This is a genomic window from Colwellia psychrerythraea (assembly GCF_000764225.1).
Classification (GTDB): Bacteria; Pseudomonadota; Gammaproteobacteria; order Enterobacterales; family Alteromonadaceae; genus Colwellia; species Colwellia psychrerythraea_D.
Window position 1 is genome coordinate 173,014 of record NZ_JQED01000037.1, and the last position, 57,671, is coordinate 230,684.

Below are 57,671 nucleotides of genomic sequence, written 5' to 3' on the forward strand. Positions count from 1 at the left end.
TCAGCAACAAGGGTTTTCCGATCTATCTTCATATGAACACCCATTTATAAGAAGCACTTTGCAAAAAATGGTATCTGAAAGGTTGCTCGAAACTAGAATTAGTAAGAAAGGTAATACGCTTTACCGTATTGCGGTTAGTTAGAGCTAGTTATGGAATTGATAATAACTAGTTTCGAAGCAAAATATGGTGATGCTTTTCTTATCGAAGAGCCTGATAGTAATATAAAGTTTCTAGTGGATTGTGGGTTCAAACTAACCTACAAACATCATATAAAAAAGAGAACAAATTCAGCGGATTTCATTATTTTAACGCACTCTGATGAAGATCACATTAATGGCGCTTTTCCATTAATTAATGACTACCCTGAAAAATTTGCTTTGAAAAAAGTGTACGTAAACTCCCCTGAATCTATACCGACTCCCAGAACTAATAGCGCAATATCTATACGGCAAGCTAAGGATTTAGTTAATTTGTTACAAGGCAAAGAGTTACCATTTGAAGGCCTAATTCAAGGGCAAACTATTGAGGTCTCTAAAAACCTATCGCTTGATATTATCTCTCCAACTCAAACAGAACTAGATAGTTATTACGAGAAATATAATGACCAAGTAGGTACTGTACAACAGAATGATAAGGGAACAGACATAACCCTAAACGCAACTACTAAATCTTTTGTCGAGTGGACTAAACAACCTGATTCATTTCCTAAAATACCCAATGATATTGCTAATGCTAGCTCTATTGCTTTCATTCTCAATTATAAAGATAAGAAAGTACTGTTTCTAGCTGATTCACATCCTGAAGTGATTTCAGATTATTTACTAAAGCAAGGCTTTAACTCAACACAAAAAGCAACATTCGACTATATCAAATTATCTCACCACGGAAGTGCAAAAAGCATATCAAAACAGTTACTAAACATGATTAGTTGTAATAACTTCATTATTAGTACAAACGGCGGCAAGGCAAGGAGTAAGCACCCTAATGTTGAAACTATTGCCAAGCTAGCAGCTTTGGTTGATAGAAATGGCAATGATGAAATTAACTTTTACTTTAATCACTCTATTTCGGCAATTGAAACAAGAAATGGTCCTTTATTAAGTGCCGAAGAGCGTCTTTTATACAAGATAAATTACATTGAACAAAATGAGATTAGACTGTCATGAACCACCTAACATTTCTGCCCAACGCGACTGTTCAAATCTCTAAAGAATCAAACTATCAGGGAAGTGCTGTACTCGTTAAGGTTAAAAATGCATTTTATGTATTAACTTCTGCACACGTCACTTTTGGAGAAAGGTGTGAGCAATATACTGAGGAACTTAGTTCTTTATTAACTTATAAGTCTGAAAAGTTTGGAAATTTAACGTTTATTAGAGAGTTAGGCAATTTCGAAATATATAAGGCTCATGACATCGTTGCTATTGAAGTTGGTGTAAATAGCGATGACTTTCCAGAAGTATTTTTTACTAATGAGACTGATGAGCCAACGTTGGAATTTATATTTAGAGGTAGAGGCAAGGTTCAAAGCGGTAAAATTTACTCGGTAATGCCTTGTTATAAAAACGGTACAGCGGGCGCTGATATTCATATCGAGATACCCGAGAAAGACTATACTGATTTTCAAGGCGAAGCTGGAGCTGAAGTTTTACAAGGCTTGTCTGGTAGTGGCGTATTTATTCATGATAATGATTCTAGTGAAGCCTTTCTAACTTCAATAGTAAAGTCTGTAAGCGAAGATAATTTTGTTGGTGTTAATTGTACTTGTATATCCTTATTTAATAAGTACTTAATCCCTGAATTAAATCTAATAGATTACAAGCATCATGGAAGTGAAAAAAGCACCAGTTCTCAAAGTAAATTAATCGATTCCGCTACCCAAATAGATGTGGAAGAATTGACTCGTTCAATTTCACAAAACTTGATTTCTCAATTTATGCCTTCTTCATTAGGTAATTCAAATATAGCTGTATCGCATACATCACCTCTAAGTTCAATTGAAAGTGTTCCGCTTCCTAGAGCAATTGCTTCAAGAAACAAATTAATTGATAGCACTGTCTATTCACTTAAAAATAATAATACTGCATGGTTGTATGGAGCGGCTGGTGTTGGAAAAACCGTTGCGGCCAAGATGGCTGCGAAACACCTAGGAGGACGTTGGATTGGGGCTAATTTAAGAGGGTTAAATTCTCAGGAAGTTTGTCAAATTTTAGCTAGTTCATTACTGAATCTTAATAATCAAGAAGTAACAGGAATCCTTATTGACGATCTTGAATGTGTCTTCACGCCTACTGTTACCGAGAAGTTACTTAGCCTTCATCATTTTTGTAAAAAAATTAATGTTTTTATACTTTTCACATCATCAAAAGTATCAGATGAAGATTACCTATATTCTGCTGATCTCCCTCAGGAGGTTGAACAAAAAGTTGATGATTTTTCGGAGGTAGATATTAAAGAAATTTTATCTGCTTTGGGTGTGACAGAGGATTATTGGGCACGATATATATATATGTCATCAGGTGGAGGACACCCTCAATTAGTTATCGCAATGATTCAAAGTATGAAAAAAAGCAAATGGAGCATTGAAGAATTTCGGACCTTAAACTCTTTACTGCAAAGAAATGAAACGGTAGAAAAAGTTAAGAAGAAAACAAGGGAACGGTTACTTCATGAACTCCCTGCTAGTGCAAGGAAGATTGTCGAACGAGTATCTTTAATTACAGGTAGATTTGATAGGAATCTGGTTCTTGATTTAGCTTTATTATCTCCTAAAATAGCAGACGCTGGAATTACCTTTGACAGCCTTGTAGGGTCTTGGATAGATCAACATGAAATTGATCGCTTTTCTTTATCTCCATTGTTATCAAACTTTGCTGCTGCAACCTTAACCAAACAGCAGCGGAAACCAATTCAATGTGAAATTGCGGACTCAATCCTTCGTACAAAAGTAATTGATCCAATTACAATGAATACTGCATTCATTGCAGCATTTGCAGGGGAAAATACTGGAGCGCTTGCACTTCTATGTTATCCAATTCTAACTACTGAACTCAGTGAACTTCAAATCATCGCCCCACATTTAATAATGTTTACTTTTTTGAATACAGACAATTCAATTTATGCACATGACTCGAATGTAAATATTATGCTGAGAGGGGCCCAACTAATACTTTTAACGTGTTTTGAAGATAAAAAAGGGAGTTACTTAGAAACATTTAACCGTTTTGAAATCGAAGCAGATAACTCTGATACTCAAGAAACTGGCAGCTCGGTATTAGTACGTATAATGATATACTCAAAGCTACTATTATCTCAGCCTAAATTTGGAAATTTACCCAACTGGAATTCAATAGTCACGAAGCTTAATACTCTATTTGAAAATAAAGCAGAATTACTTCCGATATCTATACCCCATAAAGAGATACCGACAAAAGTTGATGGTATATCAGCTGTAAGCTTTTTAATCATTAACCAAATCAATCAAATTGATACGATAGGTGCATTAATCCCATTGTTTGAATTTATTAATAACTGTGAAGAGAAAATCAAAAATGAGTTGTTCTCTACCATAGAACAATTAGATTTAGGTTTAGATATAATAGTTAGGGGGGCATGGTTAAGTGAATTTAACAAAGGCACTATTAATTGTGAAAAGCATACGGTTATATTTTCTGAACTGGAAACAATTGCGAATAATTGGGGAAATAATGATTTAGCAGAGATTTGTGTAAAATTTTCAGCTGTTATTTGGGATGAAACTGGTGGACGTTCAGATAAAGCAATAGAGTTAATTGACATTGGCCTTGCAAAATATGGCTGCACAAGCTTTTGCTTACTTAGAGCTAAAGCATTAGTGTTATATAGAGAAAAAAATTATAAAGAAAGCCTTATTCTTTCTAAAAAAGTCCTAGCCGGTAAAGTGGAGTTTAAAGGCGCTGAAAAAGCATACTTTTACCGAGAGGCAGCTATTTGTGCAGAAAATGAAAGTGACTTTTCTTTAGCTAGTGAATATTTTTTGCTTGGAAGCGCCTCTATTAACGTACTTGAATTGCCTGAAATGTTGCCTATGAAAATAGGACTTCAAGCAGATTCAGCACTAGCATGTTGGCATGATGGAGACAAAAAAGAGAGTATTCAAAGACTTGCAGATGTATTGGATGAACTTAAAAAGATTGATCCAAAAAGTTCGTTAAATGCAGCTCACTGCCATGTGTTTGTCCATCACATTCTATTGTGGCTTGAACAAGAATCAAAACAACAAACAATTCTCCTTGCAGGCGGTCAAGATACTCAAATCTATTCTGGGATAGTTAGTAACCCAGAACCTAACAAAGATATAAGTAAGCAGAAAATTGCTCCTCTTGATTTTGCACAGTACATTCTAGCATCAATAGAAAGCTATTGTGTGTTGGATGTAGGGATATCCTCGAAGCTAACAAAAAATTTAACTAATGGTCCATTAGTAGAAGGAGAGAGTCATTTTACATTTTCAAAACTTGATATCGCCATTATAAAATCTAATGAGAAACTATTAATATCTGCTTTAAAGAGCTTTGTAGCTTATTTGATTTATGCTTCTGGTCAGGTAGGCACTCAAAAAAATTCAACAGACATTGCATTTACATATCAAACACTATCTGAAGCTACGGTAGAGGATTTTGATCATTATAGTAGTGTTGTAGAGCACTACATTCTTAGTTTTGTTATAAGCTGTGCACTTCAAAATAAGTGGGAAGAAGTTGATAAACTGATTGAATGTATTTCAATAGATCCAGAAGTAGCTATTCGAGCAGATTTAACAGGTATATTAAAAGGCAGTAATGTAAATACAACCGATGTAATAGCATATAACACCAAATTAATAATGGGTTTCCGGCATCACCAGAACCAGAGTCCTATAAATTTAATCATTGGTATATTTAGTCTTACTTTAACAGCTATTCAAATAGGTATTGATATAAAACAATCAAATTTAATCTCTAGGTTGGCTTTTGAATCATTAAAAGTTAAATGGTTAGCTTTTTGGGGACAACAAAGATATTTACTTAAATATCATGAACATCACTTTGTAAACATAAATAAAGCTCTTTCAGTAAAAGGTTACTCTTGGCCTGAGAATGTTTTGTGCTTAATGAAAGCTATTTTACCTACTTTAGATGTTGGGGATGAGTTGGACGTTAATAGAACTCTAGATGAATTACTTTTAAAGGTTCGAACCAAAAAGTAATAATCTCATTTGATGATTGCCAACCTCAAACATTATGCGCAGTCACAGAAATTTACATTGTTAGGGGAAGATCAGTATTTAGCATCTACTATAATTACTTCAATGGTAATTTTATTGAATAAAACCAGTGCCCATACTCGTCCCATTCAGCCCGCCACATTCAGAAAAGCCCGTTACGAAAGTAACGGGCTTTTTGCTTTCTAATATTTAAAAAAGTACGAGTAGGGTTTGTAGCGTAAGACCTTAGCAAGAGTTCAAATATCTATCTCACCGCTACATCCATATAACCCATTGTGTTTATTTGAGCTCATTGGCTTTTCGGTATTTACCTCGATAATCAAAAAGTCTGTCTTTAATACGCCAGTAGAATTTTTGTTTTCTGGCAATGACAAAGTCAGGACACGGTAATATGTTAACTAACTTTAATGCTTGTTCAAGATTAGTCACTTCAAACGACCCGGTAGAGCCCAGTTGAATACTGATTTTAGCGCTAAGGCGTTTAGAAAAGATATCATTGAACGCTTTAACTTGATTCGGCTTAGCAAAGTCAAAAGATTCATTGAGTTCAGCGCCTTCCTCATCATGGTAAGTGACTTTTAACTTATTAGCTCCCTTATCATTGACCTCAGTTAAATTAAGACCTGCGCAGCGAATAATTTTTGAATCTTTAAGTTGCAGTGCCTTTTTTAACATATCATCGGGGTCGACTAAGACCTCAAGGCACTGTAAACAGGTACGAGCAGCTATGTCATTTTCACCACCGCAGTGAGGACATTCTTTAAATACAAAGCGATAACCACATTGGCTCTGGCTTTCTACTAGGTATGCTTGCTCTTCATTTGGAGCATCGACCAGACCTTGGCATCGTCGGCCGTAGTGTTCCACTAAATAACCATCATCATCACAAAGGCCCCAAAATATATTGGCAAATTCACAACTTGGGCAAACTACTTGCACCGGCTGACTTTTACTATTCGGCTTTTTCTCACCGACTTCGGGATGATAGAGATCAAAATCATTGCCAGTATAGTCAATTACTAAGCAATCTTTTTTGTTATCACTCAAACGCAGACCACGACCTATGATTTGCTGATAGAGACTAACCGATTGTGTTGGACGTAATATAGCAATCATATCGACATGGGGCGCGTCAAAGCCAGTGGTTAATACTGAAACATTAACTAGGTATTTAATTTCTTTACGTTTGAATGCCTTAATTAATTTGTCGCGTTCAGTGTTGTCGGTAGCCCCGGTAATTAACGCACTCAATTGGGCGGGTAAATAACTAAAGACTTCCTTTGCATGTTCAACAGTAGCGGCAAATACCATAACACCTTGACGTTTATGGCCTAACTCAATGACCTGTTCAATAATACTTTGAGTCACTCGGGGATTTTTGTTTAGTAGATGATTAATATCCGTAGGACTATATTCGCCAGAGGCGCTTGTTCGAAGGCTACTAAAATCATAGTGTTCTATGGTGGCATCAACTAAATTGGGTTCGGTTAAATACTGGCGTTTAATTAAGTAACGTAGCGGTAGTTCATAAATACAGTGCTCAAAAGGTCGCTTTTCTTCACTTCGCATAAAACCATGATAATGTTTTTTATAAATCCAGCCCAAGCCTAAACGATAAGGGGTTGCGGTTAAACCTAGTAATTTTATGTCGGGATTAACTTGCATCAACTTCTCAATGATTTGTTGATATTGGTTTCTGCTCGGTCTTTCTTGTGATTGCTCTTTACTTTCGTCTTTATAGCCGTCTTTAGAACCGTTTTTGGATTCGCCTTTAGCTATTTCTTTAACCAGCTCTGCGCTGGACAAATTAACTCTATGACATTCGTCAATAATAATTAAGGAGTAGGGCTCATTAAAATCATCTAGATTACGAGCTGCCGATTGTATGCTGGCGAACGTGACTTGGTGTTGAGTTTCTTTAAGTTTTAATCCCGCAGAATAAATACCAGCAGTAGTACCATAGCTTTCATATTTTTGATGATTTTGCTCGACCAACTCTTTAACGTGAGTTAGCACGAGTATCTTTCGTTTTGCTAAGCGAGCAAGCTCGGCAATTACCAGACTTTTACCTGAGCCAGTAGGTAAAACGATCACCGCAGATTCGTTGGTTTTTCGAAAGTGTTTGAGCACCGCAGAAACGGCTTCTTGTTGATAATCTCTAAGTTGAAAAACTGCCACGCAGTGCTGCTGCCTTATAGGGAACGAATAGCAGCTATAATAGCAAAAGAGTCGATAATTCTAAAATTTAAAGCCAACTTTAAACCTTCATTAGTTTGCGCAGGCTAATCTAGAGAATAGGGTTTAAAAAGGAATAATATGCCGTGCACAACGAGGAATATCACAAAGACAATTGAGCCTTAATAAGATTCTACAAAAAAATAATACAATGTAGTAGTGATAGGCAGTTACACAATATCTTTTACAGTCTACTCTCAATAATTAGGAAGTTCTTCATAAAAATAAAGCAGAATATTTATCTGTTTGATTTCTTACCTATAGTGACCATGAGTTTACGCTAGTGGTAATTTTATTGAATAAAACCAGTGCCTATACTCGTTCCATTCTGCCCGCCACATGAAGAAAATCTCTAATTGAAAGGTTAGCGGCTTTTTGCTTTCTAGCGTTTAAAAATATCAAACACAGGGTTCGTATTGTAAAACTATATGAAGAGTTCAAATTTCTAGCTAATTATCACGCGGTAAAGCCTTATTTTAACCCGCTGTGTTTTTTTTGTTTTGAATTTGGTTGTTTTTTTAGCAAACAAACCTAAATAGTAAAATAGTGCTTTACAACGTATTAGAGAGACTTTACTATTCGCCTCGTTCTCAAGCAGGTACTGTTTCACAGGCTTATTTGTTAACTTCAGGTGAGATGGCTGAGTGGTCGAAAGCACCGGTCTTGAAAACCGGCAAGGGTTTGTAGCCCTTCTAGAGTTCAAATCTCTATCTCACCGCCACATTCAGAAAAGCCCGTTACGAAAGTAACGGGCTTTTTGCTTTCTAGGATTAAAAAAAGTACGAGTAGGGTTTGTAGCGTAAGACCTTAGTAAGAGTTCAAATCTCTATCTCACCGCCACATTTAGAAAAACCCGTTACGAAAGTAACGGGCTTTTTGCTTTCTAGGATTAAAAAAAGTACGAGTAGGGTTTGTAGCGTAAGACCTTAGTAAGAGTTCAAATCTCTATCTCACCGCCACATTCAGGAAAGCCCGTTACGAAAGTAGCGGGCTTTTTGCTTTCTAGGACTATAAAAAGTAAGAGTAGGGTTTGTAGCGCAAAACCTTAGTAAGAGTTCAAATCTCTATCTCATCGCCACATTCAGAAAAGCCCGTTACGAAAGTAACGGGCTTTTTGCTTTCTAGGATTTAAAAAAATAAGGGTAGGGTTTGTAGCGCAAAACCTTATCAAGAGTTCAAATCTCTATCACACCGCCACATTCAGAAAGCCCTTAATTCTAATGAGTTAACGGGATTTTGTTTTCTAGGCGTGCGTCGTTTCGGTCACATCAAGTAAATAAGATCACATAATGGCATCATAGGTTTTATCCATGACTTCAACAGAGATATTGTTATTTAAGTGGTTACCAACAATTCGATTGAACTTAAGCTGTTTACTTCGAACAAAATCAATAAAGGTTCTAGTATAACTGGGGATGACCTTAGCAATAGTATTATCAACTGCTATGTGGAGGAATTTGGATTGAAAAATAATGCCGCTGTTTTTGAAATAAACAAAGCTTTGTCTTTTAGCATGCATATTATCCAATACATAAAAATGTGCGCCATCAATAACTTTCTCATGTTCAATGGTGCGGAACTTGAATCTAGCAATGTCGTTAGCAAAAGCAGGGTAGACTTTGATGGCGGCGATACTATATTCATCGGCAAGTATTTCAATGTCTTGATCGACGTACACTTTAAGGCCAGCAATTTCATATCTGTGAGGATGGCTTACATAAACTGAAGTGATTTTCTTTTGTGGAAATTGTTCACTAATAAGTTTAATCGTTTTCTCTGCGAGCGCGGGATAGCCACTTGCACCAAACACCGTGATCTCATCGCCATTGACTTTAAACAAACTATTGCGCCTAGCTGAAGAGTCGGTCACAAGATAAAGATCTTCGGCAATTTTTTTTGAAACTAGCACGCCATCACTTTTAGGGATTTCAGGGCCGTAACCTGCAGGCACTTTAAGTTTGGTAGGCTCAACTTGCTCAATGATCTCAAATTGATCATTGTAGATGATATAGTTTGGCTCTGTTGCGCCATCAATATATTGGGATACGGTTCGAGCATAGGTTAAACCTCTTGCCGTTCGATAATCTTCGTAGACAAAGAGTGTTCTCTTTAACTTGTCGTTGAGCGATACTAGTTGCAATGGCACCCTACTAAACTCATACTCGACAACATTCTCATTATCCCCATCAGAGGTTTTATGGGTTAGCGTTATTGTCCCCGATTTTTTGTTCTGCTGAAGGGTAATATTCTTTTCAACATTGTTTTCCTTAAATAGTGGTCTTACTGCTAAAAAGTCGACATCCAAGAGGATATAGCCCATTCTGTAAAATTGACCTAAGCCTTGATTGAGAATACGCCTACCCTTATAGCTACTACCATTCATTTCATAGGCAAAGCTTTCTTTATCATTTTGGAAATGAGCCCTGTCGAGTAGCAGACCACCTGAAGTGTAATATATATCATTATCGTAAAAGTGCTTTTTTACCAAATCAATTTCAACCGTTCTTTGTGCCATGATTCTATTAGGTGTTTGATAGTCCCAATAATTATGGGATCTGTATTGCTTGTTTAAATAGTGATGACTTAGTGAGAAGGCATTAATTGACAGTGTTTTTTGATAGTGTGTTTTGAGCTTAGCGACAAAGTCTTCAACCTCATCTGCTAATGCCGTTGGTATTGTGATGGAGAACAACGTCATACAAGCAAATGCGAAGGGGTGAGAATAACGAATTAGGTTAACTTTCATTGATAATTCCTAAGTTTGGGATTACAGGCAATCATGATTTAAAACGATGGTAGAAATTAACATGCTAATCATCGACATTTCTGATCATAAAGTTCTAACGCAATGTAGTGATGGGCATTGGTCATATATTGACGTCATAAGTTTTATTCATTGTTTCAACCGAAATATTATTATTCCTGTAGTTAGCTACAATTCTTTTGACTTTCAGTTGTTTATTACGAACAAAATCAATAAAGGTTCTGGTGTAATTGGGTATTACCTTAGCAAGGGTATTATCGAAAGGGATGTGCAGGAAGTGTGATTGAAAAATAACGCCGCTGGCTTTGAAATATACAAAGCCCTGTCTTTTGGAGTGCAAGTTTTCCAGTACATAAAAATGTGTACCATCAATATCTTTCTCATGTTCAATGGTGCGAAATTTGAAGTTATCTATTTCGTCAGCGAACGGTGGGTAAGCTTTGATGGCAGCTATACTATATTCATCGGCAAGTATCTCGATACCCTGTTTAGCAAAGACTTTAAGGCCTGCAATTTGATGTCCGTGAGGGTGGGTAACATAAACAGAGCTAATTTTTTTGTTTGGAAACTGATTATGGATAAGTTTAATCAGTTTCTCTGCTAATCGAGAATAACCACTGGCCCCAAAGACCATAATCTCATCGCCGATTACTTTAAACAAACTATTGCGCCTAGCTGAAGGGTCGGTAACGAGGTAAAGATCGGCTGCAATTTCTTTTGTTACTAAAATGCCATCGCTATTAGGAATTTCAGGGCCGTATCCTGGTGGAAGTTGAAGTTTTCTAGGATCCACTTGCTTAATGGCATCAAATTGGTCAATGAACTTTATGTAGGCTGGTTGTGCTGCTCCATTGACGTATGAGTTTACAGAACGAGCAAAAGATATGCCTCTTGTGGTTTGATAGTCTTTATAAATATAAACTTCACGCCGAGATTTTTTGTTGATCGATACTAGGTGCAATGGGTTATGACTAAATTCATAATCGATTACATTATCATCAGAAACTTTATGTGTGAGCGTAATTTCGTCCGTTTCTTTGTTCTGATGAAGGGTAATATTTCTCTCAATATTGCTTTCCTCAAGCAGAGGCCTTACCGCTAGAAAGTCGATATTCATGACCAGGTAACTGATAAACCGATCAAAGTTACCCATGCCTTTATTGATAATAGCTTTGCCATAGACTGTGTTACTTTTTTCATAATAAAAGCTTTCGTTATCATTTTGGAATTGAGCCCGATCAAATAGCCGACCACCAGAATAGTAAAGTATGTCATTATCGTAAAAATGCTTTTTTACCAAGTCAACTTCAACCATTCTTTGTGACATCACTCTATTTGGTGTTTGATAGTCCCAATAATTATTGTCCCTATACTGTTTGTTCAAAAAGTGATATTTCAGAGAAAAAGTATTTATTTTCAGTGTGTCTTGATAGTTTATTTTGAGCTTAGCAATAAATTCTTGTGCTTCTTTTATCGATGCCGTTGCTGTCGTGACGGTGAATAACGACAGATAAACACACGCTTTGAGGTAATAAATCATATTGAAAAGTCCTATTGGTAAACAGTTTCGTTGTGTTTTGTATGGCTAATATAGCGTCGTGAATATTGTTGAAATAGGCATGAGTTGTAAGAATATTTAAGCTATATTTTACATAAGCTTACATTTGATTTTAGCAACTATAGACTACTTAGGATTAGTGGGGCTGGTCTTCTTTATAACAAAATAATTTTCAGCCCCAGTAGCTTTTAATTGAGATATTTCAAATTGAGTTGTTGAGCTCTTTGTGCACGGCATCTAATCTTGCTTGAAAACGTTTTTGTTGCCATTGTGGATTCAACTTTTCGGCGAGTTTTACCGCTTTTTTATGAGCCACAATCGATTTTTCGTACTGATTCATTGAATGATAAACTTGTCCTAAACCGCTGAACGATGCAGCGGAGTTTGGAAAATCAATGGTAAGCGTCGAGTACACTTGCAACGCAGCCTCAGTTTTTCCTTCACTTAAAAGCAGACCTGCGAGATTAAGTAAGGTGTTTTCTGGGATGTTGTTATCGGTACCATAAATATCAGCTCGTTTCTTATAATGAGCTTCCAGCCCTTGCATGCCACCAAAAGTCATGTATTCGTTATAATTTGCAAAACGAGGTGCTTGGTAGTTTCTAAAAACATGAGTCATGCCATTAAATAAGGCGGGGAGTGATGTTGTCATATGAGTCTGATTGGTAAGATACTCGTACCGCCAGTCTAAATTTTTAGGTGGGTTTGCTGTTAATAATTTTACAAAGTTATTGAATGCATCTGTATATAGTTTGCTTTCTTCAGCTTCGCTAGACAAAGTAAAATAGAGTGATTTTGCATTAGCTTTATTTGTCTGACTATTTGCTAAAATTTTATTATAGATAGCTAATTCATCGTATTGCAAAGGCGCACTTGCAGAAATATAGTTTTTAAAAAGTTCAGGATGACTTGCCAGTAGCTCAATGGTTAACCAGCCTGCCTTGGTATGACCAAATAGGGTATTTAAGCCAGTTGTTCTATAGTTTTCATTAATATAAGGCATCACCTCGTTTTTAATAAACAGGGTGAACTTTTCCTTGCCACGATCAGGGTCATGATCCAATTTATCATTATTTGAAATAGCAACGATAATCATCTCTGGCACGCGTTGCTGCTTTTGTAATAACTGGGTTGAAATTATTGCGTGATTAAGATGGCGGCCACCATCAAGCAAGTAAAGTACAGGATAATGTTTAGTTGACTCAGTATAGTTATCAGGCAGGTTTACTAACAGATGTCTATTTTGTTCCTGTGCTTTAGAAACTATAGGAATACGAGAAGCATCACCTATTGATATGTTTTTTTCGGTAACGTTCGATGCAGTCGCAGGCAAGCCAATACAAGTAGCGATTAGAAAAAAGGAGGGTAAAATTTTCAACATATGACTTCCCATGTTTTAATAGAATAAAATTTAAATCAGCAAGTTATATTGCATTGATGCACTTTAATTTTTCATACCTAAGAGTATGTTCAAGGCGAAACACTTGCTATTGCGTTTTGACTAGAATTACCGTGTGTCGACCAAAGGGCTGTAAGACTTCTTTGTAGACATTTCTGCTAGCACTTTTAAGCTAATCAGTTTTTTTATTAGGGTTAATATAGAAGCTCGTTGAAGGTTAAAATAGGCTTGTTATGTAAACATTCCAGCGGAAAACTTTACAAAAGTTTACTTTTGATTTTTGCTAACTCCAGTATTTTGAATAAATAGCGGTATAATCGCTCTAAAAGTATTAATCGGACACTTTAATTAACAACAATATGTATAAAAATAAGGTAATAACTTGAGTATTAAGCCTAAACTTCTCATCGTAGAGGATGAGCCCATGATTTTAATGGGGCTAACAGATTTATTTGTTTTCCATGGTTATCAGGTTGAAAGCGAAAGTGATGGAAAAAAAGGCTTAGCTAGAGGGTTAGATGAGCAATATGCCTGTATTATCCTAGATGTCATGCTACCTTCTCTCAATGGTTTTGAAATTTGTAATACTTTAAGGCAACATTCTCGTACTCAAGCCATTATGATGTTAACGGCAAAAAATTCAGAAGAAGATATTATTAACGGCTTGACTCTTGGGGCTGACGACTACGTAGCCAAGCCATTTTCAACGTCTGAACTAGTATTACGCGTCAATGCTTTAGTCAGACGCTCAGGCTGGACGGGTACAGACAATACGCTTATATTAAGTGATGAAGTGTCTCTTTGTACACGAACATTAACGGGTAGCTCTTATCAGCAAGAGACTAAATATACTCGTCGTGAAGTGGAGATTTTAGGTTATTTACATAGTCAGAATAAACCCGTATCTCGTGATGAATTACTCAAAGAAGTATGGGGATATAAAACAACAAGTGATATAGATACGCGTACGGTAGACATACATATCGCAAAAATCCGCAAGAAAATAGAGACATCCCCCAAGACCCCTAAGCATTTAGTTACGCATCGTGGTGAAGGCTATCAGCTTTATGTCATTTAGTACGCTGCCTTTTGTGTTGGATAATATGACGATTATTACGGTGAGCTGTTAAATTGATATTTTCAGATAAGCGGTTGCTAAATTATTCTCAGCGTTTGCGTCGATTACGTTATTTAGCCATAGGTTTTTTACTCTTTCTATTAATCCCAATTGGTACGCTTTTGTATTTCGGCTTTCAGCAAATCGAAGCTAACTTACTTAACGAATATCAGCGCGAATCAAGTAATCTGGTGCTAAAAATCAACAGAACCTTGTATAAGAAACTAACGTTTACTAATACCTTGTCGGAGAATGAATTTGACTATTATCAGCAAGTCTATAATCCGCTCACTAAACAGCAACAACAAGTACTATCGCCACTGACAAGTTTACGTTATTTACAGCTCAACAATGAGCAACCAATAAAAGGATTAGTTGGTTATTTTCAGTATGACAGTCAAGGCCGTTTTAATAGTCCTATCTGGCCTGAGCCGATATCAGTAAAGGATTTTTCTGATAATAGTTTTTCAGGGGCTAATACAGGCGATAGCAGTGAACAAGTGTCAAATCAGCCAGTAAACTCAGAATTAGCCATACGTAAAAAAGCAGCAATTAAGGTTTACCAGATAATGTCTCAATCTAAAGCAATACAGCAAATGATTGAGCGAGGATACGATAAAAAGAATCACTATTTTAATATTATTTTTGATATCCCTGATTATTTTGTTTTTTATCGTATTGCTTCAGTAGCTGAGCAGAGTCGGTTGCAAGGGTACCTTGTAAAACGGAAACCTTACATGCGTCAAATAATCACAGATATACTGGAATGGAGAAGCTTTGAAAGCGCCGTATTAGTCAAGTTACAGGATGTTAAACATTCAGGTCAAACCGAGTTTTTTTTCTACGAAAATATATCTAACGGCCAAGTTAAAGTAAGTCAACCCTTACAGATTGACAGTCGCTTTGAACAGCAAGCTATTTACAATACTAAATTACAATGGCCATATGAAGGTTATTCAGTGTCTCTGTCGACACACTCGTTACCATTGACGTCGGCTATGATATATAGCGGTATTTTTATTATTATTCTAATTGCGGTCATATTGTTTGCTTGTTTTGGTTTTTATCGTTTAGGGGTTAAACAATTGGCATTAGGCGAACAAAGGCTTAACTTTGTTTCTTCAGTCAGCCATGAGCTAAAAACGCCGCTCACCTCAATTCAAATGTATTCACAAATGCTAAAAGAAGGCACGGTCATTTCTGAAATGCACCAGAAAAAATATTTTGAGTTTATTTATGGTGAAAGTGAACGCCTTACACGATTAATCAATAACATACTGCAATTGTCCACACTCAGCCATCAACAGCAAAATGTGCAGCCGCAATATACACCGCTGGCGGTTTTAGTGGATATTATTCGTTCTAAAACGTCTTCATTAATTGATAAGCATAATTTTCAACAAAATATGTTTATGGAATTATCTGACTCTGAGCATATGTTGGTATTGGTAGATCAGGATGCTTTTGCTCAGGTGATCATCAATATTACCGACAATGCCGTTAAGTTTTTTGATAAAACGCAAATCAATGATCTTAGTCGACAAAAAATAAATTTTATATTTCGTCAACATCCCAAACATAAGCACCTTGTTCAGTTGGAAATACGAGACTATGGCGAAGGAATATCTCAACAGCAAGAAAGTAAGATATTTGAACTTTTTTATCGGGGTGGTAATGAATTAACCCGAACCACTCAAGGAACAGGAATAGGGCTGGCTTTAGTTAGTGAGCTGGTATTAGCACAACAGGGAGAAGTTAAGGTTGAAAGAAGATCACCTGGTTTAGCTATGCTGATATCATTTCACGCAAAATCAGAAAGCGTGTCTGGTTAGTTAAAATAATATTGAATTTTGTTTCAAGTTAACTATTAAATAGTATCATTCAACAGGGATTTAAGCGCCTAAAATCACTTAATAATAGCGAGTTGTGCTTTTCTAAATATTCGATTTAATAGTGCTTAGCTTACCTAGTGGTGAAATTCTTCTCATTGAGTCAGAAGTTGTTAATGTATTATAAAATATCACCAAGCGGGTTATTTTTTATTAAGTAATTAGCACCAGAGTTAACATTAATAGCTTGATTAACTCTGGCGCTAATAGATTAGCGGCTCTACCAGGTCTGGTTCGACGCGCTAATACGTTCGTCCCTCATTTTTCTGGTAAATTCTTCGGCATGCTCTTTTTTATATTCACGTTCGGCAGTGGTATCGCAAACCTTTTTACGAATATGAGAACCTGAAAGCTTGATGCTTCTGCACTCATAACCTGACTTTATTTGCGCTGCGGTCAGTTGGGATTGGTTATCTTCATTTTGAGTATTACTACAGGCAAATAGAAGAGTGGATAAAGTAATTAATATAAGTATTTTCATTTTAAGATCCTGTTAAGTTAAAGATATTTATATTTTTTCTATCGTCAAAACAAAACTTAACCACTATTAGTATAGTTGTCAACTGTATAATTTATGTTCTGAAAATTGAGGTGAAGGGAATTAAAATCGGTTCGAATTGGCAAAGAGAAACGAGTACTTAATAGCATAAAGACTCGTTTCTTTACTCGAATGAAAGCCAATTTATAAACTCAAATTTTAATATTATACTTTGCAGATACTGAGTATATTTGATGAGTGAATATTTTTTGATATTCATCATTTAAAAAGCAATGAAGTGCTGCGTTAATCAATGCATCCGTTGTTCGACCATTATTAACGACAGCCAAAATCTGTTTCCTTCTTATTATGTTTTTAACAGAAATATTTGCAACTCAATTGAGCTTTTAATATATTTTTGTCATCCAAAACGGTTGTTTTGGATGACGTCAGATAGGTGTAAATAGACGATTATTAATGCCCTCTACGTAAAATTATTTCAGTTTTAGCCTAACTTTGTTATTGGTTGCGCTCTCATAGGGTAAGGGATGTTCTGCCATTTCAAACCAAATAATACTCTTAGAACATTGATTCTTTTTATGAGTAATTCATAAAGTAAACAACAAACCGTAAAGGTGCCCGCCGCAATAACCAAAAACTCCAACGTGCCAGATAAACCCCAATCAATCACGTAATAACCAAGTACTATGATGACTGTTTGATGCAAAATGAAAAACGGATAAACGATGGTATTACAATATTTCAATGTATTGTTGGTGTAGTTTAGGTATTTTCGAGCAAAGCCGATGATGAGAGCTATCCATGACCATTTAACTAATAGGCTGGTATAATCCCAAGCCACTGTTCTGTCACATGTTAGCAGCTCATCAGGTGACAAAAATATCGCTAATAAAATGCCATAACTGATTAAACCAAGTGTTAATGCAAGGTAGCGATTCTCTTCAAAAGCTTGCCAAATGTTAGGCATACGGGCAAAAGTACAACCCATAATAACGGCAAAAATAAAGATTGCGTGTCCGTACCAGTCATCATAAAAAGCATGGCTTACCTCATGATCATCAATAGTCAGAAATATCGCTAAATATATTGCTAGGGGTAACCAAATAATACGAGCGCCTTTAGAAAGCCAGTTTTCAGTCTTGGCAAGTATGTGTTTACCTTTGTCACTATTAATGAAAGAAAAAAGGGGTAATAAAACAATCGAATAATGGAATAAATACAACACGTACCACATATGGTTATAGGTAGGGAAAGGTGCATTCATGCGTTCATCCCATGAGAAGGTAAAATACTGAGATGTCCAAAATTGCCAGAAACTTCCTTCAAACACTCCCTTTTGCATCGCTTCATAATAAGACTGGGGAGCGACAACAACTGCGATAGCAAATAGAAGCGGCAGATAAAGCTTAACCACTCGTTGCCATGTAAATGACTTAAGTGACATTTTTGTAATCATATGGCTTATGGCTACACCCGAAACAATAAATAAGATATCAAGTCGCCATTTTGAACTCAGTATCATTATCGATTTTAAAAAGGTGCTGTTATGGCCGCTTTCAATATGAAAGCCCCAGTCAACAAACATCATGGCGGTGTGGTAAAGAATTAAGAAGGCAAACGCGAGTATTCTCACCCAATCTAAAAAATATTGGCGATCACACACGTTATTGGTTAGTTGCTTTTCTGTTGATTGCGATAACATAAAGTTTCTCTGGCGATGTATTATGCAAGTCAGTTTATGAAAGTGAGGTTGTTAATTATAGGGCGTAGGGATGAGTTGGTCTTGTGTCGTGACAAGCGGGAATGGATATGAAAAATTATTTGTCATTTTGGTGTTTTAACGTTATTTAACAAGTAATTTTGCTTAATGGGCTTAGCGCATAAATAGTTCATCACGCACCAAATACCTCAAAGAAACGTGTTTTGTACCCCCTAGAAAGTCGTAATGTTGTGCCTGATTTTAACGTTATTTGGTAATCTCCCTTACTAATATGATCCACTGTTACTACTTCATTTTTGTTCACTATATGCGTGCGGCGAATGCGAATAAACTGCTCTGGGTCTAACTGGCTTTGCACAGTCGTTATTGTTTGTCTTGCAATGAAAGCGGTTCGCTCTAGGCAGACTTTGACATAATTACCTGATGATTCAATCCATTGAATTTCGGGTGCTGAGACTACTTCAATTGCCCCTTCAGACTTGAACAGTAGCTTTTCAGGAAAGTGTTGCTCTGCTCGGTAATCTTGGATTATTTTAGGGATGTTGTATTGAGAAATCGTTCCGGTGAATTCGCGAAATCGAGCAAGCGTTTTTGCCAAGCGCGCTTTGTCATAAGGTTTGAGAAGGTAATCTACTGCATTGAGTTCGAATGCCTTAATGGCATATTCATTAAAGCCCGTAACAAAGACAACGCCAATATCTTTAGTGTATTCAATATTACTGGCCACAGACATTCCGTCTAACAAAGGCATTTGAATATCTAAAAAAACGAGGGCAGGGGAATATTTTTCAATGCATTCTAGGGCTTCAATGCCATTTTGAGCTTGTGCGACGACTCGAAAATCTTTGTGGTCTTGTAAAAATAATATCAATTTATGTCTTGCTGCTGGTTCATCATCAACTACTAATACGTCGTGTACTACGTTGATTTTATGCTCAGCATTTATTGACGGCTCAAGCTTGGTGTCATTACTCATGAGTATTCTCCAGATATTGAGCCGGTAAAATAAGGGTTAGCGTTATTTGATCATGATGGTTACTCTCTAAGCTAACCGACGCTTGTTCTTGATATAAAAGTTTTAATCTGTCTTTCGTATTTTGTAGGCCAATGCCAAAAGATTCTTGTTGCTGTGTACGTTGACGTAATGGGTTGGTTATTTTTATCTCTAAAAGGCCATTTTTTAGAGTTGATTCTAGAATAATTTTACCAATTTCATTTGAAGGCTCGATGCCATATTTAACTGCATTTTCAAGTAACGGTTGTAGCAACATAGTGGGAATGAGTACTAATTTAGTTGCTGGCGATATTGCAATTTCTAACGCCATTCGTTCATCAAAGCGTAATTGAGAAATCTCTAGGTAAGACTGCATGGCTTGTAACTCTTCTTTAAAGGTCACAAAAGGTTTTTGCTCGGATGCTAATGAATAGCGCAGTAAGTCCCCTAGCCGAGCAATAATTGAGTCTGCTTTGTCTGCGTCTTGATAAACGGTACTGGAAATTAAATTTAAGGTATTAAATAAAAAGTGAGGTTGTAATTGGCTACGCAAGGTTTGCATTCTTATTGTGTGTAATTCATTTTGTAAATTGGCGGCATTTAACTGTTCTCTTTGCGAATGGTCATAATTTATTTTGGTGTAAGTGACAAATATAAAAATAAGGTATATTGTGAGTGCTTTTGGGAATTCGTAAATGTATCGGTCGATTAAGTCCCAGCTATCAAATAGGGTACCGTCTATCATTAAATGTATGCTGTTGCGTAATATCAGCATGATAGTAATAAAGCACAAGGTGATTGGTATATAGAGTAAAGCCAATTTAATCGTGGTTTTAATTACATGAGCTTTGCCAAAAGGCCAGAGCTCGCAGCTGTAGATTAAAAAGGGAGAAACGATAATGAAGCTGATCACTGAGCTATACGTTGCTACCCAAGGCTGCCAAGTTAAACCAATCTCTCCTCTTATAAGAGCATCAGCTATTTCAGTTTGAACAACCATTAACCCTGAAAAAAAACCTACTACAACAAGGTAACCAATACGTTGCCAAGTGCACCAGCGGATATAAATACCTAAAACACCTGTGAAATAGCTTATTTCATTGTTCATGTTTTTTACTACCTACTGTGTGAGCTTGAAAAGGTTAATGCTGATTTACTGTAATATAATTTGTTTATTGGCACCAGATTGTATCATCCAATTCAACACGGTTAATGCTCACTTCATCCCATATTAAAAGTAAAGGCTTAATCCGTTACTTAAGTCGTCATTAAAATCCCATTCAGCACGGCGCAATCCCAATTAACCCCTAGCCGATTATCCTTGTTCAAATTTGGAAATATTGTGCTTACCAATGGAAAAAATGTCAGCGTCAATGTAGGCTACCAACATTTTGCAATGAGTAATTTGTCGACGAGGTTATCTATTTAACAGCTTAATGGCAATGATATTGAAAAAAGGCAGAGCCTAGACACGTGCCATTCTTCTAGCTTTATCACCGCTTGCATTCAGCTATTTTAGACTGGGAGTAATCCTTTAAGCTTCAGGGTTACTGTTGTGATGAACCATGAAAGCAAATATTATGAATATAACGAGGTAATCCTATGAAAATAGAATTTTGGTTTGATTTTGCTAGTACATATTCTTACCCTTGCGCAATGCGCATTGAAAGCCTTGCAGAAAAAAGCAATCTTGAAGTAGTGTGGCGACCATTTTTATTAGGCCCGATATTTAACAAGCAAGGCTGGAATGATTCACCCTTTAATATTTATAAAGTTAAGGGGGAGTATATGTGGAAGGATTTGCAAAGGATCTGTAACGACATAGACTTGCCTTTGAAACGACCAGATAAGTTTCCACAAAATGGTCTACTTGCCGCCCGCATTGCGGTGACGTTCGCTAACGAACCTTGGATACCAAGTTTTATAAAATCGGTGTTTTCGGCCAATTTTGAACATAATGAAAATATAACTTCACCATCGGTAATATCAGATTGCCTCACTCTTGTAGGTGAGAACCCTGAAGATATTATGAAAGAGGCAAATAGCGACATAGCAAAAGAGTTACTTCGACAACAAACTGATGAAGCGTTAACACGTGGTATTTTTGGCTCTCCGTCTTTCTTAGTAGATGAGGAACTATTTTGGGGAGATGATCGCTTAGAAAGAGCAATAAAATGGGCAAATGATAACAGGTCACACTAATATAGCTTGATATTACCTTTGCGGCATTAACTAAAGACACACACTAAGTTGTATGTCTTATCCACTTGGTGAAGACTAGCCATCAGGTATTAATTAAGTGAGAATAATTGTAGCTAATTCTTCATTCGGTGATAATTTTTTACTCACAAGTTTCCCGTTACACAATGATAGGCTAAACCTGTCATTATTTTTGAGATAAGAATTTCACTAATATTTTTATCAAGCGCTGACATTTTCAGGTGATAATATAGTCGATATCCAACCGGGAAATGAAAAAGGACGTGACAATGATTTATAACCGTAAAGGGATAATCGGTATTTTCATCATATTGCTATGCATCACGATAGGTGTACTGGTGCAAGACCCAATAGCGCAGTCACTTGAATATCATGACTTCGCCGACAATCGTACTTTCTTCTCTATTCCAAATTTTTACAATGTGCTTTCCAATCTTCCCTTCATTATTGTTGGTGTGATGGGGCTGTATAGCCTTTATATCTCAAATGAATTAACAAAATTAGAAGAAGTTAAAGTAGGGTATAGCTGCTTATTTTTGGGCTTGTTACTCATTGGTTTTGGCTCTGGTTATTATCATCTTTGGCCGAGCAACCAAACGTTAGTATGGGATAGATTTCCCATGACACTTGCTTTTATGGCGTTAACCGCGATTATTATTGCTGAATACCTTTCTGTTAAATTAGGTAAACGTCTACTATATCCCTTACTTATTACTGGAGGAGCATCAGTGCTTTATTGGCATTTCACTGAGAGTATTGGTGCTGGCGATTTACGGTTTTATATCCTCGTTCAATTTCTGCCCTTAATTGCGATTCCACTAATTTTGCTATTAATGAAGCCGACATTTAGTCACGGGAATAGATATTGGTGGCTATTAGCGAGCTATATAATTGCCAAAGTATTTGAACATTTTGATCCGTTTATTTTTACCGTATTAACAGCGATAAGCGGGCATACATTAAAACATTTGACTGCAGCTTTAGGCATGTTGCTATTACTCAATGGTTACAATAAACGAAATAAAGTGGCAGTTAACGACTGATGACAAAGGTAAAATATCCCCCTAACGTTGGTGAAAATGATAGTGTGATCCTATTTGACGGAATCTGCAAACTTTGTAATGTTTGGACCCAATTTATCATTAGAGTTGATACACAACAGCACTTTAAATTATGTAGTGTTCAATCATCAGAAGGGCAGAGTATATTAAATCATTTTAAAATGCCAACTGAGCATTTTGATACCATGTTATTGGTAGAAGGTGAGCAATGTTTTGATAAGAGTGATGCTTTTTTAAATGTGGTGACGAAACTTAGTTACCCATGGCGTTTATTCTACGTAGTTAAAATACTTCCTCAGGGCATTCGAAACTGGCTTTATGATCGCATTGCTCGTAATAGGTATCATTTATTTGGACAGTACGATACCTGTATCTTGCCGAGCAAAGAAAATGAAAACAGGTTTATTAACAGCAAAAAGTAAAGACTAAAAGAGTACATGAACAAGCAATGTTACTAGCGACTTTATTCGGCTCATTGTGAATGTTAAACAACACTAAGCAAGGTATTTGGCTTAATGCCGTACCAGTTTTGGAGTTGATGTTAGATAGCTAGCAGAGTGGTTGCCTTTAACTGGATTGTCACTTACAATTTGCTGGTAATATAAATTTAAGGAGAAAAAAATGATAGTAATTCACACCCACCCGGCAGAGAGTCAACACTAGTACTTTTGGGTCACTAGAACTTTATTTTCTCACTTCTGCCCGGTGTTACTCAAACACGGGGTTAATGTACACCATTATCCCGATAACTTTTTATTGTGTGAATTCTCACATAAATGAAGGGATATTACAGTGAATCAAAATTATTCATTACGCCAACTCGGTTGGCAACCATACTACCAACAACAACTATCACTTGAAGAATACGAGCAATTAAATTGTGCTCGGATAACGGCTCATCATCGCAGTGAGTATGTTGCACAATTAGAGACAAAACAAATTGCTTTACCAATAAACAAAAATTTACCAGCAATGACAGTTGGTGATTGGGTTTTATTGGACTTAGATAATCATTTTGTTCGTCAATTAGACCGGCATTCGCTATTTTCTAGAAAAGGCGCTGGCAGTCAAATTAAGCAGCAACATATATCAGCCAATATTGATACCTTGTTTATTGTTTCATCGCTAAACCAAGACTTTAACCTTAGCAGGTTAGAGCGATATTTAGCATTGGCACATGATGCTGAAGTTGAGCCTGTTGTTGTTTTAACAAAAACTGATCTTTGTCAAGATGCCAAAGATAAAGCAGCGCAAGTGCAAGCACTTGATCCTTTGCTTAGGGTGCTAACGGTAAATGGGCTCCTTGAACAAGCCGCAGACACACTATCACCATGGTGTAAAACGGGCAAAACAGTGTCGTTTGTCGGCTCTTCAGGTGTAGGTAAGTCAACCTTAATAAACAGATTATTAGGGCAAGAGATCGCATTAACGTCTGGTATTCGTGAGGATGATGACAAAGGCAAACATACCACGACTGCTCGCGCGTTATTCATTAGCGAAAATAAAGGCGTCATTATTGACACTCCCGGCATGCGAGAGTTGCAACTGATCGGTTGTGAGGAGGGCATACAAAATACCTTTGCTGATATTGAGGCTTTAGCAAAACGGTGTCGATTTAATGATTGTCACCATGTTGATGAACCTAACTGTGCTGTGTTACAGGCGATAGAAAATCAAGATTTAGACAGTCGAAGGCTTAATAATTATCAAAAGCTATTGCGTGAACAAGCATATAACAATGCTAGTTTGAAGCAGCAAAAAGATAAAGGTAAGCAACTAAGCAAGATGTATAAACGAGTACTCAACGAGTCGGTTAATATCAAAAGAGGTTATTAATAGTAAAGCAACAAAGCGGTGCATTGGCACCGCTTTTTATTGTCTCTGGCTAACGTACTTTTAGAGCTAATCCGCTTCGAATTTGGCAAATAAGCCTCACAATAATTTAATGCGAAACATTATATAAAAATGAAAATATTTCTACTGACCCATGAACGAGAATTGCACAGAGCAACCAATACTGGCTCGCTCGCTATAGGTGCTTCTAATAACATCGTTGAACGCGTAATTTGGCAGAGAGTCAACCCAAATAAAGACCTTACAAGATTAATAGAAATTAATGAGGCGGTATTATTATATTCTAAGACAGAATCATCATCTCCAATATCGTCAACAGAAATTATAGATTATGAAAACATTATTATTATTGATGGGACATGGCAGGAGTCAAAAAAGATTTTCAATCAGAGCGCTTATTTAAAAAAAGCGCCACGATTCACATTGAATACAGCAAAGGACTCTTTATACAAACTTAGGGCCAATCAACCTAAAGGTGGTCTGTGCACCATCGAATGCATAATCGAAGTCTTAAGAATGAAAGGTCAAAATAATATCGCAGCAGACTTATCATTAAAATTTGCACAATTTAATGGTTAAAACTTAATAAAATAATTAGGCAATCCTAATGGGTGCAAACAATATTTCTGAATAACCACAGTAATCACCGTATAATTACGACATCATCAACAGCGGTATTTAATCTAAGGTATTTAACTCTAGTATGGCAAAGCAAAGTAATCATTTAGAACTGACTGTTAAGCAGATTCCTCTGACAGAAGATAGTACGTTTACTTCAATTCAATCTGAGCCGATCAAATCAGAATTAATAGCAGAGAACACTGCGATGAATGGTCAAAGTAGTGATAAAATAAATAAAACTTCGCCTAAAATTGTGCTTGCGACCCTCAATGCAAGGTTTTTTCATACCAGTTTTGGTTTACGTTATCTTTATGCAAATTTACAAGAATTACAGCAATTTTGTGAAATAAAAGAGTTTATTATTCAAACTCGTGCCATTGATATTGTTGAACAAATATTAGAATCAAAACCCGATATTGTTGGGTTTGGTGTCTATATCTGGAACATTGTTGAAACCACTGATGTTGTTAATTTATTGAAAGTCATCGCACCAGAAATTAAAGTCATTTTAGGTGGGCCTGAAGTGAGTTATGAAACGGAGCAACAGCCTATTGTTGCTTGTGCAGATTATGTCTTAACGGGACCCGCAGATATTAGTTTTTACCAGCTATGTAAAGATATACTCAATGAAACACCACCAGATACTAAGGTCCTTAAGTCAAAACCTATCCCGTTAGCAGAAATAACCTTACCGTATGAATATTATACCGATGAGGATCTAAAGCATCGTTTATTGTATGTTGAAGCGTCTCGCGGTTGCCCGTTTAAATGTGAATTTTGTTTATCGTCGTTAGATAAGTCTTCTACACCATTTGAGTTAACCTCTTTTCTCGAGCAGATGGAAATCCTTTATCAACGAGGTGCCAGAAATTTTAAGTTTATCGATAGAACCTTTAATTTAAACATAAACACCACTATGCAAATTATGCAGTTTTTCTTAGACAGAATGACTGACGATCTTTACCTTCATTTTGAAGTGGTACCTGATCACCTTCCAAGAAAATTAAAAGAATTATTAGCGCAGTTTCCACAGGGCAGTTTACAGTTTGAAATAGGCATACAAACCTTTAATATTGATGTTCAAAAAAATATTAGCCGTAAGCAAAATAACGCTAAATCCAAAGAGAATTTACTGTGGTTAAGGGATAATACCTCAGCGCATATTCATGCCGATCTCATTTTTGGTTTACCTGGAGAAACCTTCGACAGCTTTAAAGATAGCTTCAACCAGCTTTATCATTGCCGCCCTCATGAAATTCAAATGGGCATTTTGAAACGATTGAAAGGTAGCCCGATTATAAGGCACACAAAGGCATTCGATTTACGTTTTAATCCATTACCACCGTTTAATATCTTAAGCACAGACAGGGTGAGCTTTAGCACCATGCAACGTATTAACCGTTTTGCGCGATATTGGGACATGATTGGTAATTCAGGGCGCTTTAAAAACACTTTACCTGATATCTTATCGGATGAACCGTTTGATGATTTTATGGCGATTACCGAATGGATTTTTGATAAAACAGGGCAGATTCATAAAATTAGCCTGAAAAAATTATTTGAGTTACTTTCACAATCTGTGGAAGCGTTATTCCCGGAGAATCATTCGCTTGTTATTGAAAAGTTAGCAATAGATTACGAAGCAACGAAATTAAAAAGTCTCTTTAATGGACTTCATCTTTATGCCGCTCAGCAGACGAAATCGATAACTAAAAACAAGTCATTAAAGCGACAACAACAACATATGAGCTAACTTTGCTGTTGTGATGAGGCTATTACGTGTTGAATTTGTCATAGCCTATCTTGAGCAAATACCGTGGTATTTTCATATCTAAAACTAGTTACTCCCCACTGTTATGCTGATACAAGACGAGCAAATTACTTTGCGCCCAAAGTTTCCCGTTGTCATCGCTGAGGTATTGTTTAGCGTCAAACCAATTAAGACCTGATTGTTCAACAGTTAGCCGTTCATAACTACTTACTGACGAATAGTTAAAATTTGATCAGCAAGTTAGTCTGAAAATTGTTTTTCAAACCGAGTACTTATTCGGAAAGTGCATATGTTAGTCAATGCATCATTGCTAGAATATTCGACCTATATTTCAAAAAACATGCAAACTGCATTTTTTAATTTCTTATTTGCGTTAGCTAATAAAATCTCTTACAAGGAAGCAACATTTTATGTTTAATTTTATTAATAAAATAAGGGGGTTGCTATTAATTACCCTGTTATGTCTTATCAGCGCCTGCGGGAGTGATGGTGGAGGTGAGCATTATGTGACGGAAGTTAACCTAACTGCTGACAAAACTACTTTTCCTGCTGGCGTCAGTCAAACTATTGAAGGTCAGGCTATCTATAATGATGGTGAGATAAGTGATGCATCAAGTGGTAACTCATTATGGACAAGCGATGATGAAACTATTGCTGTTGTTGATAATAAAGGAGTTGTCACTGGAGTGAGTGCCGGGACAGTATTAATTAATGCGAACTATCTTGGTGGTGACGGTACGGCAAGTGGTGCTATTTCAATTACAATTACTGAAGCGGTATTGCTTGAAATAGAAATTATTCCATCGAATAAAAGTGTGCCCTTGGGTTTGCATATGAAGTATCAAGCAATTGGGACTTACAGCGATAATACTGAACATATATTAGATAATAATAGCGATATTAGCTGGAGTAGTAGTGATGCCACTGTTGCTACCATAGATAGTGCCTCTGCAATCGCTGATACATTGAAAATTGGTGAAACCACCATTTCTGTTGGGTACCAAAATTTAATAAGTACCTCTGTATTAAACGTAACTAATGAGAGTTTAGTTCGGTTGGTTATTTCGCCAGAAATGGAGGGAGAGACAAGCGTACCGGATGGTTACAAAATAAAATTTACTGCAGAAGCAACCTATACAAACGACTCGAAGGTGATTGTCACCGATGACGTCACTTGGCATTCAACTGACTATCTTAACTTGAATCCTACTTCGCCGAACGGAACATTTGAAGGCATCGAGCCAAGTATGGAAGAGGTAACAGCAACTTTAGATTTAATAACGAGTAATGCCATTTCAGTTACAGTAACTGACAGTCTTCTTGAATCTGTAGCTATCGAATCAAATGAGCCCTCATACCCTATAGGATTACCCAAACAATTAATTGCAACAGGTTTATTCTCTGATGGTAGTGAAAAAGATATTGCGAAAGAGGCAAATGTAAATTGGCTAAGTAAGAATACTGAGATTGCTACTGTGAATAATGATGGTGTACTAATGCCTATTTCAATGGGTAAAGTAGTAATTCAGGTAACGACGGAGGATGACAATATTTATGATGAAAAGACTTTTGATATTACCGCAGCTGAACTAACTGCAACTATTGTTATTTCACCAGCAGATATACTTCTTGCACCAGGAGAATTCCACCTTTATGTTGCTACGGGTTTATATACTGATAATACGTTGCATATTTTAAATGGAAAGCCAGGAATTAACTGGAGTTTAAGTTACGGTGAGGATCCAAACTATAATGAGGGGGTATCTATAGATCATAGAGGGGTACTTGAAAACCAATATCAAAATAGCAGAGCTCTAACCCAGCAAGTTGAAGTTAACGTGAAAGTTGATGGTTTTTCTAACACCGAAAAAACATACGTTAATCTTAGTGCTACGAAAGTGTTAGGTGTGTCAGGTAACTTAAGTTTTGTAAGTCCATTTTCTGTAACTGACGCAGCGTTATTAGAGTTTACTTCTTCCATTTATCAAACTCTGACTGAAAATGGTGTAAGCGGGCCAGAAAATGGTGAGTTTGTTAAATTAACTCAACAAAGTGCTACAACAGAATGTGCTAACTTAGTTTATAATAGGCATGATGATTATCGACTACCCACTTCTAGTGAATTGATGTCTTTATGGACGACTTATGATAATAGTGGTGATGATGATTACCAATTATATACTGAACAGAAATGGTCTGTTGGTGAGTACTTTTGGACATCTGAACCTGGCGAAGAAGAAGGAAGCTTTAAAATTGTTGATCTACGGGAAGGGATTGAAGGAAATGTATCAGTCTATTCAACTGAACGCTATTTCAGTTGTGTTAGGGACACAGCTGCACTTGACTAACAATAGTAGATTACAGCTGATTATTTAAACTAGAGCCCCCACAGACAAAAGAAAGCCTCTACAGAAATGTAGGGGCTTTTTTATTTTTAAAGGTTGATTTATTAAGTCTTTAGAAGAGACTATTTACCTGAAAACAACATTGTTCTCATTACACTTTTTAATTAATCGCCGCCTCATTGTTCAATAAACGTATTTTAAAAAGTAAATTCAGAGTAATCATCGTTTCGAAACTGACTGTAAACGTAACAAAGCTGATTACTCTGAAATATTTTTGTGTTGACTTTAATTACTGTTTTGAGGCTTTATATTTTGACAGTAACAAACAAGTTATTTATTAATATGCTGTGTTTTTTGTTTCAGTAGAAGGGTTTACAAGATAATTGTTCAATATCTTATAGACAAAGTGTTTTATTGATGTAATCTAAAATAACTATTTAACTTAATAAGAATAAAAAATGCAAAGATTAAAAGAATCTCAAGAAGCACTAACTCTTATTTATGATGCTTACAATGACGTAGCAACTAATCCTTTAGCACCGTTAGATATTGATGACCAGGAAGGTTTGAAGAAGTTACTTGATACAGTGATGAATAGAGAGTCGGTATCGCATATCCAAAATAAAAAAGCCCTTAAAGAGAGCACTGAACTTCGAAGCTCTATCGCCGATGTATTATTGTTGCTTGATGGCTGCGATATTAAGGAAATTAAAGCGGCTATGAGAAAAGCGACAGCTACTGCTACAGAAGAAATTACTGAAGTAGAAAAGTAATTCAATAAACTTTTTATAGCTTATATCAAAACCCATCTAGAGTCAGCGCGAAATACTGATAGCGTAATTTCGCGCTTTTAGATCTGCAATAAAAGGGTAATACAAGTGACGATAAAGTATAAGTTGACGGCTATTAAAAAATTGCTGCCAAGTTCTCTTGTTGCTCCATTGCCGCTTTAAAGCCATCGCGAGCCATTAGCCTTTTTAAATAACTTCGAGTGTGAGGGCCAAAATCATTGTCGTTCCCTGTTTTGTGAGCGAGAAAAAGCGCATAACCCACGCAAATATCCGCAATGGTAAATTTATTCGCACAAAGATAATCACTAGTTTCAAGGGCAAGCTCAACACTATTCAACCGTGATGATAGCCACTTCTTATAGTCTTCGACAACTTGGGGTTGTAAACGTTCAGGTTTCTCATAACGGTCATATCTTAATATTAACGCTTGCGGAAAAGTGAATGTCGTATCACTACGATGAATCCAATTAAGGTATTCACCGTACTCTGCATGTTCAATACTTAAGCCTAATTCACTAGCTCCATACTTATCAACCAAATACTGACAAATTGCGGCAGATTCTGTCATGACTAACTTTCTGTCGATGAACGTTGGCACTGTGCCTAAAGGGTTAATGTCTAAATAACCTGCATGGTTATATCTAGGCGGAAATTCCATATTAATCAGTTCATAGTCAAGCTGTAACTCTTCAAGAGCCCATAGTGGCCTGACAGAGCGAGAGTCTCGGCAGTGATACAATTTCATTTATTATAAGCCCATGATAATTAGTGGATAACACTTTAGCACAATAGATCTGTTTGTGCTTAACCTACATCGACTAACCTAAAGTCCTTTACGGGATAAGTAATGAAAAGCTGATATCACCATGAGTAGCGCTTTAACTTACAGTTTCTTACGTTTCCCCGACACTTACTAAACAATAAAGCAGATCTACTTGTTTGCTAAAAAAGTATAATAACGACACGCTTTATCAATCAACACAACTAATAGGTAGGCACATATGCCGATAAAATTGAAAAGTATTCTTGGACTCAGTTTTCTACTAATGGGAGGGTGTAGTCAACTTCATCATGTTCATATTGGTGATATCGATCAGTCACAAGGTACGTTAACTCCATTCACAATTCAGGTGAATGAATTGGGCTTTGATCTAGCTAAAACTGCAGAGATAGGGGCAGAGGTAGCAAAATCATCCTCAACCAGTGAAGACTTAGAGTTAGTCGCTTTTATTCTGGCCATAAGCAATTTTGGTCCTAAAACGGGTAATCCGGTATATAACGATGCTTATGCCGCTAAAGTTCTTGCTGAAGTAATAAAAGTATGTCCAAGCAAAAAGTTAACTGGATTAACATCCGTACGCGAAGCAACCAACGTTGGCCCTGTAAGTGGCGAGGTTGTAAGTATCAAGGGTTACTGCATTAATAACAACCAGACTAATAATATTTAGGAATTAATTACATGTTAAAAAATACTTTATTGTTTTCATTACTTGCACTTTCACTGACGGGTTGCGTTGGATTAAATACTGTTTCTATGACACAAGTGCCAGCCCAAAGAAATAACGTCATTACGACCTCATCTGCTAGTTGGAATTTTATCGGTATTAATTTTAGTAATGCTTTTGTTGATGAAGCCGTTGATAAGCTTAAAGGGCAATGTCCTACAGGAAAAATTGAAGGGGTTTATACCAAGCACCAAACTACAGGTTATGTGCTTATGTTTAAAAGAGAAGTCATTGTTTCTGCTTACTGTAATGAGGTGTAGCAATGAAAAAGCTATTTTTGTTACTTACAGTAGCAATGCTTAGTGCGTGCACAAGCAGTATTCATATGTCACAAGTAGATGTTGGCAGTAATGATGCAAACAACGTTGATATAGGAAAGGTCATTGAGATTGAAAAGTCTCAAAAAAATATACTTGGCTTTGTTTATGATACTGATTATGTCGATCTAGCCTATAAAAACCTTTTACTAGAATGTCCGAATGGAACCTCAATGATTAATGTTGAATACCTAACCAATCATGGTTTTTTCAGTTGGACTGATAAAATTCGAATTAAAGCAGTTTGTTTATAGTTGACCGAGCGTTAGTCTTCAATAAATGTTGTTTTATAAAAACCGCTAGCTGAAACGTTAGCGGTTTTTTACTTATCAATTAAAAGCCTCTTTTATTACTCATTATTATACGCAGTAAACTATCGCCAATAACTAATAACACCGCTATGCCAAAGAAACCATAACTCCATATTTGTTCAGGATTAATGGTTTCGTTGAGTAAAAATATTGCCACCAGCATCATCAATATGGGTTCGCCATAATTTAACATGCCAAATATTGTGAACTTTAAACGTGTCGATGCGGATACAAAAAATAGCATGGCGACAGTACCTAATAAACCTGAGCCTAATAACAATAAGATTCCCCAATCTAATGAAGGTAAAAAGGGCATTTGCCGTTGGTAGGTAAAATAAAGTAGCAATAAAGCGATAGGCGTGACAAAAATGTTCTCTGCGACAAAATTACTTGTAGTAGGTATGCTGCTTTTCCTTCGCAAGATAAAATAGGGTGGATAAGCTAAACAAATAAGCAGTGTTACCCAGGAAAATGACTGGCTTTGGTATAGTTCAACGCTGACCCCAAGTACAGCAGCGCCTACAGCTAACCACAATAACGGACTCAAGTTTTCTTTAAAATAAAACCGACCAGTTAAGCTCATGGTAATAGGTAATAAGAAATACCCCATGGCAATATTTATCGTTTCGCCATTGACTGGCCCCCAAAAAAATATCCACCACTGCAAGGCGATTAATGGGGAAGTTAAACATAGTATCATTAACTCTTTGGGTTGAGAGAATATCCCTTTAAGCGCGAGTAACTGTTGTGTTAACAGTAAAAATAATAAACCAAATCCTAACTGTGATAGTACGCGAAATGCAAAGAGAGTATTACCATCAACAGGTGCCAAAAATTGTATGTAATAGGGTAACAATGAGAAAATCAGGATTGAACCTAACATCAAGACGTACCCTTGAAGTTCTTGCTTGTTGGTAGAGGTAATTGGCATTTAATCTCACTAAACTAACGATACACGGGTAAATTGTGCACAATGGGGCAGGAAAGAGCTAGTGTCAATAGTAATTAGTGTAATTGTACTTTAAAGTTGCTTAATGATGGTTCACTCAATCACTGAGCTAAGTTATTATCATTGAACCATCATTAATTTCTTTGCGTCTAGGTATTATCTAATAAAATTCCCAGTGCTTTCGCAACTCCTGCGCCGTAAGCAGGATCGGCTTTCAAACAATTAGCAATATGTCTTTTTTGAATTTCAATGCTCGCTCCACTGACAGATCTGGCGGTATTATCAAATAAAGCTTGCTGTTGGTTGTTATCCATTAATCTAAATAAGTCACCCGGCTGAGAAAAGTAATCTTCATCATCTCGATGATCCCAATGAGCAGCAGCACCCGATAAGGTTAATGGTGGCTCAGAAAAGTCAGGTTGTTCTTGCCATTCACCCTGATTATTGGGTTCATAACCTATGGTACTGCCATGATTACCATCAACTCGCATTGCACCATCTCTATGGTAACTATGAACAGGACAACGAGGAGCATTGACCGGTATTTGTTGATGGTTTACCCCTAAACGATAGCGCTGAGCATCACCATAAGAAAACAAACGACCTTGTAACATTTTATCAGGAGAAAAACTGATGCCTGGTACTATACTGGCGGGGTTAAACGCAGATTGTTCTACCTCAGCGAAAAAATTCTCTGGATTGCGATTTAACTCCATTATGCCAACTTCAATAAGCGGAAAATCTTTATGTGGCCATACTTTTGTTAAATCAAAAGGGTTATAAGGTGACTTTTCTGCTTGCTCTTCTGTCATAACTTGAATTTTTAAGGTCCAAGAAGGAAACTCACCCGACTCAAGTGCATTATATAAGTCTGCTTGATGACTTTCTCTGTTTTGACCAATAACAATCTCAGCTTCTTGATCTGTTAAGTTTTTGATGCCTTGGTTGGAAACAAAGTGAAATTTAACCCAGACGCGTTCATTGTCTGCATTGATCATGCTAAATGTATGACTACCAAAACCATGCATGTGACGGTAAGTTGCAGGCAAGCCTCTGTCACTCATTACGATAGTTACCTGATGTAAGGCTTCTGGCAGAGATGTCCAGAAATCCCAATTATTTTGGGCACTACGCATGTTAGTACGGGGATCACGTTTGACGGCGTGATTTAAATCAGGGAACTTTAACGGGTCACGTAAAAAGAACACAGGGGTATTATTGCCCACTAAATCCCAGTTACCTTCTTCAGTGTAAAATTTTAAAGCAAAACCTCTGATATCACGCTCAGCATCGGCAGCACCGCGCTCGCCTGCTACTGTAGTAAAACGTGCGAACATCTCCGTTTTTTTACCTATTGCAGCGAAAATTTTAGCGCGAGTGTATTGAGTAATATCTTGGGTAACGGTAAAAGTACCATATGCCCCAGAGCCTTTGGCATGCATTCGTCTTTCAGGTATGACTTCACGATCAAAATGAGCCAGCTTCTCTAAAAACCAAACATCTTGTAATAATTGCGGTCCACGAGGACCTGCGGTCATAGTATTTTGATTGTTAGCTACAGGGCAGCCGGCATTGGTGGTAAGTTTCTTTTTCATCATATCTTCCTAATATCACGGGTTAGAAACATAATAATAGACCAAACCCCCTAATCGCTGAAGTTGATTAAATTGATGATAATGATTGATTAAACCTATTGCTGTAAGTGTCTAAACTTAAACCTGATAGTTATTTAAAAGCGAGTTTAGCAGTCACATAGAATGAATACGTATGTACCCATCTATCCATTTGGTTTTTTATAATGAATACTAAAACAACGTAAAATCAATAGATTATTGGGTTACTATGAGTGTTTACCTTAAGAAAAACCTACGCGAAGCAGTTATGTTTACGCGCACTAATCAATACTTGTCAGGTCTCACAGCCTTACGAGGTATTGCTGCCCTATGGGTCGTAGTATTTCACATGGATGTGATTATTTTTTACCGAGAGCTTGGCACATTAATGCCTCATACATGGTCAGGGCTAATTACTAAAGGTTACCTTTGGGTCGACTTTTTTTTCATCTTGAGTGGTTTTATAATCTGCCATATATATGGAGAGCAACTCAGTGGAAAATTAAACTTTAGCAAGATAAAAAAATATCTTGTTTCCCGATTTTTTCGTATTTATCCACTGCATTTATTTACTTTACTGTTGCTCGTAGGGTTTGTAGTTATTGTTTCTACTTTGGCGCCAAGTGTTATAGATGACAGTTGGCACTTATACTTTGACTGGCGAGCGTTAGTTAGCAATATCCTGTTAACAAATGCGATGAATCAGCATACTTACTTATCTTGGAACATCGTTTCATGGTCTATCGGTGCAGAGTGGTGGACTTACCTTTATGGTATTGGATTATTTTATTGTATTGGTCATAAGAGTAAGAAAAATATGATAGCGATAACGGTAATGTCATTCATTGGCTTGTTTTTGTTAGTCTATTTTTATCCGAATAATACTCTCGATATCACTTATGATTTTGGCTTTTTAAGGTGTCTTTTAGAGTTTTCTTTAGGTGTGATGAGTTATAAGGTGTTTAAATTGGAGTTAGGTAAATCTATCTTTCACAAAGATAGATACTTTTTCATGGTGTTAATCGCAATATTGGCTATATTTCACTGGCGGTTTAATGATTTATTAACCATCCCTCTTTTTTCAATGTTAGTGCTTTGTGCTGCGTCTAATCAGGGGAGTGTCTTACGGGTACTTTCTATAAGCAGTTTACAGAATTTAGGCCGGATTTCGTACTCTATTTATTTAATGCACGGCGTTTGGTTTATGATCTTTTGGTTCACTCTACCTATTATCAAACGTACTTGGTTAATTGAATCATTTACCCTGACAGAGGTTGCAATTTATGCAATCACGTTTATTACGTTAACCGTGATATCAGCAAAATTTTCATATCAATATATCGAAGTGCCATTTCGTTATTCATTCAATCGCAAAGACAAATTACATAAAATGCCTTGTTAGCTAAAGTTGATGGCTAGGTAGGTTGCTTTGCTATCCCTTAACTCGACTTTCTCTAATTGCTTGCTTCATAAATAGCTTTCTGGAAGTTATCATTTACCTTGAATCTAGGTGATTTTCCAATGTTAATTTGTGTTGCTCTAACATAGAGTATAAAAACTCTAGCTTGATGTTTTGAATACTTTCCTTTGCCTTTGTATAGTTTTCTTTGGCCTGCGCAGTATTTCCTTGCAGCAAGAATACGTCGGCTAAATGAAGTCGTGTGGAATTCATACCAATTTGGCTTTGAATAATTTGGTAAGCAGAAAACGCGGAGGTAAAAGATGCTAAGGCTTTGTTAAGCATTTCTTGCTCAAGATAAACTAAGCCTTGCTCTTCGGCTACACTCGCTTTTAGAAACCAATCTTGGTGTTTATCTGTGATAGTAGTTACTTGCTGATAAAACTGTAATGCTTTTATAAAGTCTTTATTTTTAGCTGAAACTCTCCCTTTAAGTAACTTGATACTGGCAATTTCGAGTGGATCTTCTATCGAGAGTTTGGATGATTTATCGAGTAAATTAGCAGCATTGTCTATTTGATTATCCCACAAATACAATTTACTCAAATAGATCATGGCAATAACAGAGTCAGGGTTCAATGCTAGATAACTTTCAAAAAAGCTAATCGATGTATGCCAATCCGATTCATAGCTGATCATAGCTTCAGCAAATAAAGCATCGTTAAAGGCTTTGACTGGCTTATATTCACTTTGTTTGAGTGGTTGATCGATAACGTTGGCCAATTTCTTCGATAAGGTGACAAGTGCAGTATTTATTGAAGTATCAAGAATCACTCCTTGTTTCACATCATTTGCGGTATGAAATTTATAAACTACTTTATAATCAGATACATATCCAAAGACTTCGGTTTCAACGATTAATGTCGCACCAGATACACTAAAAATTTTAGCGACATCATTTGAAGAAAACTGTCGCTCTAAACCTATTGTCTGCATCAAATGAGGAATGTATGTTCCTTGATAGATATAAATTGAATCAGGTAAACCTTTTAATTTCGCAATAAGCTGTTCCATTGCCCCTAAATATATCCAATCATTTTCTCCATAAGGAATACTGTTTTTTATCGGGAGTACAAGAATACTTTGCTCGAAGTTAACATCACTACTGTCTTCATTTGAAAAAAAAACAGCAAACAGGATTAAGCAGATGAGTGAAATTGCAGCAATATAATTTTTGAATAAAGAAGGTGTTAAAAAACTCTTCGTTGACGCTTGCTGACTTTGACCAATAGGCGCGAGTTGTGCGGTAAATTGATATCCCTTACGAGGAAAGTTGAGAATGATTTTTGAATGACCAAATAATTTTCGAATTTCTCTAATTGATTGAAAAATAACACCATCATCTACGTTTACATCGTCCCAAACACAGTCTAAAAGTTCCTGTTTACTGATTATTTCTTCAGATCTATTCGCTAGATATAGCAGAACTTCTAACGTTTTAGGGCGAATGTTTTGGCAATTGTCTTGAGAAGATAAGGTACGGGCTTTTACATCGAGAACAAAAGTATCAACTTGGTATTTCATTAAAACAGCATGTGAATATGGGTGTTACATCATGTTATCAAATAATGTTAGTCAGGGTCAGGTAAATTAGTGGTAAAACATCTTCAGCGAACATTAAATAATGAATAATAAGCGGGAACATAGGCTGGACAATCCTATTGTTCCCGTGATCCGACAATGACTAGTTAACTTTGCCTAGCAATAGGTAAGTGAATTCACTACTTAGTGAAATTTGCCCATCCATCACGACGACCTCTTGATGGGAATAATAATCAAAAAGTAGGTCACCATTTTTAAAGACCTGATAAACTGGTATTTTTTTAATTCCTTTTGCTAGTCCTTTAGCGACTAATACTTTGTCTTGAGAGCCTAACTCTCTTTTGAAGATATAAGGGCTTTGGTTTAATATCGTATGTTTACCAGAGCCAACCGAATCATGCGCTTGACGGAATTGACCTAATTTTTGCCAGTGAGCTAAAATGTCAAGTGTTGCTGGTTTAGTTAAATCCTGCCAATTCATATAGCTGCGCATACTGGCATCGCCAATAGCATCTTTTGCCTGCATTGGGCGAGCTAATTCATCACCGTAGTAAATTTGTACAGCCCCAGGTGCTAACATCAATTTAAAGGCGGTTTCAAAGGTTTTTTCACGTTTAATGTCATACGAATCTGGGTCATCATGCGAGCCGATATAATTAAGAATACCGACATCATCAAGCACACCATTATTAAGATGTTGCGAGTATGAAGAAAATATTTGTTCTGAAGCTTGAGCAGCGTGAGCAACAAACCCCATATTTATTAAAGCATCAAAACCGTAATCAAAAAAGTCTACTTGTTTGTCTCCGTAATCATAAGACCGTCCATCTTTAGCCGTATTTTTATAGCCATTTAATCCCCAATTAAACACTTCTCCAACCATATAAAAGGGTAAATCGTCCATGGCTTGCGCGGGATTATTCTTTTTCCATGTACTTAAAGCGTATTCACTTTCTTTTTTCAATACTGACCAGATATCTGCTTCAACATGTTTGGCGGTATCGACACGAAAACCGTCGACACCATAATCTTTTACCCAATCGGTCAACCATTTTACGATGTAATATTTAGGTGCACGAGGGTAACCTGTACGTGAAAAAAAGCGATCAAGCTCAGACATCTCCTGCTGTAAACGACCTTCATCTTGCCATTTTTTTAATAACTTAGGCGGTAGTTTTACATCAGCATTGCTTTCTGTTTTGATATCGGTCAATGAGGTGGCTAATGCGCATTGTGTATTTTGTTGATAGTTATTCCATTTACACAGTGGCGTTGTTCTGATCCAGTCGTTTGGCCACGCCCAGTCCTGTTTTGTTTCCGGCCCAGTGTGGTTAATAATAACGTCCATTAATACTTTAATGTTATGTTTATGGGCAAGAGAAATCATTTTCTTTAAATCAGCTTCTGTGCCGAAGTTACTATCAACAGTAGTCCAATCCTTAGGCCAATAACCATGATAAGAATAAGTTAAGCCAGAGGAGTCATCATAACCATGTACTTGCTCAATTAATGGCGTCATCCAAATCGCATCAACGCCTAGGCGGGTGAAATAACCCTCTTCAATTTTTTCGATAATTCCTTTAATGTCACCGCCTTCAAAGCCTCTTAATTTGGCTGCTTTTTCCGTGCGATTATAGGATTGGTCATTACTGGGGTCACCATTATTAAAGCGATCAGTGAGCATAAAATAGACAGTGGCATTTTTCCAAAAGTCCGGTGTTGATTGTTCAGCATAAAGGCTCGGTGAAATAGTGGCAGCTATTAACAGAAAGATTATATTTTTTAAGCGCATTCAGTCGTCATCCATAAATGTGTAAAAGTTGAGAACTATTTAGCTGTTTTACACGATAAAAGAAAACTTAAACTTTCTTAAATAAACTGAAGCTTATGAAATTGTTAGTGTTTTTATAAAGTAGACTAATGTTAAACTTATTATTCTTACCTGTATTATTTGAGACTTAGTATGATATCCTGAGCAAATTTGAGGGAATTAACTCGTTTCCACAGCAATGAAGTGCCTTTCAAAAGGCAGGAGATAAACATCGACTTATCATTAACCCTTTTTATTGGCTTGACCATAGTCGCTTTTGCTGCTGGTTTTATCAGCTCCATTGCTGGGGCAGGTGGAGCTATCGTTCTACCCGTATTGCTGTGGGCAGGATTACCGCCCCTTAACGCGTTAGCAACCAATAAATTTCAAAGTGTTTTTGGCACACTATCTTCAACGATAAACTTCTTTAAAAAGGGCTATATTGATTTTAAAGCCCTAAGGCCTGCGCTGTGTTATGCCTTTGTTGGCTCTATGATAGGTACCTATTTAGTTCAGCAAATATCCACTGATTATTTATCAATAATGATGCCGTATCTACTTATTGTCTTGGCACTTTATATGATGTTCTCCCCAAGCATTGCTGATGAAGATCTGCCAGCGAAAATATCAGAGAAAACCTTTGCTCCTCTTGTGGGTGGCGGTATAGGGCTTTATGGTGGTTTTTTTGGCCCAGGAATGGGGTCGTTTTTCGCTGTTGCGTTTGCTTCATTGCGCGGTTTTAATATGCGAAAAGCTACGGCCTTTACCAAACCTTTGGTGTTGATTGTTAATACCACTTCCATGGTTATTTTTTTGTTGGGCGGGCATATTGTTTGGGCCTTGGCTGTTGCCATGGCTGCTTCGCAGATAGTGGGCGCTAGGTTGGGCTCAAATTTAGTGATTCATCGTGGTGTCGCTTTGATCAAACCCTTGATTGTATTGATGACGTTGGTCATCGCCATTAAGTTGTTAGTAGAGCAATAGCTGAATTATTAAGGGCGAGTAATTCAGTTGTATTGGTTATGTTAATTACTAAACTAAACTAAACTAAACTTAATTCTCTTTTGACTTTGCTAAAAACATACTCACTGCATAATCACAAATTTCCTCAATCTTACTGTTATCGGTATAGATACCATCAATAAATAATTTCGCTATGCCGTGAACTGTGCCCCACAATACTTGTGATACCCGCAGGGCATTATCATCGACATTGAATAAACCTTTCTTTTGCCATTCTTGCGTCATTGCTACTTGAAATTGAAAACAAGGGTAGGCCGAGTCTCTAAGTTCCTGGGTACTACTTTTGTCTTTCCAGATAGTCCGGCCGAACATTAATTCATAAAGATCAGGGTTGTTGTGAGCAAACTGAATGTAGTCATGAATAAAACGATAAAAGTGTTCTCTTATAGATAACTCTTCATCTTCATAACCACATTTATTTATTTGATGTAATTGCTCAAAGCCTTTTTCTGCCATACCGCAAAGCAGAGCATTTTTATCTTTAAAGTGATGATAAGGTGCTGTTCTGGACACACCGACACGGGAGGCAAGTTTACGTAACGATACTTCGTTTATGCCATTTTCTTGCAACATTTCTGTTGCAACAATGAGCAACGTTTCGCGCAGATCACCATGGTGATAGCTTGATTTTTCATTAATATTATTCATAGCTGTAATTTACCAATTTTCCCTAAAACAAGCAATCTTGACACTGTCATATTTACGGTGTATCTTTTGTTTATCTTAACTTGACGGTGTCAACTTTGGTTTGAGGGATGCGTATCCCCTTATTTGTTTAATTTAATCAGTGAAAGTCCTGAAATTTCACACTAGCTATATAAAGAGAGTAAGCGATGTCTGAGCAACAATTTTCAAAACTGTTTGAACCCCTTGATCTTGGTTTCACCACATTAAAGAACCGTGTCTTAATGGGATCCATGCACACGGGGTTAGAAGAGCACCCACAAGGCACTGAGCGAATGGTTGCCTTTTATGGTGAGCGCGCTAAAGGGGGCTGTGGTCTTATTGTAACGGGTGGTTACGGTCCGACAAAACGAGGCGCAACTCATCACGACACTAAATTGATAGAAACAGCAGAAGACATTGCCAAGCATAAAGTGATAACAGATGAAGTACACAAGTATGATAGTAAGATATGTATGCAAATATTACATACCGGTCGTTATGCGTTTAATAAAAAACCTATTGCGCCATCGGCTATTCAAGCGCCAATTAATCCATTTAAACCTGAAGCGGCGACCGCTGAGATGATAGAAGAAGAGATCCAAGGCTTTATTGATCTGGCAGTTAAAGCGCAACAAGCTAATTATGATGGTGTAGAGGTCATGGGCTCAGAAGGGTATTTCATCAACCAGTTTACGGCCTTAAGAACGAACCAACGTGATGATGAGTGGGGTGGGGCATTTGAAAACCGTATCAAATTTGGTGTTGATGTAGTTCGACGGATTCGTGAAGCGGTAGGTGAGCAGTTTATTATTATATTCCGTTTATCTATGATGGATCTTGTTGAGGGGGGTAGTACGTTTGAAGAAGCAGTAAAGTTTGGTCAAGCCATTGAAAAAGCCGGTGCAACTATCATCAATACGGGTATTGGCTGGCATGAAGCGCGCATACCTACGATTCAGACCAAGGTACCACGGGCAGCCTTTACTTGGGTAACGGCTAAATACAAAGAACACTTTAACATCCCCGTTATCACCTCAAATCGTATTAATACCCCTGAAGTTGCAGAAGCTGTGTTACAAAATGGCGATGCAGATATGATTTCAATGGCACGTCCTTTTTTAGCCGATGCTGATTTTGTTAACAAAGCTGCACAGGGTCGAAGCGATGAAATTAATACTTGTATTGGTTGTAACCAAGCCTGCTTAGATCATGTCTTTTCGGGCGAAATGTCGAGTTGTTTAGTGAATCCTCGTGCTTGTTTTGAAACAGAGATTAATATTATTCCAACAAAATCTAGCAAAAAAATTGCCGTCATTGGTGCGGGACCAGCAGGTCTGTCAGCATCTACCGCGCTCGCTGATGCCGGACACGAAGTAACACTGTTTGATGGTGCCAGTGAAGTAGGTGGTCAATTTAATATCGCTAAGCAAGTCCCTGGTAAAGAAGAATTTTTTGAAACCATTCGATATTTTAGCCGCAAACTTGAGCTAACAGGTGTCAAGGTGAGGTTAAATACTAAAGTCACGGCCGCTGAATTAAACGAGAGTGACTTTGATGAAGTTGTTATTGCTACGGGGATAAACCCGCGTACGCCGCCAATAGAAGGCATTGAACATGCAAAAGTTCTTAACTACATCGATGTGTTAAGACATAAAAAAAGTGTAGGCAAAAAAGTCGCTGTGATAGGTGCTGGTGGTATCGGTTTTGATGTTTCTGAATACCTAGTGCATTCAGGTGAAGGTACTAGTCAGAATATTGCCGCTTACATGAAAGAGTGGGGCGTTGATATGACCCTTCAAGCACGTGCAGGTATTGAAGGAGTTAAAGCACAAGTGTCAGCACCGGCGCGAGAAGTTTTTTTACTACAGCGTAAAGAGTCTAAAGTTGGCGCGGGTTTAGGTAAAACTACCGGTTGGATCCATCGTACGGGTCTTAAAAACAAACAAGTAAAAATGGTACCGTCATGTCAATATCATAAAATTGATGATGCAGGCTTGCATTTAAGCATTGATGGCGAACGACAAATCCTCGATGTAGATAATGTTATTATCTGCGCAGGGCAAGATCCTGCCAGAGAATTAGTTGAAGGGTTAAATAAATCTTATCACCTTATCGGTGGAGCTGATGTTGCAGCAGAGCTTGATGCGAAGCGGGCTATTAAACAAGGATTGGAATTAGCCACTCAATTATAATTGAGCCTAATAAATTACTGACACAATGCGGATGTTGAGCAACTTCACTTTTTAAAGGATATTTAAAACCTGAAGTTACTCAACATCTATAACTGAGAATTATTAGAAAATAAATGCGTACAAATAACCAGCACCTACCGCCATTGATAATATTACCGTTAAGAATGCCATGATCATTGGGTTTTTAAATAATGATTTAAGTAAGACAACTTCTGTTAAGCTTGCGCCTGCACTACCAATAATTAATGCCATAACAGCACCAAGTCCCATACCTTTTGCTGCTAATGCCGCACTTAATGGTATAACTGCTTCTGCTCTAATATAAAGTGGAATACCAATGACTGCGGCAATAGGTACTGCAAATGGGTTGCTCTCACTGGCGACATTAGCCACAAATTCAGTTGGCATAAATCCGTATATCATTGAGCCTAATGCAATACCACCAATTAAATAAGGGAGTACTTTCTTAAAGTCAGACCAGGTGCTGTACCAAATTTTCGTCCACTTGCTTACCGTCTTGCCATCATTACCACAGCTACTTGCACAGCCTTTACTCTCTGGGACTATATACGCTTCAGCTTTTATATATTTTTCAAAACCAAATTTTTCCAAAAAGAAACCTGCAGCAATAGAAACACCCATTGCGATAGTGAAATAGAAAACAGTGACTTTTAAACCAAAAGTAATAGCGAATAAACCAATGATAATTGGGTTAAGTAACGGGCTGGCAAATAAGAATACCATCATAGTGCCAAAACCAGCATTGGCTCTGAGCAAGCCCTTTAAAAAAGGAATAGTTGAGCAGGAGCAAAAAGGAGTAATAGCCCCTAGAAATCCGGCAACGATATAACCTTTGCCATTCTTACTACTTAAGATACTTTGGATTTTACTCGGCGGAATATACTCTTGAAGTACACCGACAAGGTAGCTAATAAGTAAAAAAAGCACGGTTAATTCAACTGCTAAAAAAGCAAACATGTTTAAGGTATCAAATACCATTTGTTGTGTAATAGTCATAAACAACACTCTCGTTAATTAGATGATTCGTTATTTCTAGATTGTTCGAATTATAAAGAAATAACTATCAGTGTCAATATATTTCTAGTAATATCGAATTAAAGTTAAAACATTAATTTTGTGAGAATGTTATGGAAATAGATATTATTGCCAAAGCCTTAAAAGAATTAGGCCACCCAACTCGATTAGCCATTTTTAAGCGCTTGGTAAAATCAGGAGAACAGGGCATTGCTGTAGGACAAGTACAAGAAGAACTTAAGGTTCCTGGTTCAACCTTGTCTCATCATATTTCAAGTTTGGCTTCTGCGGGTTTAATTACCCAACGTCGTGAAGGGCGAGTACTATATTGTGTGGTTGAATATGACAAGTTGCTTTCTGTAATTTCATTTCTACAAGATGAATGTTGTATTGATGAACAGTAATTCACCTACCAGTGTTGATATAATTGAACAACAATCGGTCTTTAATATCTCTGCTAGTATATTTCATCGGTTCATCGGTATCCCAACCACGATTAAAGTTTGTAGTCGTGGCGTAGTTATTGACGTTGAAAATAATTCTACCAATATTTCGTGGCAAGACCTTACTGTTCCGCCAAGCTTCCACCTCAGTTTTTTTGGTCAAATCATTTCATTTAAAACAGAAAAAAGAAACTATGTTTATAGCATGCTTGCCTATAGTGCTAAACGCAAATACAAAAATATGTGTGAGCAACTGTGGGCTAGCGCCAATATTCACCGTGTTGAGTCTTTATTAACAGCTATAGAGAATTTCACCACTAATAGATACTTGCGCCAATCAACTTTAGAACGTATTCAGTTAGCATCTAAACAAGAATTGGTACGTTGGTTACCGTGGCTCAATGCTAACAGATCAAGTAATGCAGCAAAATCGCTTGCAAATATTAGTATTATCGTACAACGCTTATCGTATTATCAAATTTGGAACGAACAGGAAATAGCAGATAGTCGAGAGAGTTATATTGCAGAGCAGCTTCAAATACATAAAAGTTTTTTTGATCAAGTTGAGTCCGATCCGTTAACACAATGCCAGCGCAGGGCTTGTATTATCGATAATGATAATAATTTATTGTTAGCTGGCGCGGGAACCGGAAAAACCAGTGTAATGGTTGGTCGGACAGGTTATTTACTCAAAAGTTTGCAAGGCAAGAGTGAGGAGATCCTATTATTAGCCTATGGTCGAAAAGCGGCCAGTGAAATGGATGACAGAATTAGAGAAAAGTTATCAACGGATAGAATTAGTGCGACAACTTTTCATAGTTTAGGTTTAAGTATTATTGCGCAAGTTGAGGGTAAAAAGCCTAAAATATCGGCCTTTGCAGAAGATGAAAAAGCAAAGTTAGCATGGATACAAGGCTATTTTGATACTTTAATCAATGACAGTGCCCACTATCGAGAGCTGGTTGTCGATTATCTAACGAACTATGAATACATTGAACGTAGTGCATTTGATTTTAAAAGTCTTGGTGAAAGTTATCAGTACTTTAACGATAATGACATTCGAAGCTTTAAAGGCGAACAGGTCAGGAACTTTGGCCAACTTTACATCGCCAACGCGCTATTTTCTCACGGAATAGCATATCAGTATCAAGCAAAATATGGCTATGACGTACAAACAACCGCAGGTAAACAATATCAGCCTGATTTCTTTTTGCCAGAGCTCAATGTTTATATTGATTATCATGAAATTGATCATAATGGCAATACCGCTACTTATATTGATGATGATACTTATCTTCAGCGGATTGAGTGGCAACGAGCCGCCCATGAAAACTATAATACTGACTGTATTGAACTAAACTATGCACAGCAGCAAGAAGGTAAGTTAATTAGCACTTTAATGCAGTTATTGATGGAGCGAAAAACACCAGTGCAAGCACCATCTAATGAACTCTTTTCTACTGAACCAATACCTACTGAGTTCATGACCGATACCCTAAAAGAAAATGGCAAAATCACTACCCTTGCCACATTAATGTGTCAGCTCGTAGGACTTTATAAGGCGGCTTGCTTAGAGATTTCTCTCGGTAATACTTCAAATAGACGCTTTAATAATGCTAAACATGAGGAAGTCATTGCTGCATCGCTGGCGCCAAAACAAACGACTAGAGCGTTTACATTGCTTAATCCCATTTTAACCGCATACGAACAGCATTTATCCAATTCAGGTGAGATTGACTTTGAAGATATGATTAACAAAGCGTTAAGTTACGTTAAGACCGACAAGTTTAAGTCGCCATGGCGTTATATTATGGTTGACGAGTTTCAAGATATATCTGAGCCGAGAGCGCGTTTAGTCAAAGCATTACGTGATAATAAAAAAGAATGTTCTATCTTTGCTGTAGGCGATGATTGGCAGGCTATTTATCGATTCAGTGGCGCAGATGTCAGCCTAACGACTCAGTTTGCCCGCTATTTTGGTGCAACGACTCAATCAGCATTAATGCAAACGTTTCGCTTTAATAATCAAATTGCAAAAGTGGCAACAGATTTTATTAGTAAAAATCCAGCACAAATTTCTAAATCAATTAGCTCGATAAAACAAGTGGATGCACCTGCGGTATCACTGCTTAAACGAGAAAGTAGCCAAAACAATATGGCTAAAACGATGTCAAATAAAACCATGATCATTGATGAAATGGCTAATGGTGCTATCGATGAAGTGTTAACAGCGATTTCAGCTAAAGTATGTAAACCAATAACCGTTTATTTATTAGCTCGTTTTTGGTTCCTTTTACCCACTAGCATCGATATTAAAAGGCTAAATAATCAATATCCATTACTGGCTATTGAGGGACAGTCATTTCATGCATCGAAGGGAAAAGAGGCTGACTATGTTATTATAATTGGAATGAAAAAAGGCATTCATGGATTTCCTTCAGCAAAAACAACGCCAGCAATACACGAGGCATTACTCGCGAAGGAGGAAAGTTTTAAATATGCCGAAGAGCGACGGCTATTTTATGTCGCGCTTACCAGAGCGAAAGACAGAGCATATATTATTGCTGATATGAGTGATTCAAACAACTTTGTTCAAGAACTTGTGAACGATCATCACATCGAATTGAATGAATTTGACAGTACGACAAGTCAATCATCCGTAGCGGACTTACCTTGCATGGTGTGTGATACAGGGCTATTAAAAAAACGAACCGGTCGTTTTGGCACTTTTTACGCTTGCTCTAACTCCCCTCGCTGTCAGCATAAAGAAAAACCCTGTGCTAACTGTGACAGTCCAATGACACGTAAACGATATCCTGGCTTTAAGACATGTTTAAATCAGCCTTGTAAAAACATAGTGCCAACGTGTGTCCAATGTAATGCAGAAATGGTCTTGCGTAAAAGTAATAAAGGAGAGTTTTGGGGCTGTCAAAATTACAGAGGAAATGATCCGATGAGCTGTAAAAATAGTGTCGACAATGCCAACATTAATTGGCCGGAATTGATTACAGAATATCCATAAAAGCAAAGGCGGTTGCTAAGCTAGAAAAACTTAATCGATGTATTTTAAGTTTTTCTACTTTTCGATATGTTTATTCCCCCAGTACAGACCTTGTTTCTAATTAATCATGAATAGCTAAAATTAATTGCTTGAACTTAATGTTACTTTAAAGAAAAGTAACCTTTAAAAAGGAGGCTTTCTAGCTTACTCCAATCTTAATCTTTCTAGTTTACCCTTTAAAATTAATAGCTTTTATTTTAGGTTTTTTGCTTCATATTTCGCAATGGTCTTATGCGCTCAGCAACACTTCATTAATTTCATTTTTTGTTAAAACAACTCGACTCATATAGAGCATTTACTCAGACAATGCACGTAAAAATAGCAAGCGGGATGAAATCGGGAAATGCTCCCGACAAACATTAAGTATATATGTGTTAGTGTTGATCTAGATTAAAGCTATTGATAGATAAGTACTTTATCTTTATCGAAATTATACGGTATCAATTATGAAGTTTTGTTTGAGTCGTACTTTGTCAGTCGTATTTTGCGAGTTAGGCCATTATGAAGATAAAAAAATTGTCATCCTATTTGCCTGTTATATCTCTGGACAAAGGGCTTTTTTCGCATCAAATTTACCATAAAATAAAATTATCCCTACTATTTATCATTCCATTATTAATTTCACTTAATGGCGCCTTATTCCAAATAGATAAATTAACTACTCGTGCTTCTCAATTAGCAAACGTAGAGCAATTAACTAATTTAACCGTTGAAATTAGACATTTACTGCATAATTTACAAAAAGAGCGCGGTTATACCGGTGTTTTTGTTTCAACTAAAGGTCGCAAGTTTAAATCTGAGTTAGTTGAACAACGGACATTCACACGAATTAGCACACATAATATAAATAATTTACTAACGACACAAAGTTTTACAACTAACAGAAAGCTTGAAGATCGATTAAAGAAAGTTAATGTTCATTTGGCTGAAATTGAAAATGTTCGGCATCAAGTCGATTCATTATCAATCAGTGAAGTTAAGGCTATCGAGTCGTATAGTGAATTAAATCATTTGTTACTTAATGTTGTTACTTCAATAGTCCAATTAACGGTGGATAGTGAGCTAACCCAAGCATTTTCTGCTTATGCATTGTTCCTTAAAGGTAAAGAAAGCGTTGCTATCGAAAGAGCAAAATTTAGTCTTGTTTTTGCCCGAGGGCATTTTTTAGAAAATGAATACAATGCATTAGTTAAATTAGAATTAGAGCAAGCGCTTTTTTTTAATGAGTTCACGGAATTAACCAGCGGAGGACTGCAACAGTCTTTTGGCAAACTGTTTACTGAAAAAGCTTTTCAGTCAGTGCAAAAAATAAAAACCAATGCGCTGGTTAATAACAAGGTTAACATCAATGTTATGCATTGGTTCAATACCATCACGGATAAAATTGATAAATTAGCCTTATTAGGAGACAAGATCTCCTTAGGACTTATTTCTAATGCCAGTCGACTAAAACAAAGTAGTGAGCGAGAGAGACTTTATTGGTTAATAGGGCTCATCATACTTTATATCATTATTATAGGCTCTGGGGTTTTGTTAATCGCCCATATTCATCGAACAGAAATGAATAGAATTGAAGAATATCAAAACCTATTCTCTAAAAATTCAGCTGCAATGATTGTGATAAATGCAAAATCACAAGATGTTCTTTATGGTAATCAGAGTTTTTCAGATCTGCTAGGTTATAACCAAGAGCAATTATCAACACTCAACCTTACTGATTTTCATCGCAAAGATGACTTTGACCGTCTTTTATCACTATTTAAACGTATGGTAACGGGTGAAATATCATCAACGGAAAAAGTGCTATTTATCCGTAATAACGGCGACGCTTTTTTTGCAGATATTTTCGCATTTCCAATAACTATCGATAAGCAAGAATACGTAGCTGCTCATATAGTAGACATTACTAGCAAATTACAAGCAAAACAGTATATAGAGCAATCTGAATTAACCCTGCAAATGATATTAGACAGCCTAAGCTCAGCAGTAGTTGTGCTTGAAGGTAAATACCAGATACCTATATATATGAATAAAAAAGCGATTGAAATATATAAAAATAAAGGGGAAGTCGAATCAGTTTGGTCTCTTTTTGAACAAAGTTTTTTATCAAATTTTAATGATGATTTAATTTCAAAAAAAGAACATTACAGCAAGTCGAAACAACGATGGTATCAAATTACCAGTAACCTAATTGATTGGGGCGATGGTCGAATTGTTTGCTTAAAAATGTTGAAAGACATTACTGAAAGTTGTGATGCAGAGCGTCGAAATAAAAACCTACTTGCTGAAAATAGGCAATTATTGTGCAGAAACTTTCTGTTGATTGAGCAAGAGCGTAAGTATATTGCCAAAGAGCTACATGATGAATTGGGCCAATTGTTAACGGGTATCAAACTTCAGGCTGACTATATATCTCGACAGACAGATATAGAGCATGAATTGATAACAACTTCAGCGAAAAGCATTGTCCAAGCGACAAGTGAGCTAATCAAATCCAGTCGGGATATCACCAATAATTTACGACCTATCATTTTAGATCAATTAGGTGTTATCGATGCGATAAAAGAGCTAGTACAAAATTGGCGAGATTTAAATAATCACGTCAAATTTGAACTTAACATTGAGTCTTTACCTCATCAGTTAAATGATGAATTCCAAATAAGCGTTTATCGGATAGTGCAAGAAGGCATTACTAATGCCTGTAAACATGCAGAAGCCCACAATATTAAAATATCACTGAAATTCATATCATCTTCCCATGATGAAAATCGTTTTTTACTGCAACTGAAGATACAAGATGATGGAAAAGGCTTTGCACAAAATAGCGAAAACTCTAAAGGCATGGGAGTCATTAACATGCGAGAAAGAACAGAAACACTTAATGGCGTTTTTTGTTTGATTAACAGACAAAAACAAGGAGCGGAAGTTTTTATAACCATTCCACTTGAGCCAGTAGTTCAGGAAGAACTATGCCAATAAAAATACTCATTGCCGATGACCATGCCATTGTACGTAGCGGCCTGACTCTCTTATTAAACTCTCAGCTTAGCTATCAAGTTATGGCGAGTGTTAGCAATGGTGAACAGCTATTACTAGAATGTCAGGCTAACCAACCAGATCTCATTATCACAGACTTATCAATGCCAGGGTTAGGTGGTGTTGAATTAATACGGCGTATATTACTTAAATGGCCCAGTATTAATATTATGGTTTTTAGTATTTATCAGAACCCTTATTTGGTGAAGCGTTTAATTGATATGGGGGTAAAAGGTTATATCAGCAAAAATAGTGATACTGAAATTCTTCTCGCTGGCATTAAGGCGATTAACAGGGCTGAAATCTATAGTAGTCCTGACATATGTATGGATACGGAACAAGAAAAGCCCTTATCAAAACTGACAGCTAGAGAACTTGACATATTCTGTTGTATCGCAAATGGCTTGAGTGCAAAACAGTCCTCAGAGAAGCTGTTTTTATCAGAAAAAACGGTTTCTAATAATGTATCCCTTATCAAGAAAAAGCTAAAAATTGCAAGCTCAATTGAAATTGTTCATTTAGCCATACTTGAAGGTCTTGCTAGTCCTAGCTAGTTGTTTTTTCTATTAAAACAGAGGGGTGACTTCTGTTATAAAAATTCTTCCTAGGGTTTTGTATCATAAAAAATGCGACAAAGAGGGATTACAATAAGTTAATGGTTTTTAAAAAAAGAAATATACTCAATCTCAAGGAATAGTAATGATTAGAAAAATGAAAATAAGTTCGCGGTTAACAGTGGGTTTTTTAATGTTAGTACTCATCCTCGCGATATCATCCATGAGTTCAATATTTCAAATCACTGCTATCACCAATAATGCTAACAAAGTTGTTGAATTAAGAATTCCAACCGCACAGGCAAGCGCTAGTGTTCTAAATGGCGTTAATCATGCCCTTGCAGCTTTAAGAGGTTGGATGTTATTAGGTGAAGATAAATTCAAGGCAGAAAGAAAATTAGCATGGGATACCGAAATAAACCCCGCGATAGTGGCATTAAATAAAATGTCTGTTAACTGGACAAATCCTGAGAATATCAGCCGCTTAAAAGAATTAAAGACTTTACTGGTGAGGTTTGAACAGCAACAAAATAACATCGAAGAGATAGCACAAACGTTAGGTAATACACCTGCAATTGAAATGCTCTATCAACAAGCAGTACCACAAGCATCTATTATGTCTAAGGAAGTAACAAGATTAATTGATATTGAACTGGGTTTAAATGCAAGTAGCGAAAGGAAAGCTTTGTTAGGAATGATGGCTGATGTACGTGGTTCATTGGGTTTAGCGCTTGCTAATATCCGGGGGTATTTGTTATCGGGTGAGGAGCATTATCGATATTCTTATGAACAATTATGGCGTAAAAATCAACGTAGATTTTCAGAGTTAACACAGCAACGAGCATTACTTAATGACGAGCAAAAGAAAGCTCTATTAAACTTTTCAAAAGCCATGGATGTATTTTTACCCCTGCCTGGGAAAATGTTAGATGCCAGATCAAAGGATAACTGGAATATTGCAAACTATTGGTTGGCAACGAAAGCTGCACCCTTAGGCTTTGAAATTAAAACAATATTAAATGATATGGCTATTAATCAAAAAACCTTATTAAAGACGGATGCCAGTATCTTACTCGAAACCAGTGATAATGCCATCTCTGTTGCTTGGTCTTTACTGTTTGTCGGTATCTTCGCTGCGACTAGCTTATCAATTATCATTATTCGAAGTATCATTCCTCCCCTTAATTTTATATCAAAGGGGCTAATTGATATAAAGCGTAATAACGATTTAACAATTAGTCTGAATAATAAAGGGAATGATGAAATTTCGGAAATGGCTAGTGCGTTAAACAATGTATTCTCAACCTTTAAGGCCTCCTTACATGAGGTTTCAAGTGCAAGTAATCAAATTTCGGTTACCGCGGAAGAAACTTCGATTATTTCAACTCAAATAGCGAGTTCCATTGAAAATCAAGCCGGGCAAACCGAGTTGATTGCCACTGCGATAAATGAAATGACCGAAACTACCAAAGAAGTAGCACAAAGTATTTCTAATACCTCTAATGCATCAGATGACGCCCATGTCCATGTTAGTACAGGTACAGAAATTATGGAAAAGACTATTCATTCAATTAACGGTCTGGCCAAAAAAATAGTTGATACTAGTCACACAGTAAACGAATTGGAACAAAAGAGTCGTGAAATAGCTAACGTGCTCGAAGTGATAAACTCTATTGCGGATCAAACTAATTTATTAGCGCTTAATGCTGCTATTGAAGCCGCTAGAGCAGGTGAGCAGGGCAGAGGCTTTTCAGTCGTTGCCGATGAAGTGCGTGCATTAGCAGCGAGAACACAAGAATCAACGGGTGAAATTAGTTCCATAATTAATAAATTACAACAAAGTGCAAAAGTGGCAGTGACCTCTATTGTTGAAAGTCAAGAGCAGGTCGATGATGTGGTTAATCAAGCACAATTGTCTAGCGAGGTACTTGTTACCATTTCTGAATTTATTACCAACATAAATAATATGAGCAGTCAGATAGCCACAGCATCGGAGCAACAAGGAGTAGTCGCAGAAGAAATAAATTTAAATGTGGTTAATATCCATGATAAAACACAAGAGAATGTTGGTGCTGTTTCAGAGTCATCAAAATCAGGCCGTGAATTAGCAGAGCTTTCTATGCAGATGCATACGCTAGTCTCAAGGTTTAAAATTGCTTAACCTTGTTAATAATGCATAAGTAAGTGATTATTGATGTTTTCATTTAACAGTGTCGTTTAAGGCAACCTTTGACTTTGCTTTGAAGGACCGGAAAAGTACACTCAGCCGATGGTATCATTCGGGCCTGAGTGTACTGTTAGTTATAATGCTAGGATGGATTAAATATATATATGGTTATTTGAAAATTATTTTACGTAATCGATATTCACCAGTTAATTCTCTAACTTCAGGATATTTTGCCGAAGTTTCCTGAGAGATCTTTTGATTTTCTTCTCCCCAAATTTTCATAAATTTATCATACTTGGCTTTATTAGGGTCTAAATCTTGTGAGTTTTCAAAAGTGACAGTTAAAACTAGATTAAAGTCTCCACTTTGTGGTAATTCACTGGCCCATATATTCCAATCTTTTATGTGTCCTAAGTCTTTCTGAATTTTTACCGCTTTAATCCAGCTTTTTGTTAAACCGGCTAAATAAACATCTTCCATATTGGGATCTACTTTAACTGTCGTGACAGAAAGGACCTCCTTACTTAAGTCATAATCTTTAAACATTTCTAATCGGTCTTGAGCAGTAACAGGTAGACTAACTAGCAGCGTTATCAAAAAGGTGTTAAATATTTTCATTGTGATTTCTCCGAAAGTGAGTTTCTTTAATACACAACTTAAATCGCATTAAACGGAAGGAGTATAGGTTAATATATGTACTTTGTCCGCCTGATAACATAACGCTTAATCATGATGGAAATTTAACGTTAAATTGTTTATCGAAATTAATTTACATATTGTGAACACATGAGGTATATCGCAAACGGCTAACATTATGAAAGCGCACTTTATCGGCAACTTCACTTTCTGGTAAATCGCAATGAGAATGTATTTTGGGCTTATATTAGAAAAGGTGTTACCTAAGGGCTCGTTTGACATGGATAGCGCTTTAGTAAAAAATACCTAATAAGCTAATTGATATGAATAAATGTTAGTTGACTATGACTCTTCATTACTAATTTAAAAACATTGTATTTTCCTCAATAGAGGTAATATTTCAATTATCAGGAGATATTGTGCAGATTTGTGAAATGACAAAGAGTGATTTTGCGTTATTTTGGCCTGTGTTTAAAAATATTGTACTCGCGCAAGAAACGTACGCATTTGATGCAGATATCGACTTTGAAACAGCTTACCACTTGTGGTGCACCTGCCCAGAAAAAACATATGTGATAAAAGATCATGGCCAAATACTCGGTTCATATTATATAAAGCCAAATTCGTCGGGACCTAGTTCTCATATATCTAATTGTGGCTATATGGTAAATCCAGAGAGTCGTGGTCAGGGTATTGCGCGTAAGCTATGTTTGCATTCACAAGAAATTGCATTAGGGTTGGGTTATACTGCGATGCAATTTAATTCGGTAGTTGCCACGAATGAAATAGCAATCCACCTATGGAAAAAACTTGGATATAAAGTTATTGGTACCATCCCTGATGCATATAACCATAAACAATTTGGATTGGTTGACTCGTTTATCATGCATAAACAACTGTGAACATAACGAGCTGTTAAAGCAGTAACAGTAAAGTCAGCAGTTGTATCATGTAAACGGAGTATTTAATGTCAAAAAAATATAATAATTTTTCAGAGTTTTATCCTTTTTATTTAAGCCAACATGAAAATACCACTTGTCGGCGACTCCATTTTGTTGGTTCTTGCTCTATCATATTACTCATAATTTACGCAGCAGTATTTGGTCATTTATCACTGCTTTGGTTTATCCCTGTTATCGGCTATGGTTTTGCTTGGATAGGGCATTTTGTGTTTGAAAAAAATAAACCTGCGACTTTTATTTATCCAATTTATAGTTTGATTGGAGATTGGGTTATGTTCAAAGATATGTTAATTGGAAAAATTGAATTTTAACTGTATTATTTTGATGTTTATGCCACCGTTTTAATCGCATTTATTTAACACACGCAACGTGCCCAAATATGAATTGCGTTGTATTTAATAAGTTAGCTAGGATAAACATAAACATCAAAAAAGAAGTACAAGGTAGTTGCAATGCTTGCCAGAATAACAAAGCGTCTGACATGTTTTTGAGGCAGTTGGCGAGAGACATTCGCGGCAACATATCCGCCTGCTAAGGTGCCACATAAAACAATAGATCCTTCATACCAGGCAATGACACCATTATAAATAAATAATGCAATGGCAGTCATTGACACGGTGGAGGAAATCAATAGTTTTAAACCATTCATAGTATTAATATTTGTATGGCCTGCTAAGGCTAAATAGCTGAGAGTAATAATACCTAGCCCAGCGTTAAAGAAACCGCCATAGGTCGAAACTCCCAGGAGTATAATTAGCAGTAAAATACCAGCCATTGATGAAGCGTGGCGATGGATAGACGCCATTTTTTTTAATTTTACGTTAATTTTTCCACCAAAGACAAACAGCAGGGTAGCAAATAAAAGCAACCAAGGAATGGCTTCTTTAAATAATGCTTCAGGTGTTATCAACAATAACCATGCACCTGCGATACCACCAATTAAACTGACTATGATGATTTGAATGAGTTGTTTGTTATGACCAGCAATATCTTTTCTAAAGGCATAAGCTCCACTCATATAACCCGCACATGATGCAAAGGTATTGGTCGCACTTGCTATGATAGGAGGAATGCCAACGAACATCAGTGCAGGGAATGTGATGAAACTTCCACCGCCAGCAATAGAGTTAATAACACCGCCGAAAAGACCTGCAAAGAAGAGAAAAACCAGTTCAAATAACATCGTTAAAAACAAGCCTTTGAATGTATAATTTGGCTAGAAGATAACACATTTGTATTGAGGACGTTAGCCTTTACCTTCTACTGCCACTTATTTATCAACCGTTACAGTTGTCTACAATATAATCATTATGACTGTTTGTAATACGCTGATATGATGAGATATTACTATAACAAACCCAAATAAGCGGATACAAATATAGGAGGCTTGGCTAATGGCAAAAGTTGTTTTACAAGGCTATATTATAGTTCCTAATGAAGGGTTAACTCTTGTGAATAAAGCGCTTATCTTACATAAAGAACTAACACTGCAAGAGTCTGGCTGTATCACTTTTGAAGTAACTGAAGATAAGAATGATAGCAATAAGTATAATGTTTACGAAGAGTTTATAGATCAGCAAGCATTCGATATTCACCAATTAAGAGTTAAAAATTCACACTGGGGCAAAGTTACCGTAAATTTGCAAAGAAATTATCGAATAAGTAACGGTGAACAAACAAATTAATTGTTCTTATATTTGCTCTTTATAATTTTGGAGGGGACTCAAATGTCAGATAGTAAAAAACCAGAGGCAAAATTAGGTGTTATCGAATGGTGTGATTTGACTGTTGGCAATGCTGACAAAGTGAAAGATTTTTACTCTAGTGTAGTTGGCTGGGAATCAAGTCCTGTTTCAATGGGGGAATATGATGATTACAACATTAACCTGCCAAAGTCTGGTGATACCATAGCAGGCATATGCCATGCCAGAGGAAGTAATAGCAACTTACCCGCTCAATGGCTTATGTATGTTAGAGTAGAGGATGTTGCAGTAAGCGCCCAAAAGTGCAGGGTGTTAGGTGGTAATATTTTGGATGGCCCGCGCAAAATGGGTGCCGAAAATTTTTGTGTTATTCAAGATCCTGAAGGTGCTGTGTTAGCATTAGTATCGAGCTAATAGTAAAAGTCTAATTATCTTTATTACCCTTAGAGCACGTTATTTGTTAAGCAGGATTCTATGAAAAAAATCAATATTAGTGATAAATTTAGCCAGTTCAAAGAAGTCTGGACGCCAAAGGTGATAGCCGAATCTAATGGTCAATTAGTTAAAATAGCAAAAGGCAGTGGTGAGCTTGTATCGCATAAA

At 36.7% G+C, this 57,671-nt stretch carries 46 protein-coding genes and 1 tRNA gene (2 of these 47 only partly in view); 30 read left to right on the top strand and 17 right to left on the bottom strand.

From position 1 onward, the window contains the following. The 3 genes in view from ND2E_RS07700 to ND2E_RS23345 are tightly spaced (at most 8 nt apart) and all read left to right on the top strand, a layout consistent with a single transcriptional unit that may run on beyond the window. Nucleotides 1–142, top strand: partial view of a hypothetical protein gene (locus ND2E_RS07700; RefSeq protein ID WP_033094504.1) — the final stretch only. The gene continues 512 nt to the left of window position 1, outside the view; only the last 142 of its 654 coding nucleotides appear in the window; the start codon falls outside the window, past its left edge; it ends in the stop codon at nt 140–142. Nucleotides 143–150: 8 nt separating this feature from the next. Next, nucleotides 151–1,167 (top strand): ComEC/Rec2 family competence protein, encoded by a 1,017-nt coding sequence (locus tag ND2E_RS07695; protein ID WP_033094505.1) that lies wholly within the window; start codon nt 151–153, stop codon nt 1,165–1,167. Further along, nucleotides 1,164–5,228, top strand: a complete 4,065-nt coding sequence (locus tag ND2E_RS23345; protein WP_223303634.1) for a hypothetical protein — start codon at nt 1,164–1,166, stop codon at nt 5,226–5,228. The genes ND2E_RS07695 and ND2E_RS23345 overlap by 4 nt, the downstream gene beginning before the upstream one ends. Nucleotides 5,229–5,525: 297 nt before the next feature. Here the strand turns inward: ND2E_RS23345 and ND2E_RS07690 are convergent, their stop codons facing one another. Beyond that, nucleotides 5,526–7,424 (bottom strand): DEAD/DEAH box helicase, encoded by a 1,899-nt coding sequence (locus ND2E_RS07690; RefSeq protein ID WP_033094507.1) that lies wholly within the window; start codon nt 7,422–7,424, stop codon nt 5,526–5,528. A gap of 687 nt (nt 7,425–8,111) precedes the next feature. Here ND2E_RS07690 and ND2E_RS07685 point away from each other — a divergent pair. Beyond that, nucleotides 8,112–8,202: transfer RNA gene (locus ND2E_RS07685), tRNA-Ser, on the top strand. 561 nt (nt 8,203–8,763) lie between these two features. On the opposite strand, the gene ND2E_RS07680 is transcribed toward ND2E_RS07685, so the two are convergent. The 3 genes from ND2E_RS07680 to ND2E_RS07670 all read right to left on the bottom strand — a co-directional run bounded on the left by ND2E_RS07680 (nt 8,764) and on the right by ND2E_RS07670 (nt 13,184). Then, nucleotides 8,764–10,227, bottom strand: a complete 1,464-nt coding sequence (locus ND2E_RS07680) for an MBL fold metallo-hydrolase (protein ID WP_033094508.1) — start codon at nt 10,225–10,227, stop codon at nt 8,764–8,766. A 121-nt stretch (nt 10,228–10,348) separates the two neighbouring features. Further along, nucleotides 10,349–11,785: an MBL fold metallo-hydrolase gene (locus tag ND2E_RS07675; protein WP_033094509.1), complete on the bottom strand. Its 1,437-nt coding sequence runs from the start codon at nt 11,783–11,785 to the stop codon at nt 10,349–10,351. A 220-nt stretch (nt 11,786–12,005) separates the two neighbouring features. Next, entirely contained in the window at nt 12,006–13,184 is a 1,179-nt protein-coding gene (locus ND2E_RS07670; protein ID WP_033094510.1) for an alpha/beta hydrolase-fold protein, read from the bottom strand. Between the two features lie 400 nt (nt 13,185–13,584). Here ND2E_RS07670 and ND2E_RS07665 point away from each other — a divergent pair, with 400 nt between their 5' ends. Continuing rightward, complete coding sequence (locus ND2E_RS07665) at nt 13,585–14,280, top strand: response regulator transcription factor (RefSeq protein ID WP_033094511.1); 696 nt, start codon at nt 13,585–13,587, stop codon at nt 14,278–14,280. Between the two features lie 53 nt (nt 14,281–14,333). Further along, nucleotides 14,334–16,151, top strand: a complete 1,818-nt coding sequence (locus tag ND2E_RS22435) for a sensor histidine kinase (protein ID WP_052056661.1) — start codon at nt 14,334–14,336, stop codon at nt 16,149–16,151. A 277-nt stretch (nt 16,152–16,428) separates the two neighbouring features. Here the strand turns inward: ND2E_RS22435 and ND2E_RS07660 are convergent, their stop codons facing one another. The 4 genes from ND2E_RS07660 to ND2E_RS07645 all read right to left on the bottom strand — a co-directional run bounded on the left by ND2E_RS07660 (nt 16,429) and on the right by ND2E_RS07645 (nt 20,529). After that, nucleotides 16,429–16,689 (bottom strand): hypothetical protein, encoded by a 261-nt coding sequence (locus ND2E_RS07660; RefSeq protein WP_033094512.1) that lies wholly within the window; start codon nt 16,687–16,689, stop codon nt 16,429–16,431. A gap of 502 nt (nt 16,690–17,191) precedes the next feature. Then, nucleotides 17,192–18,409: an acyltransferase family protein gene (locus ND2E_RS07655; RefSeq protein WP_052056663.1), complete on the bottom strand. Its 1,218-nt coding sequence runs from the start codon at nt 18,407–18,409 to the stop codon at nt 17,192–17,194. Between the two features lie 190 nt (nt 18,410–18,599). Beyond that, nucleotides 18,600–19,403: a LytR/AlgR family response regulator transcription factor gene (locus tag ND2E_RS07650; protein WP_223303635.1), complete on the bottom strand. Its 804-nt coding sequence runs from the start codon at nt 19,401–19,403 to the stop codon at nt 18,600–18,602. Continuing rightward, nucleotides 19,396–20,529 carry a sensor histidine kinase gene (locus ND2E_RS07645; protein ID WP_081962062.1) on the bottom strand — a complete coding sequence of 378 codons (1,134 nt, stop codon included), beginning with the start codon at nt 20,527–20,529 and terminating at the stop codon, nt 19,396–19,398. The genes ND2E_RS07650 and ND2E_RS07645 overlap by 8 nt, the downstream gene beginning before the upstream one ends. Nucleotides 20,530–21,023: 494 nt before the next feature. Between ND2E_RS07645 and ND2E_RS07640 the strand changes: the two genes are divergently transcribed. From ND2E_RS07640 to ND2E_RS07605, 8 genes are all read left to right on the top strand, one after another. Further along, nucleotides 21,024–21,623, top strand: a complete 600-nt coding sequence (locus ND2E_RS07640; RefSeq protein ID WP_033094513.1) for a 2-hydroxychromene-2-carboxylate isomerase — start codon at nt 21,024–21,026, stop codon at nt 21,621–21,623. Nucleotides 21,624–21,910: 287 nt separating this feature from the next. Next, on the top strand, nt 21,911–22,684 hold the full coding sequence (locus ND2E_RS07635; protein WP_052056665.1) for a ceramidase domain-containing protein: 774 nt from the start codon (nt 21,911–21,913) through the stop codon (nt 22,682–22,684). Beyond that, complete coding sequence (locus ND2E_RS07630; protein WP_033094514.1) at nt 22,684–23,124, top strand: thiol-disulfide oxidoreductase DCC family protein; 441 nt, start codon at nt 22,684–22,686, stop codon at nt 23,122–23,124. Before ND2E_RS07635 ends, ND2E_RS07630 begins: the two co-directional genes overlap by 1 nt. A gap of 370 nt (nt 23,125–23,494) precedes the next feature. Then, complete coding sequence (rsgA, locus tag ND2E_RS07625) at nt 23,495–24,538, top strand: ribosome small subunit-dependent GTPase A (RefSeq protein WP_052056667.1); 1,044 nt, start codon at nt 23,495–23,497, stop codon at nt 24,536–24,538. 129 nt (nt 24,539–24,667) lie between these two features. After that, entirely contained in the window at nt 24,668–25,135 is a 468-nt protein-coding gene (locus ND2E_RS07620; RefSeq protein WP_033094516.1) for a DTW domain-containing protein, read from the top strand. A gap of 124 nt (nt 25,136–25,259) precedes the next feature. Beyond that, the gene (locus tag ND2E_RS07615; protein ID WP_033094517.1) at nt 25,260–26,930 is read left to right on the top strand and encodes a B12-binding domain-containing radical SAM protein; all 1,671 of its coding nucleotides are present in this window, start codon (nt 25,260–25,262) and stop codon (nt 26,928–26,930) included. Between the two features lie 428 nt (nt 26,931–27,358). Further along, a complete protein-coding gene (locus tag ND2E_RS07610; RefSeq protein WP_033094518.1) occupies nt 27,359–29,296 on the top strand; it encodes an Ig-like domain-containing protein in 1,938 nt (645 codons plus the stop codon). A gap of 455 nt (nt 29,297–29,751) precedes the next feature. Continuing rightward, nucleotides 29,752–30,066: a hypothetical protein gene (locus ND2E_RS07605; RefSeq protein WP_033094519.1), complete on the top strand. Its 315-nt coding sequence runs from the start codon at nt 29,752–29,754 to the stop codon at nt 30,064–30,066. A gap of 133 nt (nt 30,067–30,199) precedes the next feature. Here ND2E_RS07605 and ND2E_RS07600 read toward each other — a convergent pair whose 3' ends face one another. Beyond that, nucleotides 30,200–30,829, bottom strand: a complete 630-nt coding sequence (locus tag ND2E_RS07600) for a glutathione S-transferase family protein (protein WP_033094520.1) — start codon at nt 30,827–30,829, stop codon at nt 30,200–30,202. Nucleotides 30,830–31,085: 256 nt separating this feature from the next. Here ND2E_RS07600 and ND2E_RS07595 point away from each other — a divergent pair, with 256 nt between their 5' ends. From ND2E_RS07595 to ND2E_RS07585, 3 genes are read left to right on the top strand one after another with little or no spacing between them, the layout of a single operon-like run. Further along, nucleotides 31,086–31,532, top strand: a complete 447-nt coding sequence (locus ND2E_RS07595) for a hypothetical protein (RefSeq protein ID WP_033094521.1) — start codon at nt 31,086–31,088, stop codon at nt 31,530–31,532. A gap of 11 nt (nt 31,533–31,543) precedes the next feature. After that, nucleotides 31,544–31,849: a hypothetical protein gene (locus tag ND2E_RS07590; RefSeq protein WP_033094522.1), complete on the top strand. Its 306-nt coding sequence runs from the start codon at nt 31,544–31,546 to the stop codon at nt 31,847–31,849. A 2-nt stretch (nt 31,850–31,851) separates the two neighbouring features. Continuing rightward, nucleotides 31,852–32,160, top strand: coding sequence for a hypothetical protein (locus ND2E_RS07585; RefSeq protein WP_033094523.1), 309 nt, complete (start codon nt 31,852–31,854; stop codon nt 32,158–32,160). Nucleotides 32,161–32,239: 79 nt separating this feature from the next. On the opposite strand, the gene rarD is transcribed toward ND2E_RS07585, so the two are convergent. After that, nucleotides 32,240–33,148: an EamA family transporter RarD gene (gene rarD / locus ND2E_RS07580; RefSeq protein ID WP_052056670.1), complete on the bottom strand. Its 909-nt coding sequence runs from the start codon at nt 33,146–33,148 to the stop codon at nt 32,240–32,242. Nucleotides 33,149–33,315: 167 nt separating this feature from the next. Continuing rightward, on the bottom strand, nt 33,316–34,761 hold the full coding sequence (locus ND2E_RS07575) for a catalase (protein WP_033094524.1): 1,446 nt from the start codon (nt 34,759–34,761) through the stop codon (nt 33,316–33,318). Between the two features lie 247 nt (nt 34,762–35,008). On the opposite strand from ND2E_RS07575, the gene ND2E_RS07570 reads away from it, so the two are divergent. Further along, nucleotides 35,009–36,181, top strand: a complete 1,173-nt coding sequence (locus tag ND2E_RS07570) for an acyltransferase family protein (protein WP_033094525.1) — start codon at nt 35,009–35,011, stop codon at nt 36,179–36,181. Nucleotides 36,182–36,274: 93 nt separating this feature from the next. On the opposite strand, the gene ND2E_RS07565 is transcribed toward ND2E_RS07570, so the two are convergent. Both ND2E_RS07565 and ND2E_RS07560 read right to left on the bottom strand, forming a co-directional pair. Then, entirely contained in the window at nt 36,275–37,762 is a 1,488-nt protein-coding gene (locus ND2E_RS07565; protein WP_033094526.1) for a winged helix-turn-helix domain-containing protein, read from the bottom strand. A gap of 160 nt (nt 37,763–37,922) precedes the next feature. Further along, nucleotides 37,923–39,572, bottom strand: a complete 1,650-nt coding sequence (locus ND2E_RS07560; RefSeq protein WP_033094527.1) for an alpha-amylase family glycosyl hydrolase — start codon at nt 39,570–39,572, stop codon at nt 37,923–37,925. Between the two features lie 189 nt (nt 39,573–39,761). Between ND2E_RS07560 and ND2E_RS07555 the strand changes: the two genes are divergently transcribed. Further along, nucleotides 39,762–40,574 carry a TSUP family transporter gene (locus ND2E_RS07555; protein WP_223303637.1) on the top strand — a complete coding sequence of 271 codons (813 nt, stop codon included), beginning with the start codon at nt 39,762–39,764 and terminating at the stop codon, nt 40,572–40,574. A 69-nt stretch (nt 40,575–40,643) separates the two neighbouring features. Here the strand turns inward: ND2E_RS07555 and ND2E_RS07550 are convergent, their stop codons facing one another. After that, on the bottom strand, nt 40,644–41,261 hold the full coding sequence (locus ND2E_RS07550; RefSeq protein WP_033094528.1) for a TetR/AcrR family transcriptional regulator: 618 nt from the start codon (nt 41,259–41,261) through the stop codon (nt 40,644–40,646). Between the two features lie 185 nt (nt 41,262–41,446). Between ND2E_RS07550 and ND2E_RS07545 the strand changes: the two genes are divergently transcribed. After that, nucleotides 41,447–43,471 carry an NADPH-dependent 2,4-dienoyl-CoA reductase gene (locus ND2E_RS07545; protein WP_033094529.1) on the top strand — a complete coding sequence of 675 codons (2,025 nt, stop codon included), beginning with the start codon at nt 41,447–41,449 and terminating at the stop codon, nt 43,469–43,471. A gap of 102 nt (nt 43,472–43,573) precedes the next feature. Here the strand turns inward: ND2E_RS07545 and ND2E_RS07540 are convergent, their stop codons facing one another. Continuing rightward, nucleotides 43,574–44,488, bottom strand: coding sequence for a permease (locus ND2E_RS07540; RefSeq protein ID WP_033094530.1), 915 nt, complete (start codon nt 44,486–44,488; stop codon nt 43,574–43,576). 131 nt (nt 44,489–44,619) lie between these two features. On the opposite strand from ND2E_RS07540, the gene ND2E_RS07535 reads away from it, so the two are divergent. From ND2E_RS07535 to ND2E_RS22440, 5 genes are all read left to right on the top strand, one after another. After that, nucleotides 44,620–44,910, top strand: a complete 291-nt coding sequence (locus ND2E_RS07535) for an ArsR/SmtB family transcription factor (protein WP_033094531.1) — start codon at nt 44,620–44,622, stop codon at nt 44,908–44,910. Continuing rightward, on the top strand, nt 44,900–47,971 hold the full coding sequence (locus tag ND2E_RS07530; RefSeq protein ID WP_052056672.1) for a UvrD-helicase domain-containing protein: 3,072 nt from the start codon (nt 44,900–44,902) through the stop codon (nt 47,969–47,971). Before ND2E_RS07535 ends, ND2E_RS07530 begins: the two co-directional genes overlap by 11 nt. 540 nt (nt 47,972–48,511) lie before the next feature. Next, nucleotides 48,512–50,989, top strand: coding sequence for a nitrate- and nitrite sensing domain-containing protein (locus ND2E_RS07525; protein ID WP_033094532.1), 2,478 nt, complete (start codon nt 48,512–48,514; stop codon nt 50,987–50,989). After that, the gene (locus tag ND2E_RS07520; protein WP_033094533.1) at nt 50,980–51,600 is read left to right on the top strand and encodes a response regulator transcription factor; all 621 of its coding nucleotides are present in this window, start codon (nt 50,980–50,982) and stop codon (nt 51,598–51,600) included. Before ND2E_RS07525 ends, ND2E_RS07520 begins: the two co-directional genes overlap by 10 nt. A 145-nt stretch (nt 51,601–51,745) precedes the next feature. Continuing rightward, nucleotides 51,746–53,761 (top strand): methyl-accepting chemotaxis protein, encoded by a 2,016-nt coding sequence (locus ND2E_RS22440; protein WP_052056674.1) that lies wholly within the window; start codon nt 51,746–51,748, stop codon nt 53,759–53,761. 174 nt (nt 53,762–53,935) lie between these two features. On the opposite strand, the gene ND2E_RS07515 is transcribed toward ND2E_RS22440, so the two are convergent. Then, entirely contained in the window at nt 53,936–54,385 is a 450-nt protein-coding gene (locus tag ND2E_RS07515; RefSeq protein ID WP_033094534.1) for a hypothetical protein, read from the bottom strand. A 437-nt stretch (nt 54,386–54,822) separates the two neighbouring features. On the opposite strand from ND2E_RS07515, the gene ND2E_RS07510 reads away from it, so the two are divergent. Both ND2E_RS07510 and ND2E_RS07505 read left to right on the top strand, forming a co-directional pair. After that, nucleotides 54,823–55,305 carry a GNAT family N-acetyltransferase gene (locus ND2E_RS07510; RefSeq protein ID WP_317628127.1) on the top strand — a complete coding sequence of 161 codons (483 nt, stop codon included), beginning with the start codon at nt 54,823–54,825 and terminating at the stop codon, nt 55,303–55,305. 65 nt (nt 55,306–55,370) lie between these two features. Then, complete coding sequence (locus tag ND2E_RS07505; RefSeq protein WP_033094535.1) at nt 55,371–55,676, top strand: DUF962 domain-containing protein; 306 nt, start codon at nt 55,371–55,373, stop codon at nt 55,674–55,676. 92 nt (nt 55,677–55,768) lie between these two features. Here ND2E_RS07505 and ND2E_RS07500 read toward each other — a convergent pair whose 3' ends face one another. Beyond that, on the bottom strand, nt 55,769–56,548 hold the full coding sequence (locus tag ND2E_RS07500; protein ID WP_033094536.1) for a sulfite exporter TauE/SafE family protein: 780 nt from the start codon (nt 56,546–56,548) through the stop codon (nt 55,769–55,771). A gap of 211 nt (nt 56,549–56,759) precedes the next feature. Here ND2E_RS07500 and ND2E_RS07495 point away from each other — a divergent pair, with 211 nt between their 5' ends. The 3 genes in view from ND2E_RS07495 to ND2E_RS07485 are tightly spaced (at most 60 nt apart) and all read left to right on the top strand, a layout consistent with a single transcriptional unit that may run on beyond the window. Next, nucleotides 56,760–57,050: a putative quinol monooxygenase gene (locus tag ND2E_RS07495; protein ID WP_033094537.1), complete on the top strand. Its 291-nt coding sequence runs from the start codon at nt 56,760–56,762 to the stop codon at nt 57,048–57,050. A 42-nt stretch (nt 57,051–57,092) separates the two neighbouring features. Continuing rightward, on the top strand, nt 57,093–57,482 hold the full coding sequence (locus ND2E_RS07490; protein ID WP_033094538.1) for a VOC family protein: 390 nt from the start codon (nt 57,093–57,095) through the stop codon (nt 57,480–57,482). A 60-nt stretch (nt 57,483–57,542) separates the two neighbouring features. Further along, a protein-coding gene (locus ND2E_RS07485; protein WP_033094539.1) for a cupin domain-containing protein crosses the window boundary here: on the top strand, nt 57,543–57,671 show its 5' portion. The gene runs 237 nt beyond the window's last position; the window shows 129 of its 366 coding nt (coding positions 1–129); the start codon lies at nt 57,543–57,545; its stop codon lies off the right edge, out of view.

Excerpts from the sequence above, each read along its gene's own strand:
- ND2E_RS07695 (WP_033094505.1), top strand. The coding sequence starts at position 151 with ATGGAATTGATAATAACTAGTTTCGAAGCAAAATATGGTGATGCTTTT.
- ND2E_RS23345 (WP_223303634.1), top strand. The coding sequence starts at position 1,164 with ATGAACCACCTAACATTTCTGCCCAACGCGACTGTTCAAATCTCTAAA.
- ND2E_RS07680 (WP_033094508.1), bottom strand. The coding sequence starts at position 10,227 with ATGAAAGTTAACCTAATTCGTTATTCTCACCCCTTCGCATTTGCTTGT.
- ND2E_RS07675 (WP_033094509.1), bottom strand. The coding sequence starts at position 11,785 with ATGATTTATTACCTCAAAGCGTGTGTTTATCTGTCGTTATTCACCGTC.
- ND2E_RS07670 (WP_033094510.1), bottom strand. The coding sequence starts at position 13,184 with ATGTTGAAAATTTTACCCTCCTTTTTTCTAATCGCTACTTGTATTGGC.
- ND2E_RS07660 (WP_033094512.1), bottom strand. The coding sequence starts at position 16,689 with ATGAAAATACTTATATTAATTACTTTATCCACTCTTCTATTTGCCTGT.
- ND2E_RS07655 (WP_052056663.1), bottom strand. The coding sequence starts at position 18,409 with ATGTTATCGCAATCAACAGAAAAGCAACTAACCAATAACGTGTGTGAT.
- ND2E_RS07650 (WP_223303635.1), bottom strand. The coding sequence starts at position 19,403 with ATGAGTAATGACACCAAGCTTGAGCCGTCAATAAATGCTGAGCATAAA.
- ND2E_RS07645 (WP_081962062.1), bottom strand. The coding sequence starts at position 20,529 with ATGAACAATGAAATAAGCTATTTCACAGGTGTTTTAGGTATTTATATC.
- ND2E_RS07640 (WP_033094513.1), top strand. The coding sequence starts at position 21,024 with ATGAAAATAGAATTTTGGTTTGATTTTGCTAGTACATATTCTTACCCT.
- ND2E_RS07635 (WP_052056665.1), top strand. The coding sequence starts at position 21,911 with ATGATTTATAACCGTAAAGGGATAATCGGTATTTTCATCATATTGCTA.
- ND2E_RS07630 (WP_033094514.1), top strand. The coding sequence starts at position 22,684 with ATGACAAAGGTAAAATATCCCCCTAACGTTGGTGAAAATGATAGTGTG.
- ND2E_RS07620 (WP_033094516.1), top strand. The coding sequence starts at position 24,668 with ATGAAAATATTTCTACTGACCCATGAACGAGAATTGCACAGAGCAACC.
- ND2E_RS07615 (WP_033094517.1), top strand. The coding sequence starts at position 25,260 with ATGGCAAAGCAAAGTAATCATTTAGAACTGACTGTTAAGCAGATTCCT.
- ND2E_RS07610 (WP_033094518.1), top strand. The coding sequence starts at position 27,359 with ATGTTTAATTTTATTAATAAAATAAGGGGGTTGCTATTAATTACCCTG.
- ND2E_RS07605 (WP_033094519.1), top strand. The coding sequence starts at position 29,752 with ATGCAAAGATTAAAAGAATCTCAAGAAGCACTAACTCTTATTTATGAT.
- ND2E_RS07600 (WP_033094520.1), bottom strand. The coding sequence starts at position 30,829 with ATGAAATTGTATCACTGCCGAGACTCTCGCTCTGTCAGGCCACTATGG.
- ND2E_RS07595 (WP_033094521.1), top strand. The coding sequence starts at position 31,086 with ATGCCGATAAAATTGAAAAGTATTCTTGGACTCAGTTTTCTACTAATG.
- ND2E_RS07590 (WP_033094522.1), top strand. The coding sequence starts at position 31,544 with ATGTTAAAAAATACTTTATTGTTTTCATTACTTGCACTTTCACTGACG.
- ND2E_RS07585 (WP_033094523.1), top strand. The coding sequence starts at position 31,852 with ATGAAAAAGCTATTTTTGTTACTTACAGTAGCAATGCTTAGTGCGTGC.
- rarD (WP_052056670.1), bottom strand. The coding sequence starts at position 33,148 with ATGCCAATTACCTCTACCAACAAGCAAGAACTTCAAGGGTACGTCTTG.
- ND2E_RS07575 (WP_033094524.1), bottom strand. The coding sequence starts at position 34,761 with ATGAAAAAGAAACTTACCACCAATGCCGGCTGCCCTGTAGCTAACAAT.
- ND2E_RS07570 (WP_033094525.1), top strand. The coding sequence starts at position 35,009 with ATGAGTGTTTACCTTAAGAAAAACCTACGCGAAGCAGTTATGTTTACG.
- ND2E_RS07565 (WP_033094526.1), bottom strand. The coding sequence starts at position 37,762 with ATGAAATACCAAGTTGATACTTTTGTTCTCGATGTAAAAGCCCGTACC.
- ND2E_RS07560 (WP_033094527.1), bottom strand. The coding sequence starts at position 39,572 with ATGCGCTTAAAAAATATAATCTTTCTGTTAATAGCTGCCACTATTTCA.
- ND2E_RS07550 (WP_033094528.1), bottom strand. The coding sequence starts at position 41,261 with ATGAATAATATTAATGAAAAATCAAGCTATCACCATGGTGATCTGCGC.
- ND2E_RS07545 (WP_033094529.1), top strand. The coding sequence starts at position 41,447 with ATGTCTGAGCAACAATTTTCAAAACTGTTTGAACCCCTTGATCTTGGT.
- ND2E_RS07540 (WP_033094530.1), bottom strand. The coding sequence starts at position 44,488 with ATGACTATTACACAACAAATGGTATTTGATACCTTAAACATGTTTGCT.
- ND2E_RS07535 (WP_033094531.1), top strand. The coding sequence starts at position 44,620 with ATGGAAATAGATATTATTGCCAAAGCCTTAAAAGAATTAGGCCACCCA.
- ND2E_RS07530 (WP_052056672.1), top strand. The coding sequence starts at position 44,900 with ATGAACAGTAATTCACCTACCAGTGTTGATATAATTGAACAACAATCG.
- ND2E_RS07525 (WP_033094532.1), top strand. The coding sequence starts at position 48,512 with ATGAAGATAAAAAAATTGTCATCCTATTTGCCTGTTATATCTCTGGAC.
- ND2E_RS07520 (WP_033094533.1), top strand. The coding sequence starts at position 50,980 with ATGCCAATAAAAATACTCATTGCCGATGACCATGCCATTGTACGTAGC.
- ND2E_RS22440 (WP_052056674.1), top strand. The coding sequence starts at position 51,746 with ATGATTAGAAAAATGAAAATAAGTTCGCGGTTAACAGTGGGTTTTTTA.
- ND2E_RS07515 (WP_033094534.1), bottom strand. The coding sequence starts at position 54,385 with ATGAAAATATTTAACACCTTTTTGATAACGCTGCTAGTTAGTCTACCT.
- ND2E_RS07505 (WP_033094535.1), top strand. The coding sequence starts at position 55,371 with ATGTCAAAAAAATATAATAATTTTTCAGAGTTTTATCCTTTTTATTTA.
- ND2E_RS07500 (WP_033094536.1), bottom strand. The coding sequence starts at position 56,548 with ATGTTATTTGAACTGGTTTTTCTCTTCTTTGCAGGTCTTTTCGGCGGT.
- ND2E_RS07495 (WP_033094537.1), top strand. The coding sequence starts at position 56,760 with ATGGCAAAAGTTGTTTTACAAGGCTATATTATAGTTCCTAATGAAGGG.
- ND2E_RS07490 (WP_033094538.1), top strand. The coding sequence starts at position 57,093 with ATGTCAGATAGTAAAAAACCAGAGGCAAAATTAGGTGTTATCGAATGG.